This window comes from Agrobacterium leguminum, from assembly GCF_015704895.1.
Taxonomy (GTDB): Bacteria; Pseudomonadota; Alphaproteobacteria; order Rhizobiales; family Rhizobiaceae; genus Agrobacterium; species Agrobacterium leguminum.
This window is the reverse complement of sequence record NZ_JADQWB010000005.1, coordinates 1-54,709: the sequence shown is the minus strand read 5'-3', so window position 1 is coordinate 54,709 and position 54,709 is coordinate 1. Positions and strand designations below refer to the sequence as shown.

At 60.3% G+C, this 54,709-nt stretch carries 57 protein-coding genes, 1 tRNA gene and 1 pseudogene (1 of these 59 cut by a window edge); 30 read left to right on the top strand and 29 right to left on the bottom strand.

Annotation, left to right across the window (positions count from 1 at the left end; translation table 11 throughout):
• Positions 1 to 27, top strand: the 3' portion of a protein-coding gene (locus I3J13_RS09490; RefSeq protein WP_196378658.1) for a hypothetical protein. It extends 393 nt beyond the left edge of the window; only the last 27 of its 420 coding nucleotides appear in the window; its start codon lies beyond the left edge, outside the window; its stop codon occupies positions 25 to 27.
• Between the two features lie 290 nt (positions 28 to 317).
• Here I3J13_RS09490 and I3J13_RS09485 read toward each other — a convergent pair.
• Positions 318 to 393: transfer RNA gene (locus I3J13_RS09485), tRNA-Lys, on the bottom strand.
• 282 nt (positions 394 to 675) lie between these two features.
• Between I3J13_RS09485 and I3J13_RS09480 the strand changes: the two genes are divergently transcribed.
• Positions 676 to 1,422, top strand: coding sequence for a cytochrome c biogenesis CcdA family protein (locus I3J13_RS09480; protein ID WP_003523449.1), 747 nt, complete (start codon positions 676 to 678; stop codon positions 1,420 to 1,422).
• Positions 1,423 to 1,456: 34 nt separating this feature from the next.
• Positions 1,457 to 2,395: an AEC family transporter gene (locus I3J13_RS09475; RefSeq protein WP_196378657.1), complete on the top strand. Its 939-nt coding sequence runs from the start codon at positions 1,457 to 1,459 to the stop codon at positions 2,393 to 2,395.
• On the opposite strand, the gene I3J13_RS09470 is transcribed toward I3J13_RS09475, so the two are convergent.
• Positions 2,379 to 3,587, bottom strand: a complete 1,209-nt coding sequence (locus tag I3J13_RS09470; protein ID WP_196378656.1) for a UbiH/UbiF family hydroxylase — start codon at positions 3,585 to 3,587, stop codon at positions 2,379 to 2,381. The genes I3J13_RS09475 and I3J13_RS09470 overlap by 17 nt on opposite strands.
• A 209-nt stretch (positions 3,588 to 3,796) precedes the next feature.
• Here I3J13_RS09470 and pcsA point away from each other — a divergent pair, with 209 nt between their 5' ends.
• The 10 genes from pcsA to I3J13_RS09420 all read left to right on the top strand — a co-directional run bounded on the left by pcsA (position 3,797) and on the right by I3J13_RS09420 (position 15,044).
• Positions 3,797 to 4,522: a phosphatidylcholine synthase gene (gene pcsA, locus I3J13_RS09465; protein WP_196378655.1), complete on the top strand. Its 726-nt coding sequence runs from the start codon at positions 3,797 to 3,799 to the stop codon at positions 4,520 to 4,522.
• A gap of 211 nt (positions 4,523 to 4,733) precedes the next feature.
• A complete protein-coding gene (locus tag I3J13_RS09460; RefSeq protein WP_196378782.1) occupies positions 4,734 to 6,290 on the top strand; it encodes an ABC transporter ATP-binding protein in 1,557 nt (518 codons plus the stop codon).
• The gene (locus I3J13_RS09455; RefSeq protein ID WP_196378654.1) at positions 6,280 to 7,371 is read left to right on the top strand and encodes an ABC transporter permease; all 1,092 of its coding nucleotides are present in this window, start codon (positions 6,280 to 6,282) and stop codon (positions 7,369 to 7,371) included. Before I3J13_RS09460 ends, I3J13_RS09455 begins: the two co-directional genes overlap by 11 nt.
• Positions 7,371 to 8,291: an ABC transporter permease gene (locus tag I3J13_RS09450; RefSeq protein WP_003523440.1), complete on the top strand. Its 921-nt coding sequence runs from the start codon at positions 7,371 to 7,373 to the stop codon at positions 8,289 to 8,291. The genes I3J13_RS09455 and I3J13_RS09450 overlap by 1 nt, the downstream gene beginning before the upstream one ends.
• 35 nt (positions 8,292 to 8,326) lie before the next feature.
• On the top strand, positions 8,327 to 9,400 hold the full coding sequence (locus tag I3J13_RS09445; protein ID WP_003523439.1) for a BMP family ABC transporter substrate-binding protein: 1,074 nt from the start codon (positions 8,327 to 8,329) through the stop codon (positions 9,398 to 9,400).
• Positions 9,401 to 9,611: 211 nt separating this feature from the next.
• A complete protein-coding gene (locus I3J13_RS09440) occupies positions 9,612 to 10,349 on the top strand; it encodes a FadR/GntR family transcriptional regulator (RefSeq protein WP_059760295.1) in 738 nt (245 codons plus the stop codon).
• Between the two features lie 223 nt (positions 10,350 to 10,572).
• Positions 10,573 to 11,934, top strand: a complete 1,362-nt coding sequence (glmU, locus tag I3J13_RS09435; RefSeq protein WP_196378653.1) for a bifunctional UDP-N-acetylglucosamine diphosphorylase/glucosamine-1-phosphate N-acetyltransferase GlmU — start codon at positions 10,573 to 10,575, stop codon at positions 11,932 to 11,934.
• Between the two features lie 101 nt (positions 11,935 to 12,035).
• A complete protein-coding gene (gene glmS, locus I3J13_RS09430; RefSeq protein ID WP_196378652.1) occupies positions 12,036 to 13,862 on the top strand; it encodes a glutamine--fructose-6-phosphate transaminase (isomerizing) in 1,827 nt (608 codons plus the stop codon).
• Positions 13,859 to 14,362 carry a GNAT family N-acetyltransferase gene (locus tag I3J13_RS09425; protein WP_196378651.1) on the top strand — a complete coding sequence of 168 codons (504 nt, stop codon included), beginning with the start codon at positions 13,859 to 13,861 and terminating at the stop codon, positions 14,360 to 14,362. The genes glmS and I3J13_RS09425 overlap by 4 nt, the downstream gene beginning before the upstream one ends.
• A gap of 13 nt (positions 14,363 to 14,375) precedes the next feature.
• Positions 14,376 to 15,044, top strand: coding sequence for a DUF502 domain-containing protein (locus tag I3J13_RS09420; RefSeq protein WP_059760288.1), 669 nt, complete (start codon positions 14,376 to 14,378; stop codon positions 15,042 to 15,044).
• Between the two features lies 1 nt (position 15,045).
• On the opposite strand, the gene I3J13_RS09415 is transcribed toward I3J13_RS09420, so the two are convergent.
• Genes I3J13_RS09415 through recG form a run of 4 tightly spaced genes read right to left on the bottom strand, consistent with a single transcriptional unit; the run spans position 15,046 to position 18,128 of the window.
• Positions 15,046 to 15,429 carry a type II toxin-antitoxin system VapC family toxin gene (locus tag I3J13_RS09415; protein WP_196378650.1) on the bottom strand — a complete coding sequence of 128 codons (384 nt, stop codon included), beginning with the start codon at positions 15,427 to 15,429 and terminating at the stop codon, positions 15,046 to 15,048.
• The gene (locus I3J13_RS09410) at positions 15,426 to 15,683 is read right to left on the bottom strand and encodes a type II toxin-antitoxin system Phd/YefM family antitoxin (RefSeq protein ID WP_196378649.1); all 258 of its coding nucleotides are present in this window, start codon (positions 15,681 to 15,683) and stop codon (positions 15,426 to 15,428) included. The genes I3J13_RS09415 and I3J13_RS09410 overlap by 4 nt, the downstream gene beginning before the upstream one ends.
• A 54-nt stretch (positions 15,684 to 15,737) precedes the next feature.
• Positions 15,738 to 16,010 (bottom strand): hypothetical protein, encoded by a 273-nt coding sequence (locus I3J13_RS09405; RefSeq protein ID WP_142779351.1) that lies wholly within the window; start codon positions 16,008 to 16,010, stop codon positions 15,738 to 15,740.
• Between the two features lie 12 nt (positions 16,011 to 16,022).
• Complete coding sequence (gene recG / locus I3J13_RS09400) at positions 16,023 to 18,128, bottom strand: ATP-dependent DNA helicase RecG (protein ID WP_196378648.1); 2,106 nt, start codon at positions 18,126 to 18,128, stop codon at positions 16,023 to 16,025.
• A gap of 189 nt (positions 18,129 to 18,317) precedes the next feature.
• Here recG and I3J13_RS09395 point away from each other — a divergent pair, with 189 nt between their 5' ends.
• The 3 genes from I3J13_RS09395 (at position 18,318) to I3J13_RS09385 (ending at position 22,913) form a co-directional block, all read left to right on the top strand.
• Complete coding sequence (locus I3J13_RS09395) at positions 18,318 to 18,629, top strand: FAD assembly factor SdhE (protein ID WP_196378647.1); 312 nt, start codon at positions 18,318 to 18,320, stop codon at positions 18,627 to 18,629.
• Positions 18,630 to 18,633: 4 nt separating this feature from the next.
• Entirely contained in the window at positions 18,634 to 22,131 is a 3,498-nt protein-coding gene (mfd, locus tag I3J13_RS09390; RefSeq protein ID WP_196378646.1) for a transcription-repair coupling factor, read from the top strand.
• Positions 22,132 to 22,574: 443 nt separating this feature from the next.
• The gene (locus tag I3J13_RS09385; protein ID WP_127756967.1) at positions 22,575 to 22,913 is read left to right on the top strand and encodes a hypothetical protein; all 339 of its coding nucleotides are present in this window, start codon (positions 22,575 to 22,577) and stop codon (positions 22,911 to 22,913) included.
• A gap of 97 nt (positions 22,914 to 23,010) precedes the next feature.
• On the opposite strand, the gene I3J13_RS09380 is transcribed toward I3J13_RS09385, so the two are convergent.
• The 5 genes from I3J13_RS09380 to I3J13_RS09360 all read right to left on the bottom strand — a co-directional run bounded on the left by I3J13_RS09380 (position 23,011) and on the right by I3J13_RS09360 (position 28,534).
• A complete protein-coding gene (locus I3J13_RS09380; protein WP_196378781.1) occupies positions 23,011 to 23,949 on the bottom strand; it encodes an AraC family transcriptional regulator in 939 nt (312 codons plus the stop codon).
• Between the two features lie 85 nt (positions 23,950 to 24,034).
• Positions 24,035 to 24,862: an oxidoreductase gene (locus I3J13_RS09375; protein ID WP_196378645.1), complete on the bottom strand. Its 828-nt coding sequence runs from the start codon at positions 24,860 to 24,862 to the stop codon at positions 24,035 to 24,037.
• 126 nt (positions 24,863 to 24,988) lie between these two features.
• Positions 24,989 to 25,921, bottom strand: coding sequence for a DMT family transporter (locus I3J13_RS09370; RefSeq protein WP_174056941.1), 933 nt, complete (start codon positions 25,919 to 25,921; stop codon positions 24,989 to 24,991).
• Positions 25,922 to 25,972: 51 nt separating this feature from the next.
• Positions 25,973 to 26,641 carry a DsbA family oxidoreductase gene (locus tag I3J13_RS09365; protein WP_065655161.1) on the bottom strand — a complete coding sequence of 223 codons (669 nt, stop codon included), beginning with the start codon at positions 26,639 to 26,641 and terminating at the stop codon, positions 25,973 to 25,975.
• 45 nt (positions 26,642 to 26,686) lie between these two features.
• Positions 26,687 to 28,534, bottom strand: a complete 1,848-nt coding sequence (locus tag I3J13_RS09360; RefSeq protein WP_196378644.1) for an extracellular solute-binding protein — start codon at positions 28,532 to 28,534, stop codon at positions 26,687 to 26,689.
• A gap of 307 nt (positions 28,535 to 28,841) precedes the next feature.
• Between I3J13_RS09360 and I3J13_RS09355 the strand changes: the two genes are divergently transcribed.
• Complete coding sequence (locus I3J13_RS09355) at positions 28,842 to 29,498, top strand: invasion associated locus B family protein (protein WP_003523420.1); 657 nt, start codon at positions 28,842 to 28,844, stop codon at positions 29,496 to 29,498.
• 92 nt (positions 29,499 to 29,590) lie between these two features.
• Here I3J13_RS09355 and hspQ read toward each other — a convergent pair whose 3' ends face one another.
• The 4 genes from hspQ to I3J13_RS09335 all read right to left on the bottom strand — a co-directional run bounded on the left by hspQ (position 29,591) and on the right by I3J13_RS09335 (position 32,849).
• Positions 29,591 to 29,920: a heat shock protein HspQ gene (hspQ, locus tag I3J13_RS09350; protein ID WP_003523419.1), complete on the bottom strand. Its 330-nt coding sequence runs from the start codon at positions 29,918 to 29,920 to the stop codon at positions 29,591 to 29,593.
• A gap of 88 nt (positions 29,921 to 30,008) precedes the next feature.
• Positions 30,009 to 30,929 carry a DMT family transporter gene (locus tag I3J13_RS09345; RefSeq protein ID WP_196378643.1) on the bottom strand — a complete coding sequence of 307 codons (921 nt, stop codon included), beginning with the start codon at positions 30,927 to 30,929 and terminating at the stop codon, positions 30,009 to 30,011.
• Between the two features lie 100 nt (positions 30,930 to 31,029).
• A complete protein-coding gene (gene glnA, locus I3J13_RS09340; RefSeq protein ID WP_003523416.1) occupies positions 31,030 to 32,439 on the bottom strand; it encodes a type I glutamate--ammonia ligase in 1,410 nt (469 codons plus the stop codon).
• Between the two features lie 71 nt (positions 32,440 to 32,510).
• Positions 32,511 to 32,849 (bottom strand): P-II family nitrogen regulator, encoded by a 339-nt coding sequence (locus I3J13_RS09335; protein ID WP_003515720.1) that lies wholly within the window; start codon positions 32,847 to 32,849, stop codon positions 32,511 to 32,513.
• A gap of 358 nt (positions 32,850 to 33,207) precedes the next feature.
• Between I3J13_RS09335 and I3J13_RS09330 the strand changes: the two genes are divergently transcribed.
• A complete protein-coding gene (locus I3J13_RS09330; protein WP_196378642.1) occupies positions 33,208 to 34,683 on the top strand; it encodes an NAD(P)H-hydrate dehydratase in 1,476 nt (491 codons plus the stop codon).
• A 264-nt stretch (positions 34,684 to 34,947) separates the two neighbouring features.
• Here I3J13_RS09330 and I3J13_RS09325 read toward each other — a convergent pair whose 3' ends face one another.
• Both I3J13_RS09325 and I3J13_RS09320 read right to left on the bottom strand, forming a co-directional pair.
• Entirely contained in the window at positions 34,948 to 35,988 is a 1,041-nt protein-coding gene (locus I3J13_RS09325) for a GlxA family transcriptional regulator (protein WP_020810639.1), read from the bottom strand.
• Positions 35,989 to 36,259: 271 nt separating this feature from the next.
• Positions 36,260 to 36,478 (bottom strand): hypothetical protein, encoded by a 219-nt coding sequence (locus tag I3J13_RS09320; RefSeq protein ID WP_196378641.1) that lies wholly within the window; start codon positions 36,476 to 36,478, stop codon positions 36,260 to 36,262.
• A 126-nt stretch (positions 36,479 to 36,604) separates the two neighbouring features.
• Here I3J13_RS09320 and I3J13_RS09315 point away from each other — a divergent pair, with 126 nt between their 5' ends.
• Positions 36,605 to 37,543 (top strand): LysR family transcriptional regulator, encoded by a 939-nt coding sequence (locus tag I3J13_RS09315; protein WP_020810641.1) that lies wholly within the window; start codon positions 36,605 to 36,607, stop codon positions 37,541 to 37,543.
• Between the two features lie 54 nt (positions 37,544 to 37,597).
• On the opposite strand, the gene I3J13_RS09310 is transcribed toward I3J13_RS09315, so the two are convergent.
• Positions 37,598 to 38,518 carry a methylenetetrahydrofolate reductase gene (locus tag I3J13_RS09310; protein ID WP_196378640.1) on the bottom strand — a complete coding sequence of 307 codons (921 nt, stop codon included), beginning with the start codon at positions 38,516 to 38,518 and terminating at the stop codon, positions 37,598 to 37,600.
• Positions 38,519 to 38,608: 90 nt separating this feature from the next.
• Positions 38,609 to 39,385 (bottom strand): formyl transferase, encoded by a 777-nt coding sequence (locus I3J13_RS09305; RefSeq protein WP_196378780.1) that lies wholly within the window; start codon positions 39,383 to 39,385, stop codon positions 38,609 to 38,611.
• A 192-nt stretch (positions 39,386 to 39,577) separates the two neighbouring features.
• On the opposite strand from I3J13_RS09305, the gene I3J13_RS09300 reads away from it, so the two are divergent.
• Together I3J13_RS09300 and I3J13_RS09295 are read left to right on the top strand one after the other, a co-directional pair.
• On the top strand, positions 39,578 to 39,739 hold the full coding sequence (locus I3J13_RS09300; RefSeq protein WP_004442283.1) for an entericidin domain-containing protein: 162 nt from the start codon (positions 39,578 to 39,580) through the stop codon (positions 39,737 to 39,739).
• 106 nt (positions 39,740 to 39,845) lie between these two features.
• Positions 39,846 to 40,610: a phosphodiester glycosidase family protein gene (locus tag I3J13_RS09295; RefSeq protein WP_196378639.1), complete on the top strand. Its 765-nt coding sequence runs from the start codon at positions 39,846 to 39,848 to the stop codon at positions 40,608 to 40,610.
• A 9-nt stretch (positions 40,611 to 40,619) separates the two neighbouring features.
• Here I3J13_RS09295 and I3J13_RS09290 read toward each other — a convergent pair whose 3' ends face one another.
• Positions 40,620 to 40,970 (bottom strand): hypothetical protein, encoded by a 351-nt coding sequence (locus I3J13_RS09290; RefSeq protein WP_196378638.1) that lies wholly within the window; start codon positions 40,968 to 40,970, stop codon positions 40,620 to 40,622.
• A 391-nt stretch (positions 40,971 to 41,361) separates the two neighbouring features.
• Positions 41,362 to 41,628 (bottom strand): hypothetical protein, encoded by a 267-nt coding sequence (locus I3J13_RS09285; protein ID WP_162935857.1) that lies wholly within the window; start codon positions 41,626 to 41,628, stop codon positions 41,362 to 41,364.
• Here I3J13_RS09285 and I3J13_RS09280 point away from each other — a divergent pair.
• Complete coding sequence (locus tag I3J13_RS09280; RefSeq protein WP_196378637.1) at positions 41,627 to 43,030, top strand: L-serine ammonia-lyase; 1,404 nt, start codon at positions 41,627 to 41,629, stop codon at positions 43,028 to 43,030. The genes I3J13_RS09285 and I3J13_RS09280 overlap by 2 nt on opposite strands.
• A gap of 65 nt (positions 43,031 to 43,095) precedes the next feature.
• Entirely contained in the window at positions 43,096 to 43,530 is a 435-nt protein-coding gene (locus I3J13_RS09275; protein ID WP_035260632.1) for a DUF1489 family protein, read from the top strand.
• Positions 43,531 to 43,611: 81 nt separating this feature from the next.
• Here I3J13_RS09275 and I3J13_RS09270 read toward each other — a convergent pair whose 3' ends face one another.
• Positions 43,612 to 44,220, bottom strand: a complete 609-nt coding sequence (locus tag I3J13_RS09270) for a transglutaminase-like cysteine peptidase (RefSeq protein WP_035260634.1) — start codon at positions 44,218 to 44,220, stop codon at positions 43,612 to 43,614.
• A gap of 239 nt (positions 44,221 to 44,459) precedes the next feature.
• Here I3J13_RS09270 and I3J13_RS09265 point away from each other — a divergent pair, with 239 nt between their 5' ends.
• The gene (locus tag I3J13_RS09265) at positions 44,460 to 44,726 is read left to right on the top strand and encodes a hypothetical protein (protein WP_236000864.1); all 267 of its coding nucleotides are present in this window, start codon (positions 44,460 to 44,462) and stop codon (positions 44,724 to 44,726) included.
• 209 nt (positions 44,727 to 44,935) lie between these two features.
• On the opposite strand, the gene I3J13_RS09260 is transcribed toward I3J13_RS09265, so the two are convergent.
• Together I3J13_RS09260 and I3J13_RS09255 are read right to left on the bottom strand one after the other, a co-directional pair.
• The gene (locus tag I3J13_RS09260; protein WP_003508056.1) at positions 44,936 to 45,553 is read right to left on the bottom strand and encodes a PilZ domain-containing protein; all 618 of its coding nucleotides are present in this window, start codon (positions 45,551 to 45,553) and stop codon (positions 44,936 to 44,938) included.
• Between the two features lie 183 nt (positions 45,554 to 45,736).
• A complete protein-coding gene (locus tag I3J13_RS09255; RefSeq protein WP_196378636.1) occupies positions 45,737 to 46,294 on the bottom strand; it encodes a PAS domain-containing protein in 558 nt (185 codons plus the stop codon).
• Between the two features lie 354 nt (positions 46,295 to 46,648).
• Here I3J13_RS09255 and I3J13_RS09250 point away from each other — a divergent pair, with 354 nt between their 5' ends.
• Together I3J13_RS09250 and I3J13_RS09245 are read left to right on the top strand one after the other, a co-directional pair.
• A complete protein-coding gene (locus I3J13_RS09250; protein WP_003523400.1) occupies positions 46,649 to 47,386 on the top strand; it encodes a rhomboid family intramembrane serine protease in 738 nt (245 codons plus the stop codon).
• A gap of 154 nt (positions 47,387 to 47,540) precedes the next feature.
• Positions 47,541 to 47,975, top strand: coding sequence for a CBS domain-containing protein (locus tag I3J13_RS09245; protein ID WP_003523399.1), 435 nt, complete (start codon positions 47,541 to 47,543; stop codon positions 47,973 to 47,975).
• 52 nt (positions 47,976 to 48,027) lie between these two features.
• On the opposite strand, the gene I3J13_RS09240 is transcribed toward I3J13_RS09245, so the two are convergent.
• From I3J13_RS09240 to folE, 4 genes are all read right to left on the bottom strand, one after another.
• Positions 48,028 to 48,357, bottom strand: a complete 330-nt coding sequence (locus tag I3J13_RS09240; protein ID WP_142779335.1) for a hypothetical protein — start codon at positions 48,355 to 48,357, stop codon at positions 48,028 to 48,030.
• Between the two features lie 54 nt (positions 48,358 to 48,411).
• Positions 48,412 to 49,353, bottom strand: coding sequence for a patatin-like phospholipase family protein (locus tag I3J13_RS09235; RefSeq protein WP_020811307.1), 942 nt, complete (start codon positions 49,351 to 49,353; stop codon positions 48,412 to 48,414).
• Positions 49,354 to 49,447: 94 nt separating this feature from the next.
• Complete coding sequence (gene hisI, locus I3J13_RS09230; protein WP_003523396.1) at positions 49,448 to 49,900, bottom strand: phosphoribosyl-AMP cyclohydrolase; 453 nt, start codon at positions 49,898 to 49,900, stop codon at positions 49,448 to 49,450.
• Between the two features lie 126 nt (positions 49,901 to 50,026).
• The gene (folE, locus tag I3J13_RS09225) at positions 50,027 to 50,653 is read right to left on the bottom strand and encodes a GTP cyclohydrolase I FolE (protein ID WP_003523394.1); all 627 of its coding nucleotides are present in this window, start codon (positions 50,651 to 50,653) and stop codon (positions 50,027 to 50,029) included.
• 282 nt (positions 50,654 to 50,935) lie between these two features.
• On the opposite strand from folE, the gene I3J13_RS09220 reads away from it, so the two are divergent.
• The 4 genes from I3J13_RS09220 (at position 50,936) to thrS (ending at position 54,395) form a co-directional block, all read left to right on the top strand.
• Complete coding sequence (locus I3J13_RS09220; RefSeq protein WP_003523393.1) at positions 50,936 to 51,382, top strand: iron-sulfur cluster assembly scaffold protein; 447 nt, start codon at positions 50,936 to 50,938, stop codon at positions 51,380 to 51,382.
• Between the two features lie 3 nt (positions 51,383 to 51,385).
• Positions 51,386 to 51,745: a membrane protein insertion efficiency factor YidD gene (yidD, locus tag I3J13_RS09215; protein ID WP_196378635.1), complete on the top strand. Its 360-nt coding sequence runs from the start codon at positions 51,386 to 51,388 to the stop codon at positions 51,743 to 51,745.
• Positions 51,742 to 52,266, top strand: coding sequence for a DUF1697 domain-containing protein (locus tag I3J13_RS09210; protein ID WP_196378634.1), 525 nt, complete (start codon positions 51,742 to 51,744; stop codon positions 52,264 to 52,266). The genes yidD and I3J13_RS09210 overlap by 4 nt, the downstream gene beginning before the upstream one ends.
• A 125-nt stretch (positions 52,267 to 52,391) precedes the next feature.
• A complete protein-coding gene (gene thrS, locus I3J13_RS09205; protein WP_196378633.1) occupies positions 52,392 to 54,395 on the top strand; it encodes a threonine--tRNA ligase in 2,004 nt (667 codons plus the stop codon).
• A 205-nt stretch (positions 54,396 to 54,600) separates the two neighbouring features.
• Here the strand turns inward: thrS and I3J13_RS26050 are convergent.
• Positions 54,601 to 54,709 (bottom strand): annotated as a pseudogene (locus I3J13_RS26050) (IS110 family transposase); the annotation flags it as partial.

The window sequence follows — 54,709 nt, the reverse complement described above, 5'->3', positions numbered from 1 at the left end:
TGGTACTTAGAGGCAGACCGCTCATGATCGCCTCGCCGCCCGTTTATGGGTTCACGACCTAAATCCCCATGATTTCCGGGGCCGAGACTTCAGCCTGAGGAACTATCTCGAGCGATTGAAACGATTGCCCGGTCATGCCGTGTCGTTGCCGCCGAGCCGGTGATCCTTATCGCGCCGGCTGTTCTAAAACCCGGGCTTGCGGTGGATATCGTTATTTTGCGCTCGGAGACTGCGGCCGAATCTTTTCCATTACCGCCGGAGTTCGGCCACCTTCGGCGCTAACTCTTTGCGAAATATCAGAAAATTGTATCTGAAGGTGGTGAGAGCGCAGGGATTCGAACCCTGGACCTACTGATTAAAAGTCAGTTGCTCTACCGGCTGAGCTACGCTCTCCCGTGTCGGGGCTTGGCTGCCCTTCGGAAGTGCGCGGAACATAGGTAGAGCGATCCGTTCGGTCAACCCAAAAAAAGCGGTTTCGACAATCAATCCGGTTTTTTTTGTCGCACCCCCGAAAAGGTGATTGGAGAGAGGGGGCGGCTGGGGATAAAACCGGCTTCAGACATGTCGGCCGAACGGGTGAAATCCTTTTGCAGCAATGACATGCACGAAAATGAAGCGTGAAGTGCCGGCGAAGCTCGAGAATCGCGGCGGCTTTGCGGAATGCGGAGTTCTTTCTTGTCGATTGCCGATATTTCCCTGTTCAGCGCGCTTCTGGCCGGCGCTCTTTCGTTTCTGTCGCCCTGCGTTCTGCCGTTGGTGCCGCCTTATCTCTGTTATATGGCGGGTGTTTCGGTCGAGCAGTTCAGGACGGAAGATACCGCGCCGCGGCCGGAGATTCGCAGGGCCGTGCTGTTTTCGGCCTTCTTCTTCACGCTCGGTTTCGCCACGGTCTTCGTGGCGCTGGGGGCCGGCGCCTCGACGATCGGCACGCTTCTGCGCCAGAATCTCGATATTCTCGCCAAGATCGGCGGTTTCATCATCATTCTGATGGGTCTGAATTTCCTCGGCGTGTTCCGCATCGGCCTATTTTCGCGCGAGGCGCGGTTTCAGGGGGCGGGCAAGCCTGCCACGCTGTCCGGAGCCTATGTCATGGGTCTTGCCTTCGCCTTCGGCTGGACGCCCTGCATTGGCCCGGTTCTGGGGGCTATTCTCGGCGTCGCCGCCGCGCGCGATACGGTTGGCGACGGTGCGGCGTTGCTTGCGGTCTATTCTCTTGGCCTTGCGGTGCCGTTCTGGATCGCGGCGGCGTTTTCCGGCTCCTTCATGCGTTTCCTCGTCCGCTTCCGCCGCCATCTCGGCCTCGTGGAAAAGCTGCTCGGCGTGTTGCTGGTGCTGACCGGTCTCGCTTTCATGTCCGGTTTTATCACCAATGTGGCGATCTGGTTCCAGGAGACCTTTCCGATCCTGATGCAAATCGGCTAAGCCTCCCGCTGGAGTTGCTTGCGGGGGAAACATAGTGACGGATATCGTCGGATTGCTGTTACCGTTTTTCGGCCTGATCTTCATCGGCTACGGGGCGGCGCGCATCACGAAGCAGCCGGTCGAGGCGATGGGCTGGCTGAACACCTTCATCATCTATGCGGCGCTTCCGGCGCTGTTTTTCAAGCTGGTGTCGAAAACGCCGGTGGAGGAATTGGCGCGGATGGATTTCGTCGCGGCCAGTCTCGCCTGCACCTATGGCATTTTCTTTGCTGTGTTCCTGATCGGCCGGTTCGTGCGGAAAAACAGCCTTGCCGAAACCACGATCCAGAGTTTCGCGGCAAGCTACGGCAATATCGGCTATATGGGGCCGGGCCTTGCGCTTCTGGCGCTTGGCGAAAAGGCGGCGGTGCCGGTGGCGCTGATCGTCTGTCTGGAAAATGCCGCCCACTTCATCGTCGCACCGGCGATGATGGCGGTTGCGGGCGGCGACAAGCGCTCCCCGGCAAGACTTGCGCTGGATGTGGCGCGCAAGGTCATCACCCATCCCTTCATCGTCTCCGTCATCGCCGGTTTTCTCGCCGCCTCGCTGTCATGGCAGCCGCCGGAAGCGGTGCAGCGGCTGGTGGATTATCTGGCGCAATCGGCGGCGCCCTGCGCATTGTTTGCCATGGGCGTGACGCTGGCGCTTCGGCCGATGAAACGGGTGCCGGTGGAAATCAGCTATATCGTGCCGGCAAAGCTGATCCTGCATCCGCTTGCCGCTTATCTCGTGCTCTCGTCGCTCGGGCGGTTCGAGCCGGTGTGGATCTATTCGGCCGTGCTTTTGGCCGCGCTGCCGACCGCGACGAATGTTTTCGTCATCGGCCAGCAATATCACGTCTGGCAGGAGCGGGCGTCGGCAACGATCCTGATCTCGACGGTGCTGTCGGTCCTCACGCTGACGGGCGTGGTGTATTTCATCCAGCCTTTTTGAAGCTGCCGAACAGCAGCGAGGGCAGGGCCTTCAGCCCACGACCGGGTTCGATGCCTTCGCGCATGACCATGCTTCTAAGCGTGCCGATGCCGGAAAGCACGTGCAGGCCCGCCGCGCGCGCCATCTGCACCGGCAGGAGATCGGAAAGCAGGGAGCGGTTCAGAAGATCGACGCTCAGCGTGCGGCTATAGACATCCGCCCGCCGCCGGCGGTCGAAGCTGCTGCCGGCGTCGGCCGCAATCGGCCGGTCGGAGACCGCGCTCAGCAATTCCGTCAGCGCGATGATGTCGCGCAGGCTGAGGTTCAGCCCCTGCGCGCCGATGGGCGGAAAACCATGTGCGGCCTCGCCGATCAGGGCGACGCGGCCCTTGCCGAAGCGATGCGCCGTCATGGAAGAGAGCGGCCATGCCTGCACACTGTCCTCGACGGTGACGGCTCCCAGCATGGATTGCATGCGCTCCTCGACCCGGAGGCTAAGCGCTTCCAGCGGCAGCGCCGTCAATTCCTCCGCCTGTTGCGGGGTGACGACCCAGACGAGGCTGGAGCGGTTGCCAGGCAGGGGAACCTGGGTGAAAGGGCCGGTGGGTGTGTGGAATTCCGTCGAGACATTACCATGCGACCGGCTATGGCCGAAGTTCAAAACAATGGCCGTCTGCGGATAGGACCAGGATTTGACGCCGATGCCGGCAGCATCCCGCACCATGGATTTGCGGCCATCCGCACCGATGAGGAAATCGGCGGAGAGCGTTTCGCCATTCGCAAGCGTTACCGTCACGCGGTCGTTGCCGATGTCGATTGTCTCGGCGGACGTGTCGAGGCGGGTAATATTGTGTTCCTGCCCGACCGCTTCGCTCAGAACGCCGAGCAAAGCCTCGTTGGGGATGTTCCAGCCAAAGGCATCCAGCCCGATTTCGGAGGAACGGAACTGCACGGTGGGTGCACGCAGCAGGCGGTCGGTGCCGTCGATGATCTGCATGGTGGAAAGGCGTGCGGCCGAAGGCGCGATGCGCGACCACAGGCCGAGACGGTCCATGAAGCGGATGGACTGGTCCATCAGCGCCGTGGTGCGCTGGTCCTTCCTGTCGCTGGAAGGTGCAATGAGCGCCACGTGGCGGCCAGCCCGCGCCAGCGCGATTGCCGCGATCTGGCCCGCAAGTCCCGCACCGGTGATGGCGATATCGAAGTGTCTCATGGTCCTGATCCGTTGTTATTTCCAAAGCATCATAAAGGCTTTGGTCGGGTAAATCCACTTCGGTCCCGGAACATCCGGTTGCGAAGATTCGTTGGTTGTGCCGCGATATTAGTCTTAGGATAAGCGGATTGAGCCGGTTGCAAAGCGTGGTGAATGGCCGCATACCGGAATGAACAGGCGGATGAAAAAACGGGGCACAGACGCTGACTATGAAAATTTTCAACTATAAGCGTGTTCCCTACGCGGAAATCCGCGCCTTTTCCGTCCATATGCTCACGGCCTCCGGCTCGTTCCTGGCTTTTCTCGGTGTGGTCGCCGCAGCCGAACACCGTTTCGTCGACATGTTCTGGTGGCTGGGGCTTGCGCTTCTGGTGGATGGCATCGACGGTCCCATCGCCCGCAAGGTCAGGGTGAAGGAAGTGCTGCCCAACTGGTCCGGCGATACCCTCGACAACATCATCGACTACGTGACCTATGTGCTTTTGCCCGCCTTTGCGCTTTACCAGAGTGGCATGATCGGCGAGCCGCTATCTTTCGTGGCGGCCGGCATGATCGTGGTGTCGAGCGCCATTTATTATGCCGATATGGGCATGAAGACGGACGAATATTTCTTCTCCGGCTTTCCGGTGGTGTGGAACATGGTGGTGTTCACCCTGTTCGTCATGGACGCCAGCGCCACAACGGCCATGGCCGTCGTTACGTTTTCGGTGTTCCTGACATTCCTGCCGATCAATTTCCTGCATCCGGTGCGGGTGAAGCGGCTGAGGCCGCTCAATCTCGCCGTGGTCTTCATCTGGTGCGCGCTCGGCGGTTATGCGCTGCTGATGCATTTCGAAACCCCGACCTGGGCCGTGATCGGCTTTGTGGCGAGCGGCATCTATCTTTATTGCATCGGTGGAATATTGCAGTTTTTCCCCTCGCTCGGCGCGAAATAAGAAAAGGGTAAAGCCGTTTATTGCTTGTGCAAATTGCATTTAAGCGGCTTCTTTTTCAGTTGTGCGCAGCAGCAAAACCGTTATCAATAAGTTCTGATCGCGTATCATTGCATACTTTTTGGTGCGGGATTGGGAACAATTACCGCAACCGTTTGAAACGCCTCGAAGAAGGCATGACGGTTGGTGAGAGAGGGAACTCGTGACTGGAACTTTGGCGCCGGAGGCCGTGCCTCTCCTGTCCGTTCGCAAGCTGACCAAGCTGTTCGGCAATTTCGCCGCCTGCAACGGCATCGATCTCGATATTGCGCCGGGCGAAATCCACGCGCTTCTGGGGGAAAACGGCGCGGGCAAATCCACGCTCGTCAAGATGCTGTTCGGCGTTCTCGCACCGACTGAGGGCGATATTATCTGGCAGGGCCAGCCGGTTTCCGTCGGTTCACCCAGTGAGGCCCGCCGGCTCGGCATCGGCATGGTCTTCCAGCATTTTTCGCTGTTCGAGGCGCTGACGGTCGCTGAAAACATCGCCCTGTCGCTCGATCCGAAAATTTCATTGAAGGAAATCGCTGGGCAAGCGGAAACGCTGTCGCGCGCCTATGGTCTGCCGCTCGACCCTTATGCGCATGTGGCCGATCTTTCGGTCGGCGAGCGCCAGCGCATCGAAATCGTCCGCGCTTTGCTACAGAATCCGCGCCTCATCATTCTCGACGAGCCGACCTCGGTGCTGACGCCGCAGGAGGCCGACAAGCTGTTCGAGACGCTGGAGAAGCTGAAGGCCGAAGGCCGCTCCGTGCTTTATATCAGCCATCGTCTCGAAGAGGTGCAACGCATCTGCGACCGCGCCACCGTTCTGCGTCACGGCAAGGTGACGGGCGCCTGCGATCCGCGCAGGGAAACGCCGGCATCGCTGGCGCGCATGATGGTCGGCAGCGATGTCGCAAGCGTTTCGCGGGCCACGGGCGAGGCGCTGGGTGCGCCGCAGATCGAGGTCATGGGGCTTTCGGTCGCGCCGCGCACGCCTTTTGCCGTGGCGTTGAAATCGATTTCCATGACCGTGCGCGCCGGCGAGGTGCTGGCGATTGCCGGCGTTGCCGGAAACGGGCAGGGCGAGCTGTTCGATGCGCTTTCGGGCGAATATCCGGTCTACAATAACGATGCGATCCATCTGCGCGGCAAGCCGGTTGGCCGTATCGGCATCAATGGCCGCCGGCTGATGGGCGCGGGTTTCGTGCCGGAAGAGCGCCACGGCCACGCCGCCGTTCCCGGCTTGAGCCTTTCCGATAATCTGTTGCTGGCGCGAGCGCGTTCCGACCGGAAGGCGTTTCTGACCGGTAGTTTCCTGCGCATCATCCGTGGCTCGACCATCAAGGCGGCGGCGCGGCGCATCTCGGAAACCATGGATGTGCGCAAGAGCGGGGCCGATCCGCTGGCGGGGTCGCTGTCTGGCGGCAATCTGCAAAAATTCATCGTCGGGCGTGAACTTGACCGCCAGCCCGCCGTGCTGGTGGTCAATCAGCCGACCTGGGGCGTGGATGCGGGTGCGGCGAGCCGAATTCGCCAGGCGCTTGTCGATCTTGCCAAAGCGGGCTCGGCGGTCATCGTCATCAGCCAGGATCTCGATGAAATCTTCGAAGTCGCCACCAATATCGCTGTCATTTCCGACGGCAAGCTGTCAGAGACCCATCCCGTGGAAGACATGACGCTTGAAAAGATCGGCCTGCTGATGGGCGGCATCCACACACATTCGGGAGCCGCCCAGCATGCGCATTGAGCTTGAAAAACGGGCAGGGGTCTCGAGGCTTTTCACGCTGCTTTCGCCGCTTCTGGCGCTCACGCTGACGCTGCTCGTCGGCGCTGTCATGTTCGCCATGCTCGGCAAGAACCCGCTGGATGCGCTTTACGCCTTTTTCGTCGAGCCGCTGCTGGAAGTCTGGTCGCTGCACGAGCTGGCGATCAAGGCCGCACCGCTGATCCTGATCGGGGTCGGCTTGTCGATCTGTTATCGCTCCAATAACTGGAACATCGGCGCGGAGGGGCAATTCACCATCGGCGCGATCACCGGCTCCATTCTGCCGGTGCTTTATCCCGACTGGCATTCGCCGCTGCTTTTGCCTTTGATGCTGGTGATGGGCGCCGTGGGCGGTGCGCTTTATGCCGGTATTCCCGCACTTTTGAAGACGAAGTTCAACACCAACGAGATCCTCGTCAGCCTGATGCTGGTCTATGTCGCGCAGCTTTTCCTCGACTGGCTGACGCGCGGCATCTGGCGCGATCCGGGCGGCTACAACTTCCCGCAGACAAAGCCCTTCAACGACAGCGCCGTTCTGCCGGAAATGCTGGCCTCGGGCCGGGCGCATTGGGGTTTCGTTTTCGCCATCGTCGCGGCCATCGCGCTGTGGTTCATGATGCGCTACATGCTGAAGGGATTCGAGGTCACCGTGCTCGGCCAATCGGCGCGGGCAGGGCGCTTCGCCGGTTTTTCCTCTAGCCGCATGGTGTGGTTTTCGCTGCTGCTTTCCGGCGCGCTGGCGGGGCTTGCGGGCATATCTGAGGCTTCCGGTTCCATCGGCCATCTCCAGCCCAGCATTTCGCCGGGTTATGGCTTCACGGCCATCATCGTCGCCTTTCTCGGCCGTCTTAACCCTCTCGGTATCATCCTTTCCGGGCTGGTGCTGGCGCTGACCTATCTCGGCGGCGAGGCGGCGCAGCTTTCCATCGGCGTCTCCGACAAGGTGACGCGCGTGTTTCAGGGGCTGATGCTGTTCTTCGTGCTCTCCTGCGATACGCTGATCTTCTATCGCATCAGGGTCGTCTTTTCCGGCAAGGCGCATCACAAAGAAGGAGCGGCATGATGGATATGCTTCAGGCCATTCTCCTCACCGTCATCACCGCCGCCACGCCGCTCGTTATCGCCGCTTCCGGCGAGCTGGTGACGGAGCGCTCCGGCGTCCTCAATCTCGGTGTCGAAGGCATGATGATCATGGGTGCGGTCTGCGCTTTCGCGGCCGCGCATATGACCGGGTCTCCCTATCTCGGCATTCTGGCCGGCATTGCCTCGGGTGCGGTTTTCTCGCTGCTCTTCGGTTTCCTGACGCTGACGCTCGTTGCCAATCAGGTGGCGACGGGCCTTGCGCTCACCATTCTCGGCCTCGGCGTCTCGGGCATGCTGGGTGAAAGTTTCGTCGGCCTGCCGGGTGTGAAACTGCAGCCCATCGTCTTTCCGCTGCTGTCGGACATTCCCTTCTTCGGTCCGCTGCTGTTCCGGCAGGATTTGATCTTCTACCTCTCCATCGCGCTTGTCGCCGGCATTGGCTGGTTTCTGTTCAAGAGCCGCACGGGCCTGAAAATCCGCGCCATCGGCGACAGTCACGCCTCGGCCCATGCGCTCGGCATCAATGTCATCCGCACCCGTTATCTCGCCGTCATGTTCGGCGGCGCCTGTGCGGGGCTTGCCGGTGCGCAGCTGTCGCTGGTCTATACGCCGCAATGGGTGGAAAACATGTCGGCCGGGCGCGGCTGGATTGCGCTGGCGCTCGTCGTCTTCGCTTCGTGGCGCCCATGGCGGGTGCTGGCGGGCGGTTACCTGTTCGGCGCCGTCACCATCGGCCAATTGCACGCGCAGGCTTTCGGCATCGGCGTGCCGTCGCAATTGCTTTCCGCGCTGCCCTATCTCGCAACTATTGTCGTGCTGGTCATCATCTCGCATAATCGCCGCACGACCTTGATCAATACACCGGCGTCGCTTGGCAAATCCTTCGTGCCGGACAGGTGAAGAAGTCTCAAGTCTCCAAACCAACAGGGGTAAAAATGAAAAAACTGGTCATCGCACTCGCCGCTTCGGTTGCGGCTCTCGGCGGCGTCGTTTCCTCGGCGGAAGCCGCCGACGCCAAGAAGGTCTGCTTCATCTATGTCGGTTCAAAGACCGACGGCGGCTGGACGCAGGCGCATGATATCGGCCGTCAGGAACTGCAGGCGCATTTCGGCGACAAGATCGAAACGCCGTTCCTCGAAAGCGTTCCGGAAGGTCCGGATGCCGAGCGCGCCATCGAGCGCATGGCCCGCTCGGGCTGCGAACTGGTGTTCACCACCTCCTTCGGCTTCATGGATGCGACCGTGAAGGTGGCCCAGAAGTTCCCCAAGGTGAAGTTCGAACACGCCACCGGCTTCAAGACCGCCGAAAATGTCGCGACCTACAATTCGCGCTTCTATGAAGGCCGCTACATTCAGGGCCAGATCGCCGCGAAGATGTCGCAGAAGGGTCTCGCCGGTTACATCGCCTCCTTCCCGATCCCGGAAGTGGTGATGGGCATCGACGCCTTCGTGCTCGGCGCGCAGTCCGTCAATCCCGATTTCAAGGTGAAGGTCGTCTGGGCCAACACCTGGTTCGACCCCGGCAAGGAAGCCGATGCCGCCAAGGCGCTGATTGACCAGGGCGTCGACATCCTGACCCAACACACCGACACCACCGCGCCGATGCAGGTTGCCGCAGAACGTGGCATCAAGGCCTTCGGCCAGGCTTCCGATATGATCGCGGCCGGTCCGAAGACGCAGCTTACCGCCATCAAGGACACCTGGGGCGCCTATTACATCAAGCGCACGCAGGCTCTTCTCGATGGCACCTGGAAGTCCGAATCCGTCTGGGACGGCCTGAAGGACGGCATCCTGACCATGGCGCCCTACACCAACATGCCCGATGACGTGAAGAAGATGGCTGAGGACACCGAAGCCAAGATCAAGTCGGGCGAGCTGCACCCCTTCACCGGCCCGGTGAAGAAGCAGGACGGTTCGGAATGGCTGAAGGCGGGTGAAAAGGCCGAGGACGGCGTTCTGCTCGGTCTCAACTTCTACGTCGCCGGCGTGGACGACAAGCTGCCGCAATAACGGGATTTCCCATTCCCGCTGATAACAGGCCGCGCATGAAATTCATGTGCGGCCTTTGTTATTTTTGTATGTTTTACGCCATGGACGAAGTTTGCCTTTGCTTTTCAGGCGACTTGATGTTTTTCACTATATTCTGACTTGAGATATACACGTCTGGCGCGATTTTTAAGATCGCCAACCGAACGGAAGGACATGGCACTTGCAGCGCGGAATGCTCGATGCGGCGATCGGTTTTCGAAAGCTGCGGACAAATCATGCACAGGTCGTTCACAAGCTCGGTCTCGATATCGTGTCCGGCACCTTCAAGACGGGCGATATCCTGCCGGGCGATGCCGAGCTGATGGAGCGGCTTAAAGTGTCGCGCACAGTGCTGCGCGAAGCGATGAAGACGCTGACCGCCAAGGGCATGATTTCCCCCAAGGCGCGTATCGGCACCCGGGTGACGGAGCGCGAAAGCTGGAACATGTTCGACAGCGAAGTGCTGCTCTGGCATTTCGAGGCGGGCGTCAGCGACGAGTTTCTGCTGCATCTTTACGATATCCGCCAAGCCTTCGAGCCCTATGGCGCAGGGCTTGCCGCCATCAGGGCAAAGGACGCCGATATCGCCAAGCTCGCCGCTTATGCCAACGAGATGGGCAATACCGCCTATTCCAAGGAAAAGCGCGCGCTTGCGGATATGAATTTCCATGTCCTCATCACCGAAATGTCCGGCAATCCGTTCATGCGCACCGTCGGTTCGCTGATAAAGGCGGCTCTGGTGGGCATTTTCCGGATGAGCAACCCGGAAACCGATCCCAATGAGATTTCCGACGTTTCCGCGTCCCACCTGCGGCTCGTGGAGGCGTTTCGCCTGCGCGATGAGGCCGCAGCGCGCCGCGAGATGGAAAGGCTGATCGAAAACGGCCGCCAGCAGGTGCTGGAATTCACTGCCCGCAACCCCCGGCGATAAATCACACCGCGGGAGCGGGATGCGATCCCGTTCCAATCACGTTTGATGAAAATCGGTGCGGAAATTTGGTGCAGATTTGCATGGTTTCTTAAGTGGGCCGCCGTTATAGCAATTCCGGAATGAAATTACCGATGCGCCCGTTCGTTTTGCCGGACGGCGTGAAGTCAAACATATGCCGCCGTCCTGGTCGCACTGCGGCCGGTGACTGGGTGTTGGAGGTCTTATGGAGCGCAGCTCTCTAGCCGTTATTCTCGCAGCGGGCGACAGCACGCGCATGAAATCGTCGAAATCCAAGGTGCTGCATCCGGTCGCCGGGCGTCCGATGATCAGCCATGTGGTCGAGGCGGTGGCTGGATCTGGCGTCGGCACGGTGGCGCTGGTGGTCGGGCGCGATGCCGACAATGTCGCTGCCGCCGCAAGCATGAAGGGTCTTCAGGTCGAAGCTTTCCTGCAGACGGAACGCAAGGGCACCGGCCATGCGGTTCTTGCCGCACGCGCAGCCATCGAACGCGGTTTCGACGATCTCATCGTTGCCTATGGCGATGTCCCGCTCATCACCTCTGCAACGCTCGACCGGGCGCGTGAGGCGATTGCCGCCGGCGCCGATGTCGCCGTCATCGGTTTCCATACCGACCGCCCGACCGGTTACGGCCGGCTTCTGGTCAAGGATGGCGAACTTGTCGCTATCCGCGAGGAGAAGGACGCGACCGATGCGGAGCGTAAGGTCACCTGGTGCAATAGCGGCCTGATGGCCATCAACGGTCGCAACGCGCTGGACCTGCTCGACCGGATCGGCAACAGCAATGTGAAGGGCGAATATTATCTGACCGACGTGGTCGAGATCGCCCGTTCCCTCGGCCGCCGCGCCGTCGCCATCGATGCGCCCGAAACGGAACTGGTCGGCTGCAACAACCGCGCCGAACTGGCCTTTATCGAGAAGCTCTGGCAGGAACGCCGCCGCCACGAATTGATGGTGGACGGCGTTTCGATGATTGCGCCCGAAACCGTCTTCCTCTCCTATGACACGAAGATCGGCCAGGACGTTTTGATCGAGCCGAATGTCGTCATCGGTCCCGGCGTCACCATCGAGCCGGGCGCCGTCATCCATGCATTTTCGCATCTGGAAGGGGCGCATGTCGCCGAAGGTGCGGCCGTCGGCCCCTATGCGCGGCTGCGTCCGGGCGCGAACCTGCACGCCAACGCCAAGGTGGGCAATTTCTGCGAGGTCAAGAAGGCGGAGATCGGCGAAGGCGCCAAGGTCAACCATCTGACCTATATCGGCGATGCATTCATCGGCGCGGGCAGCAATATCGGCGCTGGCACCATCACCTGCAATTACGACGGCTACAACAAGGCCGAAACGTGGATCGGTGCGAACAGTTTTATTGGTTCGAACTCGTCGCTGGTCGCTCCTGTCACCATTGGAGAGGGGGCCTATATCGCCTCCGGCAGCGTGATTACCGATGACGTGCCTGATGATGCGCTAGCGTTCGGGCGCGCGCGGCAGGAGATGAAGCCGGGCCGGGCGACCGTTGTGCGCGAGCGGGCGAAGGCGCTGAAGGAAGCGAAGAAAAAGTCGTCCTGACGGACGTTACCAAACGATACCGAAAGTGACCGGCGCCATAATTGCGGATTGTTCGGGAACGGTTAGTAGTTTCGGCGAAGAGATCGCCGCTGGAGAAATATATGTGCGGAATTGTCGGAATTGTCGGAACCCAGCCCGTTGCTGAACGGCTTGTCGATGCGCTGAAGCGTCTCGAATATCGCGGTTACGATTCGGCTGGTGTCGCCACCATCGACAATGGCGCGATGGACCGTCGCCGGGCGGAAGGAAAGCTGTTCAACCTGGAGAAGAGACTTTCGGAAGAGCCGCTGCCGGGCGTGGTCGGCATCGCTCACACCCGTTGGGCGACCCATGGCGTTCCGAACGAAACCAATGCCCATCCGCATTTCGTCGACGGCGTCGCCGTCGTCCACAATGGCATCATCGAAAACTTCGCCGAACTGCGCGAAGAGCTGACCGCCGGAGGCGCGAGCTTCACCACCCAGACCGATACCGAAGTGGTCGCGCAGCTTCTGGCGAAATATACCCGCGAGGGTCTCGGCCATCGCGAGGCGATGCTGAAGATGCTGAACCGCGTGACGGGTGCATATGCGCTGGTCGTCATGTTTAAGGACGATCCCGGCACGCTGCTTTCGGCGCGTTCCGGCCCGCCGCTTGCCGTCGGTTACGGTCGGGGCGAAATGTTCCTCGGGTCCGACGCCATCGCTCTGTCGCCCTTCACCAACGAGATCACCTATCTGGTGGACGGCGACTGCGCCATCGTGACCCGGCAGGGGGCGGAAATCATCGATTTCTCCGGCAAACCGGTGAAGCGCGAGCGGCAGATTTCGCAGGCGACCGCCTATGTGGTCGACAAGGGCAACCATCGCCACTTCATGGAAAAGGAAATCTACGAGCAGCCGGAAGTCATTTCCCATGCGCTCAGCCATTACGTGGATTTCGCCTCCAAGACCGTGAAGCAGGCCGACACGGCCATCGATTTCGCCAAGCTTTCCGGCCTTGCCATTTCCGCCTGCGGCACGGCCTATCTGTCCGGCCTGATCGGCAAATACTGGTTCGAGCGTTATGCGCGTCTGCCGGTGGAAATCGATGTTGCCTCGGAATTCCGTTACCGCGAAATCCCGCTCGTTCCCACGCAGGCTGCACTGTTCATTTCGCAATCCGGCGAAACCGCCGATACGCTGGCGGCCCTGCGTTATTGCCAGCAGGAGGGGCTGAAGATCGGCGCGGTGGTCAACACGCGTGAATCCACCATGGCGCGCGAATCCGATGCGATCTTCCCGATCCTTGCCGGTCCGGAAATCGGCGTCGCCTCCACCAAGGCCTTCACCTGCCAGCTTGCAGTGCTCGCTTCGCTTGCCGTTGCCGCCGGAAAAGCACGCGGTACGGTCACGCCCCAGCAGGAAACCGAACTGGTTCGCCATCTGACTGAGATGCCGCGCATCATGAGCAAGGTTCTCAACAGCATCCAGCCGCAGATCGAAGCGCTGTCGCGCGATCTGTCGCGTTTCAAGGACGTGCTTTATCTCGGCCGCGGCACCAGCTTCCCGCTGGCGCTGGAAGGCGCGCTGAAGCTCAAGGAAATCTCCTATATCCACGCCGAAGGTTATGCTGCGGGTGAGCTGAAGCATGGGCCTATCGCGCTGATCGATGAGAACATGCCGGTCATCGTCATTGCGCCGCATGATCGTTTCTTCGAAAAGACCGTTTCGAACATGCAGGAGGTCGCCGCGCGCGGCGGCCGCATCATCTTCATCACCGACGAGAAGGGGGCCGCCGCTTCCAAGCTCGACACCATGGCGACGATCACGCTGCCCAATGTCGATGAGCTTATTGCGCCGATGGTCTTTTCGCTGCCGATCCAGCTGCTCGCCTATCACACCGCCGTCTTCATGGGCACGGATGTGGATCAGCCGCGCAATCTGGCGAAATCGGTAACGGTGGAATGATCATCCGGCCTGAGCGTCAGGGCGATGAGGAAGCGATTGCTCGCGTTACGGAAGATGCTTTCCGTAACGTCGATTACAGCGACAAGACGGAACATCTGATCGTCGAGCGGTTGCGCAGGGCGGGCGCGCTCACCGTTTCACTGGTTGCCGAGGATAGTGAAGGCATTATCGGCCATGTCGGTTTTTCGCCGGTGACGCTTACCAGCGGCGAGACCGGCTGGTTCTGCCTCGCGCCGCTTTCCGTGACACCGGAACGGCAGGGGCAGGGAGTCGGTTCAAGGCTGGTGCAGGACGGGCTTGCCGTTCTGGAGCGTCTGAATGCTTCCGGCGCGGTTGTCGCGGGCGATCCGGACTACTATGGCCGCTTCGGTTTTCGCCATGTCGAAGGGGTGAATGCGGAAGGGATTCCTGACGAATATTTCACAGTTCTTCGCTTGCATGGTGGAACTCCATCCGGCATTGTCGGTTTTCATCCGGGTTTCGATGGCGACAACGCTTAATTCCGAACGGTAAATGACCGATATTCCAGTCAAAATTTCATTCGCAGCCCGCCTGCGCAATAGTTTCCTCACGGGCGTTCTGATCCTTGCGCCCGTCACCATCACCATGTGGCTGGTGTGGAGCTTCCTGCAATGGGCCGATAGCTGGGTGAAGCCCTATATTCCGGCCCGTTACGATCCCGAACAATATTTCGATGTGGCTATTCCCGGTTTCGGCCTGCTGATCGCCGTCATCGGCATCACCCTCATCGGTTTTCTCGGCAACAACCTCATCGGCAAATGGATTTTCGGCGTCGGCGAATCCATTCTCAACCGCATGCCGCTGGTGCGGCCGATCTACAAGAGCATCAAGCAGCTGTTCGAATCCGTCCTGAAGGAGCATTCGAACTCCTTCAAGAAGGTCGGCCTGATCGAGTTTCCGTCATCCGGCACCTGGGCGATGGTCTTCGTCGCCTCCGAGGCCAAGGGCGAGCTTGCCCATCGTTTCAATGAAATGGGCCAGCAGATGGTCGCCGTCTTCCTGCCGCCGACACCGGTGCCGACGGCCGGCTTCCTGCTGTTCGTGCCGAAAGACAAGATCGTGATGCTGGACATGACACCGGAAGATGCGGCGAAATTGCTGATATCCGGCGGTCTGGTGGCCCCGGATTTCAAGCCGCCGAAGATGATTGCGCCGGTTTGAGCTAGATAACGCCGAGAATGTCCGTCTGAGAAAAGTCGTTGCCGACATAAAGCAAAGGGCAACCCTCGGCTTTCGCCAACTCGTAGGCAAAGCAGTCGCCGAAATTCAGTCCGGCAGGATGAATGCCCTTGCCCCAGATGCGGTAAGCTTCGGAAACGCCACGCGCCGATTTGGGGGTAACTGGTCTGATTTCGGCGCTCAGACCTTCGATCAGCATCTCCAGTTCCCGGTTGCGGTCGCGCCGCTGCGCCACGATCATGGCCTCCGCAAGCGTACCGGCGGAAATGAGCAGAGGTTCATCCGTTTCGAGAGCTGCGGCGCAGGCATCCGCTTTGGGTTCATCAAGCAGGATCGCCATCAGAGCCGACGTATCGATAACGATCATTTCGGAAGGCCGTGCTCGTCATAGAGAAAATCCTGACTATGCGCGGCATCCGGTCCATCATCGGCTTTGTTGACGACAGTCGCGCGCACTTTTTCGAGCGCGGCCCTGCGGGATGTTTTATCCGCCACGGCAGTGACCGGAACCAGCCGCACGGCGGCGTGGCCATGACGGGTGAGAATGACCTCATCACCGGCTTCGGCGCGGCGCACCAGTTCGGTAAGCTGACTTTTTGCATCCGTCACGGATATCTGCATCGCTAACCTCAAGTGTTAAAGTTAGCACTAGATTAGTCCATTCAATGGACCATATCAATCCTCGTCATCCAGATCATCCACTTCCGTACCGGTGGTCGTGGCGTGGAATACGGGAACGAAAAGCCGCATATAGACCAGCCGCACGCTCCAGCCTTCTTCCAGCGCCTGGCTCCACGCCTTCTTGCGTCCGGGCTTCTTGAACGCCTTGCCGATTGCCTTTTTCGCGCTCTTCGCAAATGTCTCGGGCTGCAGGATATTCTGCGGCGAACAGAGCGCGTAGCCCTTGCGGAAGGCGGGTGGTGGGCGGCGCGGGTCGATCATGTTCATGGGCGTTCACTTTCAGCCGGCGTGCAGGAAGCGGATCGCTTCGTCGCGGCGGTGCAGGTAGAGCAGGGTGCGCAGCGCATTGCCGCGCGGGCCTGTCAGTTCGGGGTCGCGTTCGATGACGTAGGCTGCGTCCTTGCGGGCGATTTCCAGAAGGTCGGCATGGGCTTCGAGGCTGGCGATGCGGAAGCCCGGCGTGCCGGACTGGCGGGTGCCGAGGAGTTCGCCTTCACCGCGCAGCTTCAAATCCTCCTCGGCGATCAGGAAGCCATCCTCGCTGTCGCGCAGGATGGAAAGCCGGGCGCGGCCGTTTTCGCTGAGTGGGCCTTTATAGAGCAGGATGCAGGTGGAGGCCTCGTCGCCGCGGCCCACACGGCCGCGCAGCTGGTGAAGCTGGGCGAGGCCGAAACGCTCGGCGTGTTCGATGACCATGATGGTTGCATCCGGCACATCGACCCCGACTTCCACCACGGTCGTCGCCACCAGCAGCCGGGTTTCGCCGTTCTTGAAGGCAAGCATGGCCGCATCCTTCTCCGGGCCGCTCATGCGGCCGTGGATGAGGCCGATATTGGCGCCGAGCATCTGCGAGAGAACCGCATGCCGCTCCTCCGCCGACATCAGGTCGGATTCTTCCGTTTCCTCCACCAGCGGGCAAATCCAGTAGGCCTTCTTGCCATCCTTCAACGCGGCGCGCAGTCGCTCGACGATGTCGCCGATCCGCTCAGTCGGGATCGTCACGGTCTGGATGGGTTTGCGGCCGGCGGGCTTTTCGGTGAGCTTGGAGACATCCATGTCGCCAAAGGCGGCCAGAACCAGTGTGCGCGGAATGGGTGTGGCGGTCATGACCAGCATATGCGGCGTGATGCCCTTGGCGGTGAGGCGCAGGCGCTGGTGCACGCCGAAACGGTGCTGCTCGTCGACCACTGCCAGCACGAGGTTCCTGTAACTCACGCTGTCCTGAAACAGTGCATGGGTGCCGATGACGATCTGCGCTTCGCCCGAGGCCACGCGCTCCTCGATCTCGCGGCGCTCCTTGCCCTTGGTGCGGCCGGTCAGCACTTCGACGGTGATGCCCGCCGCCTGAGCGAGTTTGGATATGGTGGCGTAGTGTTGGCGGGCGAGGATTTCGGTCGGGGCCATCAGCACCGCCTGTCCGCCGGCCTCCACCGCCGTTGCCATGGCCATCAGCGCCACCAGCGTCTTGCCCGCACCGACATCGCCCTGCAGCAGCCGCAACATGCGGTCTTCGCCGGCCATATCTGTCAGGATATCTTTCACCGCAGCGCTCTGGCTTGCCGTCAGCGAGAAGGGCAGCTGCGACAGGATTTTTGCGGCGACATCGCCCTTGGCGCGGATCGGTTGGCCCGCCACCTTGCGCAGCCGCTGGCGCACCAGCGCCAGTGAGAGCTGCCCGGCGAGGAATTCGTCATAGGCAAGCCGCCTGCGCGACGGGGCCTGCGGTTCGATATCGGCGCTGTCACGCGGGTCGTGCAATTCACGGAAGCTTGAGGCGACATCGCCGAAGCCCTGCCTCTTCTTCAGTGTCTCGTCGATCCATTCGGGAAAGACCGGCAGCTTTGAAAGCCCGCCTTCGATCGCCTTGCGCAGCACCTTGGCAGACAGCCCGGCGGTCATGGGATAAACGGCTTCCACCAAAGGCAGGTTTTCCGCCTCCGATAGCTTCACCATGAAATCCGGATGCACCATGGAGGCACGGCCGTTGAACCAGTCCACCTTGCCGCTGACGAGAACCTCTTCATCGACGGGCAGGGCCTTGGACAGCCAGTCGCCTTTGGCGCGGAAAAAGGTCAGCGCCAGTTCGCCGGTCTCGTCATGCAGGAAGACGCGATAGGGCGCGTTGCGGTTTCCCGGCGGTGGCGGCTGATGGCGGTCGACACGTCCCTGAATGGTGACAATGGCGCCGGGGCTGGACAGCGCAATGCCGGGGCGGTTGCGGCGGTCGATGACGTTGGATGGCGCGTGGAACAGAAGATCGATGACGCGCGTGTCGTCGGCGCTTTCCCGGCTCAAAAGCTTGGCCAGAAGATCGGCAAGCTTCGGCCCCACACCGGCAAGGGTGGAGACGGAGGCAAACAGCGGATCGAGAATGGCCGGGCGCATGGGTCAGCAAAATCGGGGAAGGGGGCGGCTTATGCAAGACTTCGCTGCCCACAAAGGCGGGTTATCACCGGCAGATTTTCACCGCCGTGGCATTATTTCGATAAAAACCGGTTCCCAAGCGTTCGCCTCCTGTTCTATAGGAGGTCGCAGTCAACATCCTGTTGAATAGCCAACCGAAAGGTGAATGCGATGACTGGACTGGTGCGCACGAGTGCCGACCTCGATCCGAGACGCCGGCGGATTCTTTACCGCTGCTGGCATCGGGGCATTCGCGAGATGGATCTGGTGCTCGGGCAATTCGCGGAAGACAATATTGCCGGGCTTTCCGATGATCAGCTCGATGAGCTTGAGATCATCATGGCGGAAGAGGATAACGACCTCGTCAAGATGGTGACGGGCGCCCTTGCCATACCGGAAAAATTCCAGACCCCGCTGTTCGAGAAGATCGCCTCCTACCGTCCCGATTTCGATCTCGTCACCACTGAAACCCTGAAAGCCTGAGAATATGATAGCCGGATTCGATGCAAAGCTGGTGTCGTCGGCCGATACGCCGCTGACCATCGGAAACGTGCCTTCCGGCATGGAAGCCCTTTTGCTTGCCGATATGGCGCGGGCCGGCACGTCGGTCGCCTATGTGATGTCGGATGGCCAGCGGGTCGCCGATCTCGAACAGATCCTCGGTTTCGTCGCACCTGATATTCCGGTGATGACACTTCCCGCCTGGGACTGCCTTCCCTATGACCGCGTGTCACCGAGCGCTGACACCTCGGCGCGCCGGCTGGCGGCGCTCTCCGGTCTGATCGCTCACGCGAAGAAACCGCATCCGGCCATCGTGCTCGTTACCGTCAACGCCATGCTGCAGAAGATGGCGCCGCGCGACATTATCGAGAGTCTCGGCTTTTCTGCCAAACCCGGCAACCAGATCCGCATGGAGGAGATTGCCGCGCGGCTAGAGCGCAACGGTTTCGACCGGGTGGCGACGGTGCGCGAAGTGGGTGAATTTGCCGTGCGCGGCGGTATTCTCGATGTTTTCGTGCCGGGCACCGAAGAGCCGGTGCGGCTCGATTTCTTCGGCGATACGCTGGAAAGCATCCGCACCTTCGATCCGGCCAGCCAGCGCACCATCGGTCAGGCGCGCTCGCTTGATTTGAACCCGATGAGCGAAGTGACGCTGACGCCGGATACGATCAGCCGTTTTCGCAAGAATTACCTGTCGCTGTTCGGCGCGGCGACGCGTGACGACGCGCTTTATCAGGCCGTCTCCGAAGGCCGCCGTTATGCCGGCATGGAGCACTGGCTGCCGCTGTTTTACGAGCAGCTGGAGACCGCCTTCGATTATCTGAAGGGCTTCCGCATCGTCACCGATCACACGGCGCGGGAGGCGGCGAAAGAGCGCTCCAAGCTGGTGCTCGATTATTACGATGCGCGCCGCAGTTCCGGCGAAACCAAGGGATCGACGCAGGGCGCGCCCTACAAGCCGGTTTCGCCCGGCCAGCTTTATCTCGACGGCAAGAGCTTCGATTCCGCACTGGCCGCCGTTAACGCCGTGCGTCTGACCCCTTTCAACGAGCAGGACAGCGAAGGCCGCCCGGTCGCGACGCTCGACGCCCATGTCGGTCCGCGCTGGGCACGCCCGCCGACCGAGGGCGAGAGCGAAGAACGGGTCAACGTTTTCGATCTGGCGGTGAAGCACATTGCCGAACGCCGCGCCAAGGGCTGGAAGGTGCTGATAACAGGCTGGTCGGAAGGTTCGCTCGACCGGCTGTTGCAGGTACTGAACGAGCACGGGCTTGAGAAGATCAAGCCGGTCACCTCGCTGAAAGAGGTGGAGAAGCTCGGCAAGGGTGAGGCGGCCTCGGCGGTTCTGAGCCTTGAGGCGGGTTTCGAAACCGGGACGCTGGCCGTTATCGGCGAGCAGGATATTCTCGGCGACCGCATGGTGCGCCGCTCCAAGCGCCGTAAGCGCGGCGCGGATTTCATCTCGGAAGTGGCGGGGCTGGATGAGGGCTCGCTGGTTGTCCATGCCGAACATGGTATCGGCCGTTTCGTTGGCCTGCGGACCATCGAGGCGGCGGGTGCGCCGCGGGCGTGTCTGGAACTGCATTATGCCGATGACGCCAAGCTGTTCCTGCCGGTTGAAAACATCGATCTTCTGTCGCGTTACGGTTCGGATGCGGCGGAAGCGCAGCTGGACAAGCTTGGCGGCGGCGCATGGCAGATGCGCAAGGCCAAGCTCAAGAAGCGCCTGCTTGACATGGCCGATGAGCTCATCCGCATAGCGGCCGCGCGTCTGGTGCGCCACGCGCCGGCCTTGGTTGCGCCGGACGGGCTTTACGACGAATTTGCCGCCCGTTTCCCCTATGATGAGACCGAGGACCAGCTGAACGCCATCGAGGCGGTGCGCGAGGATCTCGGTGCCGGCCGGCCGATGGATCGCCTCATCTGCGGCGATGTCGGTTTCGGCAAGACCGAAGTGGCGCTGCGCGCCGCGTTCCTCGCCGCCATGAACGGCGTACAGGTGGCGGTGGTGGTGCCGACCACGCTGCTTTCCCGCCAGCATTTCCGCACCTTCTCGGAACGTTTCCGTGGGTTGCCGATCCGGGTACAGCAGGCTTCGCGCCTTGTCGGCTCCAAGGAATTGACGCTGACGAAAAAGGAAGTTGCCGATGGCAAGACGGATATTGTCGTCGGTACCCATGCGCTGCTCGGCGCGGGCATCAGCTTCGCCAATCTCGGCCTGCTGATCATCGATGAAGAGCAGCATTTCGGCGTGAAGCACAAGGAGCGCCTGAAGGAGCTGAAGAGCGACGTGCATGTGCTGACGCTCTCTGCGACGCCTATTCCGCGCACCTTGCAGCTTGCCATGACGGGCGTGCGCGAATTGTCGCTCATCACCACGCCGCCGGTGGACCGCATGGCGGTTCGCACCTTCATTTCGCCCTTCGATCCGCTGGTGATCCGCGAAACGCTGATGCGCGAACATTATCGCGGCGGCCAGAGCTTCTATGTCTGCCCGCGCCTTGCCGATCTCGCCGACATTCACGCCTTCCTGCAATCGGATGTGCCGGAACTGAAGGTGGCGGTGGCGCATGGGCAGATGCCGGCGGGCGAACTGGAAGACATCATGAACGCCTTTTACGACGGCAAATATGATGTGCTGCTGTCGACCACCATCGTCGAATCCGGCCTCGATGTGCCGACCGCCAATACGCTGATCGTGCATCGCGCCGATATGTTCGGCCTTGCCCAGCTTTACCAGCTGCGTGGCCGTGTCGGCCGTTCCAAGGTGCGCGCCTTCGCGCTTTTCACCCTGCCGGTCAACAAGGTGCTGACGACGATGGCGGAGCGGCGGCTGAAGGTGCTGCAATCGCTCGATACGCTGGGCGCCGGCTTCCAGCTGGCGAGCCACGACCTCGATATTCGCGGTGCGGGCAATCTGCTTGGCGAGGAACAGTCCGGCCATATCAAGGAAGTCGGTTTCGAGCTCTACCAGCAGATGCTGGAAGAGGCGGTGGCCGAAGTGAAGGGCGACGAGCAGGTGCAGGATAGCGGCTGGTCGCCGCAAATCTCGGTCGGCACCTCTGTCATGATCCCGGAGGATTATGTTCCCGATCTGCATCTGCGCATGGGTCTTTACCGCCGTCTCGGTGAGCTTGCGGATATCAGCGAGATCGATGGTTTCGGTGCGGAAATGATCGACCGTTTCGGCCCGCTGCCGAAAGAGGTGCAGCATCTCCTCAAGATCGTCTACATCAAGTCGCTCTGCCGCACCGCCAATGTCGAGAAGGTGGATGCCGGGCCGAAGGGCGTGGTCGTGCAGTTCCGCAACAAGGAATTCCCCAATCCGGCGGCACTTGTCGCCTATATCGGCAAGCAGGGCACGATGGCGAAGATACGCCCCGATCACAGCCTGTTCCTGACCCGCGACCTGCCGACGCCGGAAAAGCGGCTGGCGGGGGCGGCGATGATCATGACACAGCTGGCGGAGCTGGCGCGTTCCTGACGGGAGCGTTGGGGCATTGCGAGTTTTCCGAAGGTGGATGGGGCTTTACCCCCCTCTGCCCTGCCGGGCATCTCCCCCTCAAGGGGGGAGATCGACAAGACGCGCTTTCGCCACTTCATCCTCGACCGTTGAGATAGTCGAAACCTAGCCGCATATCGATCTCCCCCCTTGAGGGGGAGATGCCCGGCAGGGCAGAGGGGGGTAAAGCCCCACCCACCTCCACTTCCGAAAGCCAAAACCTGAAGCACGTCCGGACAAACGAAAACGGAAGGGTCCGACATCCGTTTGCTTTACCGGACCTCCCAGTCCCCAAGGCTCTGCAAACATTACCGGTATGTAACGAAACGGACATGCGCCGGTAGCCTCGACGGGCGTAGTCTTGCTCCCATCTCCTGCACTGCGCCCAATATGACGCGCGAGCGGGAAGACGAAGGAGCAAGACAATGTGGACCAGGATGAACAGGTTCGTCTCCGCAGGTCTGGTTGCTTTGACAATTGCGGGCACCACAATTGCCACCACCAACCAGGCGGAAGCACGCAACCACTTTGGACACGGGCATGGCGGCGGTGGCATTGCCGCAGGTATCGCCGGAGCAATTATCAGCGGCGCCATCATCGCCGGGGCGCGGCATTCCTATGGCGGCCCCTATTATGGAGAGCCTTTTTACGGCCCGCCCGTTTATGGCCCGCCGGTGATCTATCAGCCGGCCTATCCGCGCTGCCACGTCGTCTGGCGACAGAATGGCTGGGGCGACATGTATCGGGTCAGGGTTTGCGACTAGGTCATGAAATCCAACAGGCGCAATGATCCGCGACGCGGAAAGCGAAACGCAGCTTCCGGCCTTTGGCCGGTAGCTGCTGGCGGCGCTCTGTTCAATGTCAGTTCATCCCTCGCCACTGGGCTGGCGTCACGCCTTCCCAGGTTCGAAACGCCCGATAGAACGAGCCTGTGTCCTGGAAACCCAGCAGGAAGGCTATCTCCTCAATTCCATTGCGTTTGTCTGAAAGCAGGTCGCGGCCGAGTTCCTGCCGCGCCTGCTCAATGAGCGCTCGATAGTTCGATCCCTGTTCGGTGATACGACGCTGCAGGGTTCTTTCGCTCATGCCGAGTTCGCGCGCCACCTCGGAAATCTCCGGCTTGCCGCTTGCGATGCGGCGTTTGATCAGAATCTTGACCTGCTCCGGCAGCGAGGATTGCGCTTCGATCTCGCCAAGGGAGGCCGCAAGTGCAGGCTCCAGTATGGCCAACAGTTCGGGATTATGCCCGGCGAAGGGAAGATCGAGATCGTCGCATTTCAGCACCATGGCATTCTGCGGACAGCCGGTGCGGATGGGTGCGTTGAAATAACTCCGATGGACGTCGGAAACAGGTCCACGGCGAATCATCTCCACCCGAACCGGGGTGACATGTCTGCCGGTGCCCCGCCGCCCCAGTTCTAGAAGGGCGGCGAAAGTGACGTCGGCCGCAGCATCCGGCTCGGCCTCGCCAGTATGTAACCATCTTACGGCGATCCGGGCTTCGCCGCCGCTTTCCGTTACCGAAAGCTCTTCCGGGGTGCACAGTCGCTTGAAGCGGGCCAGCCGGTGCAGCCCGTCGCGATAGTCGCGGGCGAAGAAGGCTGACATGGTGGCGGGTGGATGCATCGCCGTGTCTGTCTCGACCGTCATCCGGAGGCCGATGGCCGGATCCTGCGACAGGTCCTCGACCGCCCGCCACAGGTCGAAATATTGCGCCGTGGTCAACCATGCGTCCGGGGCGATGTGCAGCGTTGCGGGAAGCTTCGCCTGCCGCAGCAGGGCCGGGGCGGGCAGCCCCATACGCTCCGCCGCCCGCCAGAAAGCCTGGGGCAGCCTGCACCTGTCGCTCAAATCCCTGCTCATGATCCGACCTCCGGCCTTCTTTCTACATCTGGCTTCTGATCAGCCTGTCGAAGGCCCGGTCGCCGAACCATTTGCGCACGCCTATCATCAGCCGGGCGTATTTGCCGGCCGCATAACGTGTCTTCGGGCGGGCGGACCTGACCGCCTTGCTCACCACGTTGGCAATGACCTCGGGATCGGTGCCCATACCCTTACCGTAGCTTCGGTCCATGGAAGCCGCAACGCTCTGCGCCATCTTCGCATAAGGGCCGTTTGCCGAGCGTTCGAGGAGACCCTGCGCTGCGGCCGCGCCGAAACCGGTCTCGATCAGGCCCGGTTCGATCACCACGACGCGGATGCCGAATGGCTCAGCTTCCAGCCGCAGACTGTCAGACCAGCCTTCCAGCGCGTGTTTGGTCGCATGATACCAGGCACCCAGAACGGTGTAGATCTTGCCGCCCATCGAGGTGATGTTGACGATGGTGCCTTTGCCCCTTGCGCGCATGGCCGGCATAAGGAGCTGTGTCAGACGGGCGCTGCCGAAAACGTTGACCTCGAACTGGTAGCGCGCCTCGTCGAGCGGAATCTCCTCGACGGGGCCGTAGAGCCCGTAGCCGGCATTGTTCACCAGCACATCGACGCCACCGGATCGTGCGGTAATCGCGGCGACAGCGGCGACGATGTCTTCGTCGCTTGAGATGTCCATGCGCAGCGCAACCGCGCCCAGCTTTTCCAGGTCCGCCATCCTGTCGAGGCTGCGCGCGGCGACATAGACGAGATAGCCATCGGCGATCAGGCGTTTGGCGATGCTTTTGCCCATGCCGGATGATGCGCCGGTAACGAGGGCGGTCGGTTGGGTTCGTATGTTCATGTTGGCACCTCTTGCTCTTGGATAGGGCCAACATAGGTCGCGCATCGTGCCATCGCAGTGGCGGAACGCGCCATATTTATGGTGCAAGCCGCCAGGTCTCGTGTTTCAACCTTATGAGGGGCAACCTTATGAGGGGTTTTCCGGCGTGATGCCGACGGCCACGTTCTGGTCGGTGGCGGCGATCGAAGCGGGCAGCGGCACCTTTCTCTGTTTCTCGCGGATCAGCGTCAGCAGGCCGGAACCGACGATGAGGGCGATGCCGACCAGCATCCAACCGTCGATACGGTCGCCGAAAATCAGGTAACCGAACAGGATGGCCCAGAGCATCTGGCTATATTGCGTCGGTCCGATCATGGCGGCGGGCGCATATTGGGCGGCATACATGACCAGGACGTTGCCAAGCGCCCCGAGCAGGCCATATCCCGCCAGCAGCAGCCATTGCTCGCCCGCTGGCATGACAAAAGTCGGCACCATGGCGATACCGCTGATGGTGAGACAGCCGAGCACGCCGGCACCATAAAGCGAGACGTTCTTTTCCGACGGTCCCATGGCGCGGAAGATGACGATGCTGAGCGCACCGCTGAAGCCGCCGATGATGGCGCCGAGGTGGCCGACGCCGAGTTCGCGGAAGCCCGGCCGCAGGATGACCAGCACGCCGAGGAAACCGATGATGACGGCCGACCAGCGCTTGATGCCAACCTGTTCCTTCAGGAACACCACCGACATGATGGTGACGAAGGAAGGGAGCAGGAAGATCAGCGCGAAGGCTTCCGCCATGGAAAGATGGGTGAAGGCGGTCACGCTGCCGACTGCGCCGGTGCCGGCGGCAAAAAAGCGGATGATCCACAAAGGGCGGTTCGTCGTTCTAACGATATCCACCCAGCGGTCATTACGTTTGCGGATGAAGGGCAGGGCGGCAAAGCCGAAAAGGGCGCCGAAGAAGGCCGATTCGATCGGCGAAATCTGGCCTTCTATGAGTTTAACGCTTGCATCGCTCCAGGCGTAGGCAGCGAAGGCGGCAAAGGCGAGCAGAATGCCTTTCAGGGTCTGGTCGGACACGGAAACACCGGCGAAAAATCGAGTTGATGAAAACCGCCGGTGGTTTGACCGTCAGTTCATCGATCTATGCTCGTCCGCCTTGATTTTTGCAATATCCCGCAGTGCAGCAATCAATACATCCGGCGTTTGTGCACCGCTTATGGCGTATTTCTGGTCGATGATGAAGAAGGGCACGCCGGCGACGCCCATTTGCTGCGCCGCATCAATTTCGGCGATGACGGTGTCCTTATCGGCGTCCGAGGCCAGAAGCCGCGCCACGACTTTGGCGTCCATGCCGGATTTTTCGGCCACATCGGTCAGCACCGCGTGATCGCCGATGTTGCGGCCTTCCTCGAAATTGGCCTTGAACAGGGCGGTGACGACCTTTTCCTGAACGTCGCGGCCTTCGGAATGCGCCCAGAGCGACAGCCGATGGGCGTCGAGCGTGTTCGGGCCGATCTTGATCGCATCGAAATCGTAATTGATGCCGACTTCCCTGCCGAGCTGTACCAGCGTGGCATGCGCTTGTTCCAGGCGTTCCTTGCCGAGCTTTTCCTCGAGAGCGGCTTTCTGGTCGACGCCTTCAGGCGGATAATCCGGGTTGAGGCGGTAAGGACGCCAGTTCACGTCGACGCTGATTTCGTCCTGCACCTCGGCAATGGCGAGATCGAGCCTTGCCTTGCCGAGATAACACCACGGGCAGACCATATCCGATACGACGTCGACAACGATGCGTTCCATGGTTTTATCTTCCCTTTTCTCTGCCGGGGGTGGGTGCGGTGCGGTTTATTGCGCCCGCGCATCCCACCAGGTCTGTTTCTGATTGCCGGATATCGGCGTCATATCCGGGCGGTCGATATATTTCCAGCGGGCCACCCATTGCGCGCCGATATAATAGAGCGGAATGACATAGTGGCCGGCAACGAGAAGGCGGTCGTAACCGCGCACCGCCGCCTGAAAATCCTCCGTCGACCTTGCCTGCAGCAGGGCCTCGATCATGCGGTCTATATCGGGATTTGCAGCACCCGCATAGTTGAAGCTGCCCTGCGCATCCCGCGAGAGCGAACTCCAGCGGTTGAGCTGTTCCATGCCCGGTGAGAGCGAGGAGGGCAGGGAGCGGATGATCATATCATAGTCAAAGCTGTTCGAGCGGGCCTGATATTGCCCGTCATCGACCGAGCGGATGCCCATGGCGACGCCGATCAGGTTGAGCGAACGCTGATAGGCAAGCGCGATGCGCTCCTGAGCCGGGTTCTGGGTCATGATTTCGAAGGCAAGCTGACGGCCGCTGGCGTCGGACATCCTGCCGTTCTTGATGCTGTAGCCAGCCTCTTTCAGCTTGTCGACGGCCATTTTCAGAACTTTGCGGTCCGCGCCGGTGCTGTCGGTGGTCGGCATGGCATAGGTTCCCGCCAGCAGTTCCGGCGGCATGGTTTTCGCAGCGTCGCCAAGCAGGGCAAGCTCGCGCTCGTCGGCGGCATTGCCATAGGCGCCGAGCGGGGAGTTCTGCCAGTAACTCTGCGTGCGCTTGAAGGAGCCGCCGAGGATGTTCTTGTTCATCCATTCGAAATCGAGCGCATAGGACAGGCCCTCGCGCACCTTTTCGTCGGCGAAGACGGCGCGGCGGGTGTTGAAAACGAGACCGAACATGCCGGTGGGCAGGCGCGGCTGGAAGACGTCCTTGACGATATCGCCGCGATGGACGGCCGGGAAATTGTAAGCCTGTCCCCAGTGCGAGGTATCGGAAGTGCCGTTGATGGCGTCGCCTTCAGGATAAATGTCGATATCGCCCTTCTTGAAGGCCTCGAACATGGTGGTGACCTGAAGGAAATAGGTGACGCTGATCTCGTCGTAATTGTCGAAGCCGACCTTGCCGGGAATATCCTTGCCCCAATAATCCGGGTTCCGCTCCCAGATGATTCGTTCGCCCGGCCGCAGGGTTTTGATTCGGTATGGACCCGAGCCGACGACCGGGCCGAGGCCCGCCTGCTCGAATTTTTCCGGATCGATCGCATGTTTCGGTAGGATCGGGGTGGAGGAGGCGAGAATGAGCGGCGTTTCGCGGTTCGCCTTGTCATTGAAGGTGAAACGCACGCTGCGATCGCCGATTTTTTCCAGCTTCGCCACGCCGTCCAGGCGGGTGTTGAAGGGCGGGCGGCCTTTTTCCTTCAGGAGATTGAAGGTGAAGATGACGTCATCCGCGGTCACCGGCTCGCCGTCGGACCATTTTGCCTTCGGGTTGAGGTTGAACTGGACGAAGCTGCGCTCCTCATCCCACGCCGCGGTTTCGGCGAGCAGGCCGTAAAGGCTGAAAGGCTCGTCGCTGGAGCGCAGCATCAGCGGTTCGTAAAGAAGATTGCCGAATTCCGGGTCCCAGACGCCGCGTGCGGTGGTGCGCATTCCCTTGAGAACGAAGGGATTGAGGCTGTCGAAGGTGCCGACGACGCCATAGGAGATGCGGCCGCCTTTCTTCACGTCCGGATTGACGTAAGGGAGGTGGCGGAAATCTGCCGGCAGGGCAGGCGTGCCGTGCATGGAAATGCCGTGAAGCGGCTGTGCCAGGGCGGTTCCGGCGGGAAGCAGGGATGATCCCAGAAGGAACAATGCGGGGATGAGGGCCGCAAGGTTGCGCATGTCACTATCCTGTCTCAACGATCAGTCCGATATGTGGACCTGACCGGTTTATCGTCATGATTCTGGCAGATATGTAGCACACGGACATTGCATGACCCATGCAACGGCGGGAAATCTTGGGTCAGCTCAAGAAAAAGTTAAAGAAGTGCTGGATATCGCCGCGATCGGCATGTAACAGGGGGACCGGAAGAGACGGGTCACGCATTTGCCTCATTTAAACGACAGTTGAACGGGCAGAAGGATACCGCCATCGGCGAACAGGATCTTGCGGTTCTGTTCTGGCAGACATTCAGGAGACGGAACTCTTATGATGCACAAGGCAAACACATTCACCCGGACGGCTCTGTCCGCTCTGGTCCTTTCTCTCGGCGCAATGTCCGCTCCGGCCATCTCGCAGGCGCAGGATGCTGCTCCCGCCGCTCAGGGCGCTGGCGCTCCGCCGCTCGGCTGGTTCAAGACCTGCTCCAAGCAGGAAGACAACGATGTCTGCGTCGTGCAGAACGTGGTTCTTGCCCAGAACGGCCAGATGATCACCGCCGTCGGCCTCATCACCGTTGAAGGCAAGGTCAACCGCAAGCTGCTGCAGGTCTCCGTTCCGACCGCGCGTCTCGTTCCTCCGGGCGTGATGATGCAGATCGACGGCGGCAAGGGCCAGAAGCTCGATTACGCCGTTTGCCTTCCCGACAAGTGCACGGCTGAAGTTCCGCTGACGGACGCCATGATCGCCTCCCTGAAGAAGGGTAGCGAGGTGGTCTTCACCTCCATCAACTTCCGCCGCGCGCCGAACCCCATCAAGATCGCGCTCTCCGGCTTCACCGGCGCTTATGACGGCCCGGCGATCACCCAGTCGCAGCTTGCCGAAAGCCAGCGCAGCCTGCAGGAAGGCATGCAGAAGAAGGCTGAAGAGGCCCGCAAGAAGCTGGAAGCCGCACAGGACGCTGCCAAGGGCGCGCCGAAGCCCTGATCGCAGCGTAAGCTCCAAAAACAGGAAAACCGGTCTGGCGACAGACCGGTTTTTTTATGCCCCTGGGAGGGAGGGGAGAAAATTGGCGGGCGTCAATGCGCCGTCGACATTTTCGGGCGCCATTCGCCGTTCGGCGCCTTGTCGAAGATGCGGCCGATATTGGGATTTCGGAGCGGCGTCTCGTTTTCGTCGTGGACGAGGTTCTGTTCGGAAACATAGGCGACATATTCCGTCTCCTCGTTTTCAGCCAGAAGATGATAGAAGGGCTGGTCGCGATCCGGCCTGATTTCCGCAGGGATGGCGTTCCACCATTCCTCGGTATTGGCATATTCCGGGTCCACGTCGATCACCACACCGCGGAACGGAAACACCTTGTGGCGGACGATTTCGCCAAGCGTGAATTTTGCGTTTCTTTGTTTCATGGCATGTACTTCCTTTCCCAATACTAGTTGGTATCGGAATGCGAAATATCAAGACCTAGCGGTTTTGGTGCCGGTCTGCCGTCCGCGTTCAGTGCTTTCTGCCGATGGGCGCGGTGGCGATGATGACGCCGCCGGTGACCAGCACGATGCCGATGGCGTGATAGGTCTCGAAAGTCTCCCCCAGGAACAGCGTTGCCATGAGGATCGAGACCGGCGGCATCATGTAAAGCGTGATGCCAGCGGTTGCGGGACCGAAGACGCGCACCGTATGGGTGAAGCAATAAAAGGCCAATAGTGAGGCGAACAGGATGATGCCGCCGATCTTGGCCCAGGCCATTGGCGTGGCGGGCAACATGCCGCCCTGCGCCAGTTCCAGCGCCGCCGGCGGCAGAAGCACGAGCGCGCCGGAAAAGGCGATCAGGCCGAAAAGGCTGAAAGAGGCCATCTGCCGTGCGGCGGGATCGCGCAGCAGCAGCGAATAGACCGCAAAGGCGATGGCCGCCGTCAGGATCGCGAAATCGCCAATGTTGAAATTCAGGTGCCAGAGAGCGGACATATCGCCCTTGAGCACGATGGCCGCCACGCCGGCAAAGGCAATGACCATGCCCGCCACTTCCAGCTTCCGGATCGGGCGGCTCTGAAAGACGCGCTGGAACAGGATGATGAACAGCGAGGACGTGGTGTAGATCAGCGTGCCGTTGGCGGCCGTCGTCATGGTCAGCCCCCAATAGACCACGCCGCCGCAGATGCCCATGCCGAGAATGCCGAGGACGAGCCAGAGCAGCGTTTTCCGCCGCACGAAGGCAAGGCAGTTGCGCCAGTCGGCGATCATGAAGGGGGCGATGATGAGGGTCGAGCCGATCCAGCGGATGAAGGCGGCGATGAAAGGCGAGACTTCGCCGACGACGCCACGGCCGAAAATGACATTACTGGAGAAAAAGAACGGCACCGCCAGAAAGATGAGCCAGTCCGTGAGGCGCGTTTGCTGAGAGGCTGGCTTGTTCGACATTCTTCGCAATGATGGCTGGGCTTCAAAAGAAAACGGCGGCTTTCCAGGGAAAACCGCCGGAATGGATGGAGCGCCCCGATGGGAGCGCTCCAAAGGCCGATCAGGCCGAGTAGTACATGTCGAATTCGACCGGATGCGGGGTCATTTCGAAACGCATGACTTCCTGCATCTTCAGCTCGATGAACGAGTCGATCTGGTCGTCGTCGAACACGCCGCCGGCGGTCAGGAACTTGCGATCCTTGTCGAGGCTTTCCAGCGCTTCGCGCAGCGAGCCGCAGACGGTCGGGATCTTCTTCAGTTCCTTCGCAGGAAGGTCGTAAAGGTCCTTGTCCATCGGCTTGCCGGGGTGGATCTTGTTCTTGATGCCGTCGAGGCCGGCCATCAGCATGGCCGCAAAACCGAGATAGGGGTTCTGGGTCGGGTCCGGGAAGCGGACTTCGACGCGCTTTGCCTTCGGGTTGGAGCCGAAGGGAATACGGCACGATGCGGAACGGTTGCGCGCGGAGTAGGCGAGCAGAACCGGCGCTTCATAACCCGGCACCAGACGCTTGTAGGAGTTGGTGGTGGGGTTGGTGAAGGCGTTGATGGCCTTGGCGTGCTTGATGATGCCGCCGATGTAATAGAGGCACGTCTCGGAAAGGCCGGCATATTCGTCACCTGCGAAGGTCGGCTTACCGCCCTTCCAGATCGACTGGTGAACGTGCATGCCCGAGCCGTTATCGCCGAAGATCGGCTTCGGCATGAAGGTTGCCGTCTTGCCATAGGCATTGGCGACCTGGTGCACGACGTACTTGTAGATCTGCATCTTGTCGGCGCTGGAGACGAGCGTGTCGAACTTCACACCCAGCTCGTGCTGTGCGGCAGCCACTTCGTGGTGGTGCTTTTCGACGACCACGCCCATTTCGGCCAGAACCGTCAGCATTTCGGAGCGCATGTCCTGGAGGCTGTCGATCGGCGGAACCGGGAAATAACCGCCCTTGACGCGCGGACGGTGGCCGAGGTTGCCGGTCTCGTAATCCGTGTCGTCGTTGGACGGCAGTTCGGACGAATCCAGCTTGAAGCCAGTGTTGTAGGGATCGGCCTTGTACTTCACGTCGTCGAAGACGAAGAATTCCGGCTCCGGGCCAACGAAAACGGTGTCGCCGATACCCGACGCCTTGAGGTAGGCTTCGGCCTTCTTGGCGGTGCCGCGCGGGTCGCGGTTATAGGCTTCGCCAGAGACCGGGTCGAGGATGTCGCAAAGGACGACCAGGGTGGACTGGGCGAAGAACGGGTCGATATGGGCGGTGGCCGGATCGGGCATCAGCACCATGTCGGACTCGTTGATGGCCTTCCAGCCGGCGATCGAGGAGCCGTCGAACATGACGCCATCGGCGAACATGTCTTCGTCCACACAGACAACATCCATGGTGACGTGCTGCAGCTTGCCCTTGGGGTCGGTAAAGCGCAGGTCCACGAACTTGATGTCGTTATCCTTGATCTGCTTCAAGATATCGTTTGCGGTCGTCATTTAAACGTTTTCCTTGAGTGTGATGATGACGAGGTGAAAACCCAAGCCTCCCCGGCTCGGGACGTTCTTGATTATATGGCGTCCACGCCTGTTTCACCGGTACGGATGCGGATGACTTCCTCGACATTGGAAACGAAAATCTTTCCGTCGCCGATACGTCCTGTCTGCGCCGCATTGCGGATCGCCTCGATGACGGCTTCCGCATTCTCATCCGCCAATACGACTTCGACTTTCACTTTCGGCAAAAAGTCCACGACGTACTCCGCTCCGCGGTAGAGTTCCGTGTGGCCCTTCTGACGACCAAAGCCTTTTGCTTCCGTGACCGTGATTCCCTGAAGTCCGACTTCCTGAAGGGCTTCCTTCACTTCATCGAGCTTGAAAGGCTTAATGATCGCTTCGATCTTTTTCATGAGAAAATATCTCTCCGCTTCTCCCGTTAAAGCAGGTAACTCCCGCTCTGCCACAAGAATGCACGTATTGTGCCAGATCGGAAGCGGGCTTGAAGAAAAAACTTCGATCCCCCGGCTTTCCGACACAAAATGCATTCGCTTTTTGCGCTTTTCCAGCCAATTTCTCGCGGAAACCCGAAAAATCCATCAGCATTTCTGTGAATTTGTATTATTTTAGTTTTTTTGAATATTTGGAAAGGTGCGAACGGAGGAATGGCTGTTTGTTTATATTTTATGCATTTGTCTATTATTTAGACATGGCTATTTGCTTATTTTTGTATCGATTGCCTTTCCGGCGTTTTGAAGGGATGATCGGGACATGAAATCCCTTCCGCGCCTTTTCCTGATCGACCCTGTTGCCATGGCCCGCATCGATGCGGCGGCCGGGCAATCCGGCATTCCTCTTTATGACCTGATGGAGCGGGCGGGGCAGGCGGTTGCGGCCTCAGCGCTGCGTCACTATCCGCAGGCGCAGCGTTTCGTCGTGCTCTGCGGCGGCGGCAACAATGGCGGCGATGGTTATGTGGCGGCGCGGGCGCTTTTGCAGAGCGGGGCGGTCGTCGCGGTTCATCATCTCGGCGATGTCGGCGCATTCAGGGGCGATGCACGGACGGCATTCGAGCGGAGCGGCGTGACGCCGCTGCCGCTTGACGGCTATGCGCCTCTTGCCGGCGACGTGGTGATCGATGCGGTGTTCGGGGCCGGATTGTCCCGCGATGTTCCGCAGGAGCTTATTCGGGTGATCGAGGCGGTCACGCGGGCGAAGGTGCCGGTTCTCGCCGTCGATCTGCCCTCGGGCCTCTGCGGCAGGCGAGGCGTGCCTCTCGGCGCATCGTTCAGGGCTGAGCGGACGGTGACCTTCATGGCGCGCAAGCCGGGTCATCTGCTGATGCCGGGGCGGGAGCTTTGTGGAAAGCTCGAGGTGTTCGATATCGGCATTCCGTCCCGCATCCTTGACGCCCATGCGGGATCGGTGGCGGAAAATGATCCGCTGATCTGGCGGGATGCCTTGCCTCATGCCGATATGGAAACCCATAAATTCCGTCGCGGGCATCTGACCGTCTTTTCTGGCCCGGCCCATGCGACGGGCGCAAGCCGCATGACCGCGCTTTCGGCACTGAAGGCGGGGGCGGGGATCGTCACCATCGCTGCGCCGAGGCAAGCGCTCGACGTGCTCTCCGTCACGCTGACCGCGGTGATGAACGGAGCGGTGGACGATGCCGACGATCTACGGTCGTGGCTGGACGATGGGCGTCATGGCACTTTCGTTCTCGGCCCGGGTTTCGGCGACCTCGAAAAGGCGCGGCAATTCGTGTCCCTGCTTGGAGACAGGGCTGTGGTGCTGGATGCCGATGCGATCACGGCTTTCAGGGATCATAAGGAGGCCCTGTTTGCGCATGTCACGTCAGGCACGGGCAAATTCGTGCTGACGCCGCATGAGGGCGAATTTGCGCGACTGTTTCCCGATCTTGCCGCTGACAAGATGCTGAGCAAGATCGAAAAGGCGCAGGTCGCCTCGGCGCGCAGTGGTGCTGTACTGGTCTACAAGGGCGCGGATACGGTGATTGCCGCGCCGGATGGACGGGCGGTGGTCAACACCAATGCTCCCGCGAGCCTTGCTACGGCTGGGTCAGGCGATGTGCTGGCCGGTATCATCGGCGCGCTGCTGGCGCAGGGAGCTCCCGCCTTCGAGGCGGCTGCGGCCGGGGTCTGGTTGCATGGCGAGGCCGCCCATAGGGCAGGCGACGGCTTGACGGCGGAAGACCTCGCCCATGCGGTTCGGCCGTTTGGGTGACTTGGTCTGATTGTGTTGGGGCAGTCCTGTGGACCGGGTCTTTGCTGGCCGTTCGCTGAACCTGCGATCTTACCACAGTTCAATCATCCGCACTCCATCACCCCGGACTGGATCCGGGGTTCAGTGCGATCAAGTCCTTGATCGCAGGAGACTCTTCTCACGGCGCAGACGCGCCGTGGCTGGATGCCGGATCTAGTCCGGCATGACGAAGGAGAGGTTTATCCCTGAAGCAAGTCCGTCGCGTTTGCGGCATTCAGCCCGCATTCAATGTGCGGCCTTGCCTGCCTGGCTCGCCATCGCCATTCGCGATGCGCTGATAAGGAGTTTGCGCTCGGCGCGCTCCTGCTGCGGCGTGCGATTGTAGATTTCGCGATAACACTTGGAAAAATGCGAGGCGGAGACGAAACCGCAGGCGACGGCGACTTCGACCACCGGCATGGCCGATTGCACCAGCAGGTGGCGGGCGCGGTCGAGGCGGATTTCGAGATAATAGCGAGCGGGTGAGCGGCCCATTTCCTGACGGAAGAGACGCTCCACCTGCCGGCGCGACAGATCGGCGGCGTCGGCGATATCGAGCAGCGACAGCGGTTCGGCAAGATTGCCTTCCATCAATTCGATGATAGACAGAACCTTGCTATTCTGCACGCCGAGGCGCGCGCGCAGCGGCAGGCGCTGGCGGTCATTGGGGCTGCGCACCCGGTCGGTCAATTGCTGTTCGCAGACGCGGTTGACGAGGTTTTCGCCGAAATCCTGGCCGATCAGGCTCAGCATCATGTCGAGCGAGGCCGTGCCGCCGGCGCAGGTATAGATGTTGCTATCGACTTCGAAGAGATCGGCATAGACTTCCACCTGAGGGAAGGCTTCGGAAAAACCGGGCAGGTTTTCCCAGTGGATCGCGCAGCGCTTGCCGTTCAAAAGGCCCGCCTGTGCGAGAATATGGGCGGCGGTACAGAGGCTGCCGATGGCGATGCCGCGATTATAGGCTTCGCGCAGCCAGGCATTGACGGATTTGTTGATGTGTTGATCCACATCGATGCCCGAACAGATGATCGCCATTTCCGGGCGGTTTTCGCCGCTGACGTAGCGCCGCTCATCGGCAAGACAGGTATCGGGCTCAAGACAGATGCCGCTTGACGACATGACCTTCTGGCCATCGAGCGAGGAGAGGCGCCACTCATAGGCCTGATAGCCCAACATTCGGTTGGCGATGCGAAGCGTTTCAACCGCTGCGGCGAATGGCAGCATGGTAAATTGCGGAATGAGAAAAAAGACGATTGAGCGCTTCTTCTGGGAGTTTCTGCTCATTTGCCCGTGCTCCGTTGCGAATACGCAATTCCTCCCTTGGAATTGGTCTTCTGGATGTCCTGTTTACGACATCTTTAACGAAAAATACGCCGTGGAATCGGGGCTGTCAAAAAATAGCTTTTGAAATATGCAAATTTTGCGACAAGCCTTTTAAAAAGGCGGTGTGTCGCATGTAAAACAGGCAGGCTATTTTGCGCCCTTGTCCTTCCATTCGAAGGACGGGCAGGGATGGCTCGCACGTCCAGAAACGTTGCGAGCCACCGGTTGAATGTCATCTGCGGATGACGTTTATGCGGCTGTTGTCCGTCGTCGGCCATCCGATATCCTTCAATGTTTCAGGCGGCAATGCCTCCAGTGCGCGAAGCATTTTTTCGCGACGCCATGCGGCGTAACGGGCGGCAACATGGTCGGACAGGCGATGGAGCCAGCCGGTGGATGACGGGCGGTTCGAGGAACGGTTCGCCACGGGGAGATAATGTATCATGGTCATGTCTTGATCCTTTCCTGAACCACGATCCTGTTTGCGACTTCGGTATGCGCTTGCCGACGAGGCTAAATCCGCCCCGTCAATCAATGTCCCGGATGGTGCGCGCTTGTTGACATTCAATCAAACGAAATGATATCCATCTATAAATCAAAATATTTGAAGGTGCGTGCCATGACCGTGACTTTCCGCCAACCGCTGCCGTTGCTGGATAACGACATATTGAGAACCTTCGTCGCCATCGCGGAAACGGGAAATTTCTCCACCGCCGCAGAAGTGGTGTTCAGAACGCCCTCTGCGGTTTCCATGCAGATCAAGAAGCTTGAAGAGCAGTTGAAAACGACGCTTTTCCTGCGCGATGCCCGCTCGGTGACATTGACGGCGCATGGGGAGACGCTTCTGACCTATGCGCGGCGCATGATTGCGCTGTCCAACGAGGCCGTGTCGCGTTTCGTCATGCCCGAGCTTTCCGGCGTCGTCCGGCTCGGTGCACCGGAGGATATTGGCGAGCGTGGCCTGCTGCCGGGCATTCTCAAACGTTTTGCCGAGGCTTTCCCCGGCATCATGATCGACGTCACCATCGATTCCAGCTCCAATCTTTATAAGCGCATGGATGAGCAGAGGCTCGATCTTGCCCTCGTCAACTGCGCCTCCCATCCCCTTCGGGATACGGGCGAGGTGCTGATGCGCGAGCGTCTGGTCTGGGCGGGCGCCAAATGCGGCACCGCCTATCTGCGCGATCCGCTGCCGATCTCCATCTGGGAAGAGGGCTGCATCTGGCGCTCGGAAGCGATCCATTCGCTGGAAAAGCGCGGCCGCAATTTCCGCGTGGCCTATCTCAGCGGTCATACCATGGCGCAGCGCGCGGCGATTGCCGCCGATCTCGCCATCGCGCCGCTGCCGCGATCCTATGTGCAGAACGACATGGTCATTCTGGGCGACAAGGAAGGCCTGCCGGAACTCGGCTGTTTCGATATCCGCCTGATCATGGGTGACAAGGCGTCCCGCCCTGTTCTTGCCGTGGCTGAAAGCATTCGAAACGCTTTTGTCGAAGTCGCCAAGGCGGCCTGAGGTCTTGGAGGTGCGCGGCGGCCGTGGCCCGTCGCGCCGTTAGAATCGCGGTTTTTAGCCCGCCATCGAATCCGGCGATGCCGAACGGTCCACCGCGCCGGTTTGCCAGCTTCCACGCTTGACCAGCCAATCGGCCGAATTCTGCAATCCGCCGAAGGGGAAGACGTGAATTTGCCGGATCGGCCCTTGCGGATTGGCCTGCCAGTGCCGCTCGATGGGTCCGACGATGCTTTCCGGTGAATGGCCCTTGGCAAGCGTTGTCAGCGAAAGCGCGTTCTTCTTGAGATAGGCGATGGAATTGCCGACGCCGCAAAGCGCGGCATATTTCAAGAGCGTCGTGATCTTGGCCGGGCCGGAAACGCCGATATGCACCGGAAGCTCGATGCCTGACGCCGCAAGTCCTTCCGCCCAGGCGATGAAACGTGCGGGATCGAAACCGAACTGGGTGACGATGCGCATTGCGGCATCGCTTCTTTCGGCAAAATCGCGTTTCAGCCTGAGTGCGGCCATCGCCGTCTCCTCGTTGAAATCGGGGCTGCCTTCCGGGTGGCCAGCGATGGCGATCTGCCTTATGCCGCAACGGTCGAAAATGCCGGTGGACAGTATGTCCATGCTGGATGCGAAGGGACCGGCCGGCCGGTCGACGCCGCCGCCGACAACCAGAACATCGGTTACGCCCGCTTCTCCGGCAAGCCGTTTTACCTGTTCCTCAAACGCTGCGCGGGAGGGGATGCGCCGCGCTGCAAGATGCGGCACCGGCTCGTAACCGAGGTCGCGCAAATGTCCCGCGGCTTCGACGAGCCTTTCCTGCGAGGCGGCTCCAGTGTCGGTGAGATAGACGCGCACACCCTGCGGAAAGAGACCGGCAAGGTCGGCCGAGCCAAGCACCTGCGCGGGCGAGGCTTCGATGGAGGCGGGAATGATGGAAGCGGCGGAAATATCGGGCAATTTGTGCGTGATCCTTTTTATTATCATGCACCTGTTTTGCGGCGAAGTCTGTGCCTGTTGCGGCAAGACAGGCTTGCATCTGCGACGAAGCTCGGCCCTAAACCCTGACGCGCGGCTTCACCAGATCCGCTTCGTCAGGCCGTTCCAAAGCCATGTCCAGATGGTCGGCGGGAAGCGCAGTACCGATTTGCCGGGTGAGGGCGGCTGCGGCGCAAGGCTACCGGAAAGGGCGTCCTCGATGGCGCTGACGGCGATATCCACCGAAGCGGCGGTCAGAAGCAGCGGATAGGTGGCAATTGTGTCGGAAGGGGATGGTTTCAGCCGCTTCTCGTAGAGCGTGGCGCCGGTATCCACGCCCTTGTCGACCAGATGCACGGTCGCGCCGAAATTGCCGCGGTCTTTTTCCACCAGCGCCCAGTATCCGCCCATCTGCCCGCGATAGGCGGGGTTGATGCCGGCGTGGAAATTGATGACCGGGCATTGCAGGGCTTGAAGCGTGGTCGGTGTCAGCAGGCGACAGGAAATGGTGAAGATCGCCGCCGGTTTCAGCAGATTGGCGGCCTTGCGGCATTCCTCATCGTTGAGGGAGGCGAATTGGGTGACGGGGAGGCTGTGATGGAGATCGGGAGAAAGGCCGTGTTCGGCGATGATCGCATCGCTTCTGCTAACGGTGAAGCGTTTGCCGAGCCGCGAGGCGATCATCGTCGCCATCTGGCCCGCAGCGACTATCCAGCCGAGCCGTCGCGCGCGCCGCCTGAGAATGACCGACTTGCTTTCCGGCTGCTCCATGAAAACATGGATGTCGGGAAATCGGGCCGCCAGCGCATTGATCATGACATTGGGGTTCACCCCGCCCGCCGTCATCACCAGAAGCCGATTGTTGATGTCAGTCATATCACCCACGGGATTTTCCTAAGCCATGATCCAGACGCCGAGTTTCACGCGTGAACTTCAAAACCATGTTAATTTTCATCGACAGGATTTTTTGAAATGCCGCTGGAACGGATTTTTGGGACTCACGTTATTGTGACGCATATCACATCGGTACTTGCCTTTGGACGGCAAGTCATAGGGGAGTAGTTTCACATGATCACACGCATTCTTTCGACCGTTTTCGTGGCTTTGTTGACCGTTGTCACCCTGAGTTCCTGCGGCAACACCATTCGCGGCATGGGCCGGGACACGGCGAACGCCGTCGACGCGACGCAGGATGCCGGCCGAAGTGTGGACCGCGCCGCCCGTCGCTGACGACATCTCCCCTTAAAGGTCCGGCGTCACCCTGAAACACGGGTGACGCCTTTTCTTTGACCGAATTTTCCTGCGAATGTGCCCCGACGAGAATCACGGGGCGGGCATGAACGGATCGATGAAAAGACTGGCGAAGCTGCTGTTGCCTTTGCTTTTGCCGTTTTCGGCTCAGGCCGGCGGGCAGGCAGATTTCTGCAGGATCATGGACCATGCCGGCGGTCGTTATACCGTCTGCAGTTTCGATCCGGCAAAAAGCACCATCCGGATTTACGACCGCGATCATGTCTCCGGCGAGGGATATGGTTCATTCGCCGCTCTCTCGTCTGCGCTGTGGCGGCAGCACATGTTCAGCGTCTTCGCCATGAACGGCGGCATGTACCATTCGGACTATTCCCCCGTCGGGCTCTTTATCGAAAATGGCATCGAACGCTCGCCGATCAGCACCGGCGGCGGCTGGGGCAATTTTCATCTTCTGCCAAATGGCGTGTTTTATCTGAAGGGGGCCGCGGCCGGCGTGCTGGAAACGCAGGCCTATCTGGCAGCGGATCCCCAGCCGGACTTCGCCACGCAATCCGGGCCGATGCTCGTCATCGATGGCAAGCTGCATCCGCGCTTTCTGCCCGATAGCGATAGTCTGAAGCGGCGTAACGGCGTCGGCGTTTCCCGCGACGGCATTGTGCATTTCGCCATTTCGGAAAATACCGTGCGCTTTTACGATTTCGCCACGCTGTTCAGGGATGTGCTGGACGCGCCGAATGCGCTCTATCTCGACGGCACCATATCCAGCGTCGATATTCCCGCAATGAAAAGGCGGGACTCGCTGTTCCTGATGGGGCCGATCATCGCCGTTGTCGACAGGGTGCCGGATTAGCCTGAACGATCAGATCGGCGCCTTGGGATAGGCTTTTTCGAGACCGGCCGATGCCGTCAGCCCCTTGCGGAAGGCGAGATAGGCCGGGTGCTGGCTCGCCCTTGCGGTTTCCGTGATGCGGATCTGCAGCCGGGCGGGGGCATTGCCGCCAAGCCATTCGCCGGTTGTTTCCAGCTTCAGGCTGTTGAGGAAGCGGGCATTGGTCTGCTGGTCGAGATAAAGATTGAGGCCTGCCAGCAGGTTTTCGTCCTGCAGGGCGTTTTCCATCAACAGCAGCACCCAGGCTTTATCCTCGCTTGCAAGCGAAGTGAGCTTCGATGCGACCGTTTCGCGATCAGGGAAGGAGGATGCCTGCTGCATGGGGTGACTCGCATCGTTGCCGTTGCCATCGTCGATAAAGCACAGGTTACGCCCTTTCAAGGCGCAGTATTTCAGCGCGGGAAGTTCGACCGTAACGTGCCGGCGGCCGGGGTTTTCAACAGGCGTTTGTGCATAAGCTTTAAATAACAGTTACACTTTAGTCCAAATTGCGGCGATCGCCAAAATGGCGCTTATGCGGGCCTCACGCTAACGCCTTGTTTTTTCACATACCTATGCACGGGGCGAATGGCAGCCTGTCAAAAACGCCTTCATTTAGCCGCTTTTTGCATTTGCCTTCGCCGCCGGATTTTAATAAATGCTTGCCTCAACGGGCCGGGTCTTGAAGATCCCCCGGAGAGTGAATAGCTGGAGTAATCATGGAAGAAACCGCTCAGAAATCCTGCTGGGGCGTCACCTTGCGCGCACTTGCAGGCTTTGCCGCTTTTCTCGCATTGACGTACATTTTTGGCAGCCCATAAGCATCTCTCCTGAATGACGGGTTTTGAAACGGCGCGGTTTTCCTTTGGAAACCGTGCTGTTTTCGTTTGAAAGCGATTATGTCGCAGCTGCGCAAACCGCTGACGCTCTTTTGTGGCGATCCGTTTCGGCTTTGGATATGATGGTGGTGGAATCCATTCTTATTCAAGGCGAACTTCATGTTTCTTTCGGTCTTTGACGTCTTCAAGATCGGTATCGGTCCTTCGAGTTCCCATACGATGGGGCCGATGACGGCAGCCAACCGCTTTCTGGCGCTGATCCTCAGCGATGAGTGGCCGCGGCCGGCAGGCGCGGCCGTTGCGCAGCTGAAGGTCAGCCTGCATGGCTCGCTCGCCTTTACCGGCATCGGCCACGGTACCGGGCGTGCCGTCATTCTCGGCCTCACCGGAGAACGGCCGGATATCGTCGATCCCGATGCGATGGACGCCATCATCGAGACGGTGGAAAAGGCCGGCGCCGTGACGCCGCCCGGCCATCCGTCCTATGTGTTCCGCCCGGCCGAAGATCTGGTCTTCGACAAGAAGAACCCGCTGCCCGGCCATGCCAACGGCATGACCTTCTCCGCCTTCGACAATCAGGGCAGGCTGCTCATCAAGCGCATCTATTATTCCGTCGGCGGCGGTTTCGTCGTGACCGATACGGAGCTGGAGGCGATCAAGCAGCGCGGCAAGACCATCGATAACGGTCCGCGCGTGCCCTATCCCTTCGCCACAGCGCGGGAAATGCTGGATATGGCGGCCCGTTCCGGCCGCACCATCGCCCAGATGAAGCGCGCCAACGAGGAGACGGTGGTTTCCCGCGAGGAGCTGAACGAGCGTCTCGACCATATCTGGGAAGCGATGAACGGCTGCATCGAGCGCGGGCTGAAAGTGGACGGCATCATGCCTGGCGGCCTGAAGGTGCGCCGCCGCGCCCGCTCCATTTACGAGAAGCTGAATGCGGAATGGCGCAGCAACCGGCTGAACCCGGTCATGGCCAATGACTGGCTGAGCGTCTACGCCATGGCGGTGAACGAGGAAAATGCCGCCGGCGGCCGCGTGGTGACCGCGCCGACCAACGGTGCGGCAGGCGTCGTTCCTGCCACCGTCAGATATTTCCGGCATTTCCATGAGGATGCGAGCGTCGATGACGTGCGCGACTTTTTGCTGACGGCGGCCGCCATTGGCGGCATCATCAAGCACAATGCCTCGATTTCAGGCGCGGAAGTGGGCTGTCAGGGCGAAGTGGGCTCGGCTTCCGCCATGGCGGCGGCGGGCCTTGCCGCGGTCATGGGCGGATCGCCGGAACAGGTGGAAAATGCCGCCGAGATCGCGCTCGAGCATCATCTCGGCATGACCTGCGATCCGATTGCCGGGCTTGTGCAGGTGCCGTGCATCGAACGTAATGCCATGGGCGCGGTGAAAGCGGTGACGGCGGCCTCGCTGGCGCTGAAGGGCGACGGCCAGCATTTCGTGCCGCTCGACGCCTGTATCGAGACCATGCGCCAGACCGGCAACGACATGAGCGAGAAATACAAGGAAACCTCCACCGGCGGCCTTGCCGTGAACGTTGTGGAGTGCTGAGCGGGCAGGGCGTCAGGCATGGTTGCCATGCTTGACGCCCGCCGCAAAAAGGCATTGATAGAACCATGCCTCTACATCTCATCAAACTTTGCGTCGGCGCGGATTCAATCCAGGACTTGAGAGACTGGGTCGCGCATCGTGCTCTGACTGCAATTGCCGCGGGCCTTGAGCCGCACAGCGTCCACACCACCCGGATGATCCCGAAACGTGTCGAGGAATTGCTCGAGGGCGGTTCGCTCTACTGGGTCATCAAGGGGCAGGTGCAGGCGCGGCAGAAACTTCTCGATATCCGCTCCTTCAAGGGCGAAGACGGCATTTCCCGCTGCGATCTCATTCTCGGCCCGGAGGTTATCGAAACCTCACCTGCGCCGAAGCGCCCGTTTCAGGGCTGGCGTTACCTGAAGGACGACGAGGCGCCCCGCGATCTCGGCGGCGGCACGGGCGGCGAGGATATGCCTTCCGATCTCAGGCGGGAACTGGCGGAGCTTGGGCTGCTCTGACGCTTAACGGATTTGAAAATGAAAAAGCCGGCCCCTTGCGGAGCCGGCTTTTTCATTTGGGGAGACGGGCCGGTCGTGCGGTCAGTTGATGCCGCCGACCGCATTGGTGGCGCGGCCATCCTGAATTTTCACCCAGCGGCCGGGATTGGCGGTGTCCTGACGCTTCAGGTAGGTATATTCGGTTTCCGACCAGTTCATGACCTTGTTGCGCATGTTGTCGAGAACGAAATCGCCACGATCGGTGCGGACGGTCAGAACGGCGTGGCCTTCGCCATTCGGCTGCAGAACCACGGTGATCAACAGGTTGGAGGCGGAGAAGCCCTTGTTCATCAGCATCTTGCGCTTCAGGAGCACGAAGTCTTCGCAATCGCCGACCGTGGTGGGATAGGCCCAGCGTTCTTCGACGCCATAGATTTCCATGTCGGTCATCGGCGTGATGGTGGTGTTGACGGTGTAGTTGACGTCGAGCATCGTCTTCCAGCGCTCTTCGGTCAGCTTCATCGGGCCGTTGTCCAGCGAGGTCGGCTGGCATTCGCTCTGATAGGTCTGGCAGAATTCATAGTGGCCGATCGGCGGATTGGCCTTGCCGATGACGCGCATGACGGCGGCCGGCGAGGCGCTTGCCTGATGCGCGAAGGCGCTGACGATGAATGCGATCAGAGTGAAAACGAAACGGTTGTTCTTGTTCATTGCTTGTCTCCCCGTGGTGAGGAGACATTCGCAGGTATATTTTGACCCGGCGGAAATTTGCGAAGCGCAATTTGAGCTTAAATTTCAGCAAATTAGCCGTTGTTTTGAACTGTATTCGAACTAGTTTTTATGCGTGTTTGAAGCAAATTTTATTACAATTTTACGCATCCTGGCTTTAGGCTTTTGGTAGCCATCTAGACCGCTGTATTGATAGCGGTTTTCGGCGTCACGCGGTTTCCTTGGTCGCGCGCGGCCGGCTTGCGGCGCGTGGCGAAGAGGTGGATTTCCCGTTTTGGGATGGCTGTTTCAGGCTGGAACAGGCCGGAAAAAGCGACAAAAAAACTTCAAAAAAACTGCATTTTTTCTGGAAAAAAGTTTTGCGGAGCGATTTTCGTGCCGTTGATGATCTGGCCAAGGGCGCAACATGTTCCGCCGCGCTCATCCTTTTTTACCGACTATGGTGGATCCAGGTCGGTCTGCCGCATGCCATAGGCGTCAGGGTATGAAAATGGGAGTTCGGTAGCGAGAAGTGAGAATAAAGCACCTGACGCCAGGAGCGGCTGGTGAACCCGATATGGCCGAAGACGGAGCATTGACTGCCAAGGCGCCGTCCGGGAATCTTCGCAATTATGCGATTGGGGCGAGCGCGAAACGCGCCGAAAATGCTGCACGCATTCTTACGGGCGCAAAACCTGTCGTGTCCGGGTGGAACTACTTAAAGAAATTCGATCAGTGCGTCGGGCGACTGGACGCGGTCGAATTCGACGGCGACGCCTTCCATGAAGTGGCGCACGATCTTGCCGCTCATGTTCTTGCCGAGCTGGACCCGGCTTCCGAGCGGCGGCCGGTTTTCGATCTCGATTGCCGCGCCCGACAGGGAAAGGTCGATCAACCTGCAGGCGACGAGCACGCCGTCTTCCAGAACGAGCTGGGCTCTCGCGTTGCGCGGCGTCAGGCGGTCGTGGCGGCGGTCTTCCGGCAGGCCGAGCAATTGACGCTTGGCGATCCAGGCGAGCTGCGCGGCGAGTTTTTCCCGCTTGCGCTCCGGCGCGTTGATGGCGATGAGGAAGCCCGATGCGGTGAGCGACGTCACCGTGCCTTCGATCCGGCCGATATGCTGGAGATAGGCGATGACGCGGTCACCGTGGCGGGCAATGCCCGAGCAGGTGAACTGCGCCCTTTCGGCGGTCATCTCGGTCGCGGTGCAATCATATTCTTCATGATCGGGCAACATCAGGCGGCCGGTGAAGGACACACGGACGGCGTCGTCGAGATGAGCTTCCTCAACCGGACGCAGGATTTGGGCGGTGTTGACCGAGCGGGACGAAAACATGGGCAGCGCAATTGTAATGAATGATGACGGTAAGTTTCTACCCTGCGCGAGTTAACAGACTGTATTGTTTAATCTCTACAATTTTTCTGATCGGCAATATCGTTACAGTTCTGACGTATTTTTTTGAGATTCCGGTGCTGCTGGACCTCTCCCGGAGGGGCGGAGAGCGTTGGAACAGGTCCGTCAGCAGCTTTCGGCGCGGGTTGTATCCTCGGCCCCCTTGTTCACCGGATACCCTGCCGGCGCGATGTCCAGGCGCAGCAGGCGGCTGCTTTTCATGGACAGGCACTGGATGGGCGCGGCGAATTGGTGCCGCGGCCGCTCCGCAAGCAGCGCTCCGAGCAACCTTGGGGCGGCGTCGGGATCGGTGCGCAGCGGCAGGAGCAGCATTTCGAATGCCAGCGGCGCCGCGCCATAGCTGTCCTCTGCCTCGACATCGAAGACCACGGGCAACTGGTGGTGCAGGATGCCGCGCGCGACACGGCAGGGGAAGACGGCATTTGCCGGCTGCCACAATTCCGAAAACGGGCGATCCCGCAATTCCCGGCCGAACAGATCGCAAAGACGAGTACCGGCAAGGCGGAAGAACGGGGTGTTCTCTCCCTTGTCCGTGAGGATAAAAAGATCGCCAAGGTGATGTTTCAGCTTTGCTGGATCGATGTCCTCGCGTCGCGGGGCCGATCGCTTGCCACGCAGTTCATCCCAATAGGCATATATGTCCAGTCCGGCCATGCTCTTCATAGCATCTCTCCATGTTCGTTTTTGGGACATCATGTCCATCCGAACGTCTGTATCTGGAGGTGTAGCGATTTTCATGCCAAGCGGATTTGTTAAGGTTAGCAAAGGGTTGATATTGCCCGGTGGCGATAGTCGTGGCATCGGTGCGGCCATGTCGGGGAAAGCTCCGTCAGCACAATTCGATGGCGTCGCCTGTTATTTTAAGGCGGGCCCGCAAGCCGGACCGCCCGCGGCCCGGCGCCCTTGCCGATAGCGGTTTGGGCGTCGAGCGCTTCGAAGGCGGGACGGCTTTTTTTTCGTTCGGGCTTCCTATATTGCTCGGGGAACGCAAAATTCGACCAAGACAGGGATGGGATCATGTCCTACGGGGACGGCGAACAGCCGCCGGTTTCGGAAACGCCGGAGCCGAAAGACGACACGAACAATCCCGTCTTCAACCTGCCATCGCTGCTGGTGGGCATCCTGGCCGCGCTGATCGTCGCTTATGTGGTTCCCGCCTATCTTCTGTCGGAGGAAGGCAATGGCTGGTTCATCTTCACCTTCGGCTTCATTCCGCTGCGTTATGCGGTGCCGTTTTCCCAGCAGGGGCTGGAATGGCTCTGGACGCCGGTGACCTATTCTTTCCTGCATGGCGGCATCGAGCACATTCTCTTTAACGGATTGTGGCTGATGGCCTTCGGCGCGCCGGTTCTGCGCCGGATCGGAACAGTGCGCTTCGTGCTGTTATGGTGCATTTCCGCCGCCGTTTCCGCCTTCGGTCATGCGGCGTTGAACTGGGGCGATGTGACGGTGCTGATCGGGGCGTCCGGTGTGGTTTCGGCGCTGATGGGGGCGGCCTGCCGCTTCGCTTTCCCTGCGCGTGGCGGATATAGCGCCTCCTTCGGTCATCTGATGCCGCGACAGAGCATTCTTGGGGCGCTTTCCAACCGCACCGTGCTGATCTTCACGCTGATGTGGCTGTTCGGCAATGTGCTGATCGCGGTCGGCGTGCCGCTGTTCGGCGATGTCGGCGGTGAAATCGCCTGGGATGCGCATGTCTTCGGCTTTCTGCTCGGCTTCCTGTTCTTCGGGCTTTTCGATCGACGCTTGGTCTGAGCCGATCACGCTCCTTGTCGGCCGTGGCGCAAATTTGCTTTCGCGCGTCCCATCCGGGATTGCATTCATGCGGACCTCAGCGCACCATATCCCATGATTTGCAACCGCCGGGGGAGACTGCGGCGCTGCGTATCGCTGAAAAGAGGAGGAAGGCATGCCAACATTCGTAAAGGATCTTCTCGACCGCAAGGGCCGGGACGTCGTGACTGTCGGTCCGGAGGTCAGCATCGGCGAAGCGGCGGGAACGCTGCACGCGCATAAGATCGGTTCCGTCGTCGTGACCGACGCCGATGGCGTCGTTCTCGGCATCTTCACGGAGCGCGATCTGGTAAAGGCCGTGGCGGGCCAGGGTGCCGCTTCCCTCCAGCAATCCGTGTCGGTGGCCATGACCAAGAATGTCATTCGCTGTCATCACAATTCCACCACCGATGAGCTGATGGAAATCATGACGGGCGGGCGCTTCAGGCATGTGCCGGTTGAAGAGAACGGCCGCCTTGCCGGCATCATCTCCATCGGTGACGTGGTGAAGGCGCGGATTGGCGAAATCGAAGCCGAAGCGGAGCACATCAAGGCCTATATTGCCGGGTGATCTTGCGTCCCGGCGTCAGACAGCTGGAAAAGCTTCAGTCTCGGGCCGGGACTCATACATCGCCTTCCGTCACGTATCGCCATTGAAGAAAGTCGGCTATTTTGGTGGATATGTCCACGTAGAAGTCTCGCTGAGGACAATCGGCGCAGACAATTTCAACCCGATTGAACTGTGAAATGAATTTGCCGCTGCTTGACCAGTTGCCATCGGCCGTTCCTTTCACAATGGTGATGTCAATCCAGGGCTGACCCTCCGCCGACGCAAAGCTGACATCGTTAGTCCGTTTGAGTTCAGGTTGTTCTTCCAGAAACCCGACCAATCGATTCGTGTCGCACAGTGTGTTTTCGTCGGTCGGGGGCAGGACTGAGATATACCAATACATGGTCTCACCACGGCTGGGCGTTTCATCTATTCGTTTCGTGCTTAAAGCAGGGCGCTAGCGCCGGAAAGCCTGCTGCATGCGCTCGAGCTCCGGAATGCGGGAGCGCGTTTCCTCATATCCCCGGTCGATGGCTTCGCTGGCGCGATGGAATTCCGAGAGGCCGATATCGTTGATGCGGGGGTGAAGCATCAGGTCGGGCGGGTCGCCCGCCAGGCGCGAGCGTGAAATCCTGTCCTGAATGATGTTGAAGGCCTGCACCATGACGCCTGGCAGGCCGGGACGCGGCGGGCTTTCCACCGCCGGTGCGACGCCCCCATGCGATGGCGAGGCGGCGTGCTTGACCACGGCGGAGCGGCCGAAAAGATCGTAATTCAGATTGACCGCGACGACCAGCGCCTGCTCATAGGCCCGGCAGACCGAAACCGGCACGGGGTTGACGAGCGCGCCGTCGATCAGGGTGCGGCCGTTGCACTGCACGGGTTCGAAAATGCCCGGCAGCGCATAGGAAGAGCGCAGCGCGGTGACGAGATCGCCCTGGTGAATCCAGACCTCGTGGCCGGTGCGCAGTTCCGTCGCGACGGCGATGAAGGGATGGTCGAGGTTTTCGACGCGCAGGCCTTCCAGATGTTCCTGCATGCGCTTGGTCAGCCGCATGCCGCCGAAGAGTCCGCCGCCGCCGATGGTGAGATCGAGCAGGCCGGCAATGCGGCGCATCGTCAGCGAGCGGGCGAATTCTTCCAGCTCATCGAGCTTGCCGGCGAGATAACAACCGCCGACCAGCGCGCCGATCGAGGTGCCGGCGATCATGCCGATCTTCACCCCGGCCTCATCCAGCGCCCGCAGGACGCCGATATGGGCCCAGCCGCGTGCAGCCCCGCCGCCAAGGGCGAGCGCTATCCTGCGCGTGTCGACGATCTGGGTGACCGGCGGTTCGTTGCCGAAGGCTTCGGGATTGCCAGCCGAAAGTTGATTGTGACGATTTCCCCATCCCAACATGACCGCACTCCCTGCCAGTTCCTTCAGGCTCCGTCCTATCCCCGGAACCCGCTATATTGGTAGCAAATTGGTGCGGCCGATGGAAGGTGGCCGTTCAAGTTGCGGAATAGGTGGTCGCCGGATCGAAATGGCGGGTATCGTCGGTGATCTTCGTCACCGCCTGGCCGTCGGAGAGTTCGACCGTGCGATAAAAACAGGAGCGGCGACCGGTGTGGCAGGTCGCGTCATGGCCGGCGACGGAGACCTTCAGCCACACGGCGTCCTGATCGCAATCGGTGCGGAATTCCTTCACCGTCTGCAGATTGCCCGACGTTTCGCCCTTCTTCCAGATCTTGTCGCGCGAACGGCTGTAATAGTGGGCGATGCCGGTCTCCAGCGTCAGCGACAGGGCTTCCGCATTCATATGGGCGACCATCAGCAACTCGCCGTCACGCGCATCGGTGACAACGGCGGTGACGAGGCCGTGCGCATCGAATTTCGGCGAAAAAAGACCTGCGTTTTCGAGCACTTCCTTATCCGCAGGGGCGGATGGAAAGGGAATGGACATGGTAACCCCGGAAAATCAACTGGCGGAACGACGGGAGCGGCGGATAAACGGAGCTGCCTCCGCCACTCTGGATTTTCTTGCGCATCGGATTTTCCGAAAACCGCGTTACGGCCTTCGGTCCGGCGCTTAGCGGTTCCGCACCATGGTCATGAAGCGCACCTGTTCGGCCGGATCGTTCTTGAACACACCGGTAAAGCTGGTGGTCAGCGTCGTCGACCCCTGCTTGTTTACGCCGCGCATGGACATGCACATATGTTCGGCGTCGATCATGACGGCCACGCCGCGCGGTTTCAGGGTTTCCTCGATCGATCTGGCGATCTGCGCGGTCATGTTTTCCTGCGTCTGCAGGCGGCGGCCGAAGATTTCGACGACGCGGGCGATCTTCGACAGGCCGAGCACGCGGCCCGCCGGAAGATAGGCGACATGCGCCTTGCCGACGATCGGCACCATATGGTGTTCGCAATGGGAGAAGAAGGGGATGTCGCGCACCAGCACCACATCGTCATAACCGCCGACTTCCTCGAAGGTCGTGCCGAGCACGTCCTGAACGTTCAGCTCATAACCGGCAAAAAGCTCGCGATAGGCCTTGGCGACGCGCTTCGGCGTATCCAGAAGTCCTTCGCGGGCGGGATTTTCTCCTGCCCAGCGCAGAAGAACGCGCACTGCTTCTTCCGCTTCGGCCTGGCTTGGGCGAGCTTCTGCCACGTCGGGTTTTGCGCCAGCGCCGGGGAAATTCTTCACGATCGCATCCATTCCGTCTCTCCCGATGCGGGTAAAGGCCGCACCTGAATTCGTTTTTCATCGCGAACTCTTGTTCGCAGTTGCTGCTATCTGGTTGTTTTACAGCATTTTGGCAAGACCGATGCTGTTATTTCGGTATCGGAGCCGTTAATTTCATCACGGCTTGATGTCCAGAAAGCTCGTTAGCATATAATGAGAATGAAGGGCAGGAAAGCTTCACTGCGACAAACGCTGTGTTTGAAAAATTTGACCTGTCCTGTTTTTGGGCAATCTTGAGCGCGCCGGGCACCGACGATGGACGATATCTACAATAATCGCATTCTGGACTTTGCCGGAAATATTCCGCTCATCGGCGTTCTTGAGGATGCCGACGCCAGCGCCGAGAAACACTCCCGGCTGTGCGGCTCCAAGCTCAAGGTCTATCTGAAGGTCGAAGGCGGTATCGTGACCGCGTTTTCGCATGAGGTTCGCGCCTGCGCGCTCGGCCAGGCCTCCGCCTCCATCATGGCGCACCACATCATCGGGGCTTCCAGCGGCGAAATCCGGCAGGCGCGGGAAGACATGCTCGCCATGCTGAAACAGGACGGCGAAGGGCCGACGGGCCGTTTCGAGGATATGCGGGTGCTTCAGCCCGTCCGCGATTTCAAAGCGCGCCACGCCTCCACCATGCTGACTTTCGAAGCGGTGGTCGATGCGCTCGACCAGATCGAGGGGCGGCCGGCTCTCAACGCCGCGGGTTAGGCAATGTGCGGCGAACCGGGCTGCCGGCACCAGCAAACGGCGGAAAAAGCGGGCCGATCCCGCAACTGGACGGGCAGCTTTGCCAAAACGCCGGGGCGGCTTCTGGGCGTCGGTTTCATTCGGCTTTATCAGCTGACGCTATCCGGCTTCATCGGGAATTCCTGCCGCCATATCCCCACCTGTTCCGAATATGGCTATGAAGCCATTGCCCGACACGGATTGTGGGCCGGCGGCTGGATGACGCTGTTTCGCGTCGCGCGCTGCGGGCCGGGCGGCACCAGCGGGCTGGACCCGGTGCCGGAAGTGCTCGATGGCAGCAGGCACTGGTGGATGCCGTGGCGTTACTGGAGCCTGCATCGATGAATGACTATGTGGCCCTGCTGCACAGCATCGTGCTCGGCGCGGGCAAGCGGCTCGTCATGGCCGATCTGCGGGCATTGGCGGAAGAGCTGGGATTTGCCGAATGCAGAACCCTTGTCGCGACTGGAAATCTGGTTTTTCGCGCCGGGGCGGCACCTGTTCGTGAGATTGAGGAGAGGCTGGAGCGCGCCTTCGAGGACCGCTTCGGCAAACATGTCGATATTCTCGTTCGTTCGGGGAGCGACTGGCTGAAACTGGCGGCGGACAATCCCTTCGCCCAGGGCAATCCGCCGGATGTCTGCGTTCGGGTGATGCGGGCGCCGCTGGACAACGGCGTCCTCGAATTGCTGGAGAAATACCGCGGGAGGGAAAAGATCGCTCTTGCCGGCGGCGATCTATGGATCGATTTTTGCGGCAAGCCGAGCGAGAGCAGGCTGCTGTCCGTGCTGACCACCAAAAGGCTCGGTATCGGCACGACCCGCAACGCCAATACGGTCAATGGTCTCGCGCAAATGCTTCGCTGAGCGATCCTTCGCCTTTGACTGCAATGGCAAAAGCCTTTATCAGCCTGCCTGTCCGCTTGTCGCGGGCAAATCATTATTCCAACACCACCCGCATTCGTTGGCGGGACTGGACAGGAGATTAGACAATGTCTGAAGCTGTTTCCCTTACATTTCCCGATGGATCCGTGCGCAGCTACCCCGCCGGTACGACCGGCCGCGAGGTCGCCGAATCCATCTCCAAATCGCTTGCCAAGAAGGCTGTCGCCATTGCGCTTGACGGCACCGTGCGCGATTTGTCCGAGACCATCACCGATGGCAAAATCGAGATCGTCACGCGTGAAGACGGGCGTGCGCTGGAACTCATCCGCCACGATGCCGCGCACGTCATGGCTGAAGCCGTGCAGGAACTGTGGCCCGGCACGCAGGTGACGATCGGCCCTGTCATCGAAAACGGCTTCTATTACGACTTCGCCAAGAACGAACCCTTCACGCCGGAAGATCTGCCGAAGATCGAAAAGCGCATGAAGGAAATCATTCTGCGCAACAAGCCGTTTACCCGCGAGGTCTGGTCGCGCGAGAAGGCCAAGGAAGTGTTCGCCGCCAAGGGCGAGAACTACAAGGTCGAGCTGGTCGACGCCATTCCGGAAGGTCAGGACCTGAAGATCTATTATCAGGGCGACTGGTTCGATCTCTGCCGTGGTCCGCACATGGCCTCCACGGGGCAGATCGGCACGGCCTTCAAGCTGATGAAGGTGGCCGGGGCCTATTGGCGCGGTGACAGCAACAATGCGATGCTGTCGCGCATCTACGGTACCGCCTGGGCGACGCAGGAAGAGCTGGACAATTATCTGCATGTGCTGGCCGAAGCCGAAAAGCGCGACCATCGCCGTCTCGGCCGCGAAATGGACCTGTTCCATTTCCAGGAAGAAGGCCCGGGCGTCGTGTTCTGGCACGGCAAGGGCTGGCGCATGTTCCAGACGCTGACGGCCTATATGCGCCGCCGGCTCGCCAATACCTATCAGGAAGTCAATGCGCCGCAGGTGCTCGACAAGTCGCTGTGGGAAACCTCCGGTCACTGGGGCTGGTATCAGGAAAACATGTTCGCGGTGAAATCCGCCCATGCCTTCACCCATCCCGATGACGAGGAAGCCGATCAGCGCGTCTTCGCCTTGAAACCGATGAACTGCCCGGGTCACGTTCAGATCTTCAAGCATGGCTTGAAGTCTTACCGCGAAATGCCGGTCCGCCTTGCGGAATTCGGCACCGTGCATCGTTATGAGGCGTCGGGCGCTCTGCACGGCCTGATGCGCGTTCGCGGCTTCACGCAGGACGATGCGCATGTCTTCTGCACGGAAGAGCAGATGGCGGCGGAATGCCTGCGCATCAACGACCTCATCCTCTCCGTCTATGAGGATTTCGGTTTCAGCGAAGTCGTCGTCAAGCTCTCCACGCGTCCGGAAAAGCGCGTCGGTTCCGACGATCTCTGGGATCGCGCCGAAAGCGTGATGATGGATGTTCTGAAGACCATCGAGGAGCAGTCCGGCGGTCGCATCAAGACCGGCATTCTGCCGGGCGAGGGCGCGTTCTACGGGCCGAAGTTCGAATATACGCTGAAGGACGCCATCGGCCGTGAATGGCAGTGCGGCACGACGCAGGTGGACTTCAACCTGCCGGAACGCTTCGGCGCCTTCTACATCGACCAGAACTCCGAAAAGACGCAGCCGGTGATGATCCATCGCGCCATCTGCGGCTCCATGGAGCGCTTCCTCGGCATCCTCATCGAGAACTTCGCCGGCCATATGCCGCTGTGGTTCGCGCCGCTTCAGGTGGTCGTCGCGACGATCACCTCGGATGCGGATGATTACGGCCGTGAGGTTGCCGAAGCGCTGCGCGAGGCTGGCATGGCGGTCGAGACCGATTTCCGCAACGAGAAGATCAACTACAAGATCCGCGAGCATTCGGTGACCAAGGTTCCGGTCATCATCGTCTGCGGCCGCAAGGAAGCGGAAGAGCGCACGGTCAACATCCGCCGTCTCGGTTCGCAGAACCAGACGCCGATGTCGCTGGAAGATGCGATTACGAGCCTCGTGGATGAGGCGACGCCGCCGGATGTGAAGCGCAAGCTTGCGGCGAAGAAGCAGGCTGCGTGAGAAATGACAACGGCCTCTTCGGGGGCCGTTTTTGTTTGTGGGGCAATGTGCTCAGCAGCGGTATGATTGGCAGAAGCGGGGCACCGCATTCCGTCACCCCGGACTAGATCCGGGGTCCAGCGCGATCAAGTCCTTGATCGCGAAAGACTCTCTTCACGGCGCAGACGCGCCGTGGCTGGATGCCGGATCAAGCAACCGTGGATGATCAAGCAAATGCTGGATCTGTCCTTGCGATGGCGTTGAGGATAGTGATGAGCTTCCGGATTGTTGCGACGATGGCCAGTTTGAAAGGTTTTCCCTTGCTGCGCAGGCGC

Coding starts and splice junctions, on each gene's coding strand:
- I3J13_RS09470 (WP_196378656.1), bottom strand. CDS start 3,587: ATGAGACACTTCGATATCGCCATCACCGGTGCGGGACTTGCGGGCCAG.
- pcsA (WP_196378655.1), top strand. CDS start 3,797: ATGAAAATTTTCAACTATAAGCGTGTTCCCTACGCGGAAATCCGCGCC.
- I3J13_RS09455 (WP_196378654.1), top strand. CDS start 6,280: ATGCGCATTGAGCTTGAAAAACGGGCAGGGGTCTCGAGGCTTTTCACG.
- I3J13_RS09450 (WP_003523440.1), top strand. CDS start 7,371: ATGGATATGCTTCAGGCCATTCTCCTCACCGTCATCACCGCCGCCACG.
- I3J13_RS09445 (WP_003523439.1), top strand. CDS start 8,327: ATGAAAAAACTGGTCATCGCACTCGCCGCTTCGGTTGCGGCTCTCGGC.
- I3J13_RS09440 (WP_059760295.1), top strand. CDS start 9,612: ATGCTCGATGCGGCGATCGGTTTTCGAAAGCTGCGGACAAATCATGCA.
- glmU (WP_196378653.1), top strand. CDS start 10,573: ATGGAGCGCAGCTCTCTAGCCGTTATTCTCGCAGCGGGCGACAGCACG.
- glmS (WP_196378652.1), top strand. CDS start 12,036: ATGTGCGGAATTGTCGGAATTGTCGGAACCCAGCCCGTTGCTGAACGG.
- I3J13_RS09425 (WP_196378651.1), top strand. CDS start 13,859: ATGATCATCCGGCCTGAGCGTCAGGGCGATGAGGAAGCGATTGCTCGC.
- I3J13_RS09420 (WP_059760288.1), top strand. CDS start 14,376: ATGACCGATATTCCAGTCAAAATTTCATTCGCAGCCCGCCTGCGCAAT.
- I3J13_RS09415 (WP_196378650.1), bottom strand. CDS start 15,429: ATGATCGTTATCGATACGTCGGCTCTGATGGCGATCCTGCTTGATGAA.
- I3J13_RS09410 (WP_196378649.1), bottom strand. CDS start 15,683: ATGCAGATATCCGTGACGGATGCAAAAAGTCAGCTTACCGAACTGGTG.
- I3J13_RS09405 (WP_142779351.1), bottom strand. CDS start 16,010: ATGAACATGATCGACCCGCGCCGCCCACCACCCGCCTTCCGCAAGGGC.
- recG (WP_196378648.1), bottom strand. CDS start 18,128: ATGCGCCCGGCCATTCTCGATCCGCTGTTTGCCTCCGTCTCCACCCTT.
- I3J13_RS09395 (WP_196378647.1), top strand. CDS start 18,318: ATGACTGGACTGGTGCGCACGAGTGCCGACCTCGATCCGAGACGCCGG.
- mfd (WP_196378646.1), top strand. CDS start 18,634: ATGATAGCCGGATTCGATGCAAAGCTGGTGTCGTCGGCCGATACGCCG.
- I3J13_RS09385 (WP_127756967.1), top strand. CDS start 22,575: ATGTGGACCAGGATGAACAGGTTCGTCTCCGCAGGTCTGGTTGCTTTG.
- I3J13_RS09380 (WP_196378781.1), bottom strand. CDS start 23,949: ATGGGGCTGCCCGCCCCGGCCCTGCTGCGGCAGGCGAAGCTTCCCGCA.
- I3J13_RS09375 (WP_196378645.1), bottom strand. CDS start 24,862: ATGAACATACGAACCCAACCGACCGCCCTCGTTACCGGCGCATCATCC.
- I3J13_RS09365 (WP_065655161.1), bottom strand. CDS start 26,641: ATGGAACGCATCGTTGTCGACGTCGTATCGGATATGGTCTGCCCGTGG.
- I3J13_RS09360 (WP_196378644.1), bottom strand. CDS start 28,534: ATGCGCAACCTTGCGGCCCTCATCCCCGCATTGTTCCTTCTGGGATCA.
- I3J13_RS09355 (WP_003523420.1), top strand. CDS start 28,842: ATGATGCACAAGGCAAACACATTCACCCGGACGGCTCTGTCCGCTCTG.
- hspQ (WP_003523419.1), bottom strand. CDS start 29,920: ATGAAACAAAGAAACGCAAAATTCACGCTTGGCGAAATCGTCCGCCAC.
- I3J13_RS09345 (WP_196378643.1), bottom strand. CDS start 30,929: ATGTCGAACAAGCCAGCCTCTCAGCAAACGCGCCTCACGGACTGGCTC.
- glnA (WP_003523416.1), bottom strand. CDS start 32,439: ATGACGACCGCAAACGATATCTTGAAGCAGATCAAGGATAACGACATC.
- I3J13_RS09335 (WP_003515720.1), bottom strand. CDS start 32,849: ATGAAAAAGATCGAAGCGATCATTAAGCCTTTCAAGCTCGATGAAGTG.
- I3J13_RS09330 (WP_196378642.1), top strand. CDS start 33,208: ATGAAATCCCTTCCGCGCCTTTTCCTGATCGACCCTGTTGCCATGGCC.
- I3J13_RS09325 (WP_020810639.1), bottom strand. CDS start 35,988: ATGAGCAGAAACTCCCAGAAGAAGCGCTCAATCGTCTTTTTTCTCATT.
- I3J13_RS09320 (WP_196378641.1), bottom strand. CDS start 36,478: ATGACCATGATACATTATCTCCCCGTGGCGAACCGTTCCTCGAACCGC.
- I3J13_RS09315 (WP_020810641.1), top strand. CDS start 36,605: ATGATATCCATCTATAAATCAAAATATTTGAAGGTGCGTGCCATGACC.
- I3J13_RS09310 (WP_196378640.1), bottom strand. CDS start 38,518: ATGATAATAAAAAGGATCACGCACAAATTGCCCGATATTTCCGCCGCT.
- I3J13_RS09305 (WP_196378780.1), bottom strand. CDS start 39,385: ATGACTGACATCAACAATCGGCTTCTGGTGATGACGGCGGGCGGGGTG.
- I3J13_RS09300 (WP_004442283.1), top strand. CDS start 39,578: ATGATCACACGCATTCTTTCGACCGTTTTCGTGGCTTTGTTGACCGTT.
- I3J13_RS09295 (WP_196378639.1), top strand. CDS start 39,846: ATGAACGGATCGATGAAAAGACTGGCGAAGCTGCTGTTGCCTTTGCTT.
- I3J13_RS09290 (WP_196378638.1), bottom strand. CDS start 40,970: ATGCAGCAGGCATCCTCCTTCCCTGATCGCGAAACGGTCGCATCGAAG.
- I3J13_RS09280 (WP_196378637.1), top strand. CDS start 41,627: ATGTTTCTTTCGGTCTTTGACGTCTTCAAGATCGGTATCGGTCCTTCG.
- I3J13_RS09285 (WP_162935857.1), bottom strand. CDS start 41,628: ATGAAGTTCGCCTTGAATAAGAATGGATTCCACCACCATCATATCCAA.
- I3J13_RS09275 (WP_035260632.1), top strand. CDS start 43,096: ATGCCTCTACATCTCATCAAACTTTGCGTCGGCGCGGATTCAATCCAG.
- I3J13_RS09270 (WP_035260634.1), bottom strand. CDS start 44,220: ATGAACAAGAACAACCGTTTCGTTTTCACTCTGATCGCATTCATCGTC.
- I3J13_RS09260 (WP_003508056.1), bottom strand. CDS start 45,553: ATGTTTTCGTCCCGCTCGGTCAACACCGCCCAAATCCTGCGTCCGGTT.
- I3J13_RS09255 (WP_196378636.1), bottom strand. CDS start 46,294: ATGAAGAGCATGGCCGGACTGGACATATATGCCTATTGGGATGAACTG.
- I3J13_RS09250 (WP_003523400.1), top strand. CDS start 46,649: ATGTCCTACGGGGACGGCGAACAGCCGCCGGTTTCGGAAACGCCGGAG.
- I3J13_RS09245 (WP_003523399.1), top strand. CDS start 47,541: ATGCCAACATTCGTAAAGGATCTTCTCGACCGCAAGGGCCGGGACGTC.
- I3J13_RS09240 (WP_142779335.1), bottom strand. CDS start 48,357: ATGTATTGGTATATCTCAGTCCTGCCCCCGACCGACGAAAACACACTG.
- I3J13_RS09235 (WP_020811307.1), bottom strand. CDS start 49,353: ATGTTGGGATGGGGAAATCGTCACAATCAACTTTCGGCTGGCAATCCC.
- hisI (WP_003523396.1), bottom strand. CDS start 49,900: ATGTCCATTCCCTTTCCATCCGCCCCTGCGGATAAGGAAGTGCTCGAA.
- folE (WP_003523394.1), bottom strand. CDS start 50,653: ATGGATGCGATCGTGAAGAATTTCCCCGGCGCTGGCGCAAAACCCGAC.
- I3J13_RS09220 (WP_003523393.1), top strand. CDS start 50,936: ATGGACGATATCTACAATAATCGCATTCTGGACTTTGCCGGAAATATT.
- yidD (WP_196378635.1), top strand. CDS start 51,386: ATGTGCGGCGAACCGGGCTGCCGGCACCAGCAAACGGCGGAAAAAGCG.
- I3J13_RS09210 (WP_196378634.1), top strand. CDS start 51,742: ATGAATGACTATGTGGCCCTGCTGCACAGCATCGTGCTCGGCGCGGGC.
- thrS (WP_196378633.1), top strand. CDS start 52,392: ATGTCTGAAGCTGTTTCCCTTACATTTCCCGATGGATCCGTGCGCAGC.